This is a genomic window from Bartonella sp. A05 (genome assembly GCF_026930145.1).
In the GTDB taxonomy this organism is placed as follows: Bacteria; Pseudomonadota; Alphaproteobacteria; order Rhizobiales; family Rhizobiaceae; genus Bartonella.
Genome location: NZ_JANHOJ010000002.1, coordinates 1 through 57,671, shown reverse-complemented (window position 1 = coordinate 57,671; position 57,671 = coordinate 1). Strand labels below are relative to the sequence as shown.

Annotated in this window: 42 protein-coding genes, 3 tRNA genes and 1 pseudogene; 38 read left to right on the top strand and 8 right to left on the bottom strand. The window is 38.4% G+C overall.

The window, feature by feature from the left end:
* Window positions 1-515: 515 nt before the first annotated feature.
* The 3 genes from NPX98_RS02620 to ndk all read left to right on the top strand — a co-directional run bounded on the left by NPX98_RS02620 (window position 516) and on the right by ndk (window position 7,150).
* Window positions 516-2,993 (top strand): autotransporter outer membrane beta-barrel domain-containing protein, encoded by a 2,478-nt coding sequence (locus tag NPX98_RS02620; protein WP_329957897.1) that lies wholly within the window; start codon window positions 516-518, stop codon window positions 2,991-2,993.
* Window positions 2,994-3,356: 363 nt separating this feature from the next.
* Window positions 3,357-6,290, top strand: coding sequence for a BafA family autotransporter (bafA, locus tag NPX98_RS02615; protein WP_269022485.1), 2,934 nt, complete (start codon window positions 3,357-3,359; stop codon window positions 6,288-6,290).
* Between the two features lie 437 nt (window positions 6,291-6,727).
* Window positions 6,728-7,150 (top strand): nucleoside-diphosphate kinase, encoded by a 423-nt coding sequence (ndk, locus tag NPX98_RS02610; RefSeq protein WP_269022484.1) that lies wholly within the window; start codon window positions 6,728-6,730, stop codon window positions 7,148-7,150.
* A gap of 394 nt (window positions 7,151-7,544) precedes the next feature.
* Here ndk and pgsA read toward each other — a convergent pair whose 3' ends face one another.
* The 3 genes from pgsA to NPX98_RS02595 form a co-directional block, all read right to left on the bottom strand.
* Window positions 7,545-8,123: a CDP-diacylglycerol--glycerol-3-phosphate 3-phosphatidyltransferase gene (gene pgsA, locus NPX98_RS02605; protein WP_269022483.1), complete on the bottom strand. Its 579-nt coding sequence runs from the start codon at window positions 8,121-8,123 to the stop codon at window positions 7,545-7,547.
* Window positions 8,124-8,183: 60 nt separating this feature from the next.
* Window positions 8,184-10,181 carry an excinuclease ABC subunit UvrC gene (gene uvrC, locus NPX98_RS02600; RefSeq protein WP_269022482.1) on the bottom strand — a complete coding sequence of 666 codons (1,998 nt, stop codon included), beginning with the start codon at window positions 10,179-10,181 and terminating at the stop codon, window positions 8,184-8,186.
* Window positions 10,182-10,590: 409 nt separating this feature from the next.
* Window positions 10,591-11,457, bottom strand: coding sequence for a 23S rRNA (adenine(2030)-N(6))-methyltransferase RlmJ (locus NPX98_RS02595; protein WP_269022481.1), 867 nt, complete (start codon window positions 11,455-11,457; stop codon window positions 10,591-10,593).
* A gap of 470 nt (window positions 11,458-11,927) precedes the next feature.
* Here NPX98_RS02595 and nagZ point away from each other — a divergent pair, with 470 nt between their 5' ends.
* The 7 genes from nagZ to NPX98_RS02560 all read left to right on the top strand — a co-directional run bounded on the left by nagZ (window position 11,928) and on the right by NPX98_RS02560 (window position 19,818).
* On the top strand, window positions 11,928-12,959 hold the full coding sequence (gene nagZ / locus NPX98_RS02590; RefSeq protein ID WP_269022480.1) for a beta-N-acetylhexosaminidase: 1,032 nt from the start codon (window positions 11,928-11,930) through the stop codon (window positions 12,957-12,959).
* 291 nt (window positions 12,960-13,250) lie between these two features.
* Window positions 13,251-14,531, top strand: a complete 1,281-nt coding sequence (serS, locus tag NPX98_RS02585) for a serine--tRNA ligase (RefSeq protein ID WP_269022479.1) — start codon at window positions 13,251-13,253, stop codon at window positions 14,529-14,531.
* Window positions 14,532-14,660: 129 nt separating this feature from the next.
* Window positions 14,661-15,323, top strand: coding sequence for a protein-L-isoaspartate(D-aspartate) O-methyltransferase (locus tag NPX98_RS02580; RefSeq protein WP_269022478.1), 663 nt, complete (start codon window positions 14,661-14,663; stop codon window positions 15,321-15,323).
* A 178-nt stretch (window positions 15,324-15,501) separates the two neighbouring features.
* Window positions 15,502-16,590 (top strand): murein hydrolase activator EnvC family protein, encoded by a 1,089-nt coding sequence (locus tag NPX98_RS02575; protein ID WP_269022477.1) that lies wholly within the window; start codon window positions 15,502-15,504, stop codon window positions 16,588-16,590.
* Between the two features lie 1,095 nt (window positions 16,591-17,685).
* Window positions 17,686-18,144: a preprotein translocase subunit YajC gene (gene yajC / locus NPX98_RS02570; protein ID WP_269022476.1), complete on the top strand. Its 459-nt coding sequence runs from the start codon at window positions 17,686-17,688 to the stop codon at window positions 18,142-18,144.
* Between the two features lie 430 nt (window positions 18,145-18,574).
* On the top strand, window positions 18,575-18,961 hold the full coding sequence (locus NPX98_RS02565) for an Mth938-like domain-containing protein (RefSeq protein WP_269022475.1): 387 nt from the start codon (window positions 18,575-18,577) through the stop codon (window positions 18,959-18,961).
* Window positions 18,958-19,818 (top strand): phytoene/squalene synthase family protein, encoded by an 861-nt coding sequence (locus tag NPX98_RS02560; RefSeq protein ID WP_269022473.1) that lies wholly within the window; start codon window positions 18,958-18,960, stop codon window positions 19,816-19,818. Before NPX98_RS02565 ends, NPX98_RS02560 begins: the two co-directional genes overlap by 4 nt.
* A gap of 760 nt (window positions 19,819-20,578) precedes the next feature.
* Here the strand turns inward: NPX98_RS02560 and NPX98_RS02555 are convergent.
* Complete coding sequence (locus NPX98_RS02555; RefSeq protein WP_269022472.1) at window positions 20,579-22,468, bottom strand: peptidyl-prolyl cis-trans isomerase; 1,890 nt, start codon at window positions 22,466-22,468, stop codon at window positions 20,579-20,581.
* 156 nt (window positions 22,469-22,624) lie between these two features.
* Between NPX98_RS02555 and tpiA the strand changes: the two genes are divergently transcribed.
* From tpiA to NPX98_RS02490, 13 genes and pseudogenes are all read left to right on the top strand, one after another.
* A complete protein-coding gene (gene tpiA, locus NPX98_RS02550; RefSeq protein ID WP_269022471.1) occupies window positions 22,625-23,389 on the top strand; it encodes a triose-phosphate isomerase in 765 nt (254 codons plus the stop codon).
* A 79-nt stretch (window positions 23,390-23,468) separates the two neighbouring features.
* Complete coding sequence (gene secG, locus NPX98_RS02545) at window positions 23,469-23,924, top strand: preprotein translocase subunit SecG (RefSeq protein ID WP_269022470.1); 456 nt, start codon at window positions 23,469-23,471, stop codon at window positions 23,922-23,924.
* An 84-nt stretch (window positions 23,925-24,008) separates the two neighbouring features.
* A complete protein-coding gene (locus NPX98_RS02540) occupies window positions 24,009-25,637 on the top strand; it encodes a CTP synthase (protein ID WP_269022469.1) in 1,629 nt (542 codons plus the stop codon).
* Window positions 25,638-25,732: 95 nt separating this feature from the next.
* A pseudogene (locus NPX98_RS02535) lies at window positions 25,733-25,876 on the top strand (3-deoxy-8-phosphooctulonate synthase); the annotation flags it as partial.
* A gap of 71 nt (window positions 25,877-25,947) precedes the next feature.
* Window positions 25,948-27,216 carry a phosphopyruvate hydratase gene (eno, locus tag NPX98_RS02530; protein WP_269022468.1) on the top strand — a complete coding sequence of 423 codons (1,269 nt, stop codon included), beginning with the start codon at window positions 25,948-25,950 and terminating at the stop codon, window positions 27,214-27,216.
* A gap of 87 nt (window positions 27,217-27,303) precedes the next feature.
* On the top strand, window positions 27,304-27,708 hold the full coding sequence (locus NPX98_RS02525) for a TM2 domain-containing protein (protein ID WP_269022467.1): 405 nt from the start codon (window positions 27,304-27,306) through the stop codon (window positions 27,706-27,708).
* 161 nt (window positions 27,709-27,869) lie between these two features.
* A complete protein-coding gene (locus tag NPX98_RS02520; protein ID WP_269022704.1) occupies window positions 27,870-28,214 on the top strand; it encodes an FtsB family cell division protein in 345 nt (114 codons plus the stop codon).
* 102 nt (window positions 28,215-28,316) lie between these two features.
* Complete coding sequence (gene pdhA, locus NPX98_RS02515; protein ID WP_269022466.1) at window positions 28,317-29,357, top strand: pyruvate dehydrogenase (acetyl-transferring) E1 component subunit alpha; 1,041 nt, start codon at window positions 28,317-28,319, stop codon at window positions 29,355-29,357.
* A 16-nt stretch (window positions 29,358-29,373) separates the two neighbouring features.
* Window positions 29,374-30,747, top strand: a complete 1,374-nt coding sequence (locus NPX98_RS02510; protein ID WP_269022465.1) for a pyruvate dehydrogenase complex E1 component subunit beta — start codon at window positions 29,374-29,376, stop codon at window positions 30,745-30,747.
* Window positions 30,748-30,760: 13 nt separating this feature from the next.
* The gene (locus tag NPX98_RS02505; RefSeq protein WP_269022464.1) at window positions 30,761-32,086 is read left to right on the top strand and encodes a pyruvate dehydrogenase complex dihydrolipoamide acetyltransferase; all 1,326 of its coding nucleotides are present in this window, start codon (window positions 30,761-30,763) and stop codon (window positions 32,084-32,086) included.
* A 227-nt stretch (window positions 32,087-32,313) separates the two neighbouring features.
* Window positions 32,314-33,774 carry a dihydrolipoyl dehydrogenase gene (gene lpdA / locus NPX98_RS02500; protein WP_269022463.1) on the top strand — a complete coding sequence of 487 codons (1,461 nt, stop codon included), beginning with the start codon at window positions 32,314-32,316 and terminating at the stop codon, window positions 33,772-33,774.
* 74 nt (window positions 33,775-33,848) lie between these two features.
* Window positions 33,849-34,805 (top strand): lipoyl synthase, encoded by a 957-nt coding sequence (lipA, locus tag NPX98_RS02495; RefSeq protein ID WP_269022462.1) that lies wholly within the window; start codon window positions 33,849-33,851, stop codon window positions 34,803-34,805.
* Between the two features lie 8 nt (window positions 34,806-34,813).
* The gene (locus tag NPX98_RS02490; protein WP_269022461.1) at window positions 34,814-35,275 is read left to right on the top strand and encodes a type II toxin-antitoxin system RatA family toxin; all 462 of its coding nucleotides are present in this window, start codon (window positions 34,814-34,816) and stop codon (window positions 35,273-35,275) included.
* Between the two features lie 569 nt (window positions 35,276-35,844).
* Here the strand turns inward: NPX98_RS02490 and NPX98_RS02485 are convergent.
* Window positions 35,845-37,035: a bifunctional 2-C-methyl-D-erythritol 4-phosphate cytidylyltransferase/2-C-methyl-D-erythritol 2,4-cyclodiphosphate synthase gene (locus NPX98_RS02485; RefSeq protein WP_269022702.1), complete on the bottom strand. Its 1,191-nt coding sequence runs from the start codon at window positions 37,033-37,035 to the stop codon at window positions 35,845-35,847.
* 26 nt (window positions 37,036-37,061) lie between these two features.
* Window positions 37,062-37,520: an iron-responsive transcriptional regulator RirA gene (gene rirA / locus NPX98_RS02480; RefSeq protein WP_269022460.1), complete on the bottom strand. Its 459-nt coding sequence runs from the start codon at window positions 37,518-37,520 to the stop codon at window positions 37,062-37,064.
* Between the two features lie 206 nt (window positions 37,521-37,726).
* On the opposite strand from rirA, the gene NPX98_RS02475 reads away from it, so the two are divergent.
* The 7 genes from NPX98_RS02475 (at window position 37,727) to NPX98_RS02445 (ending at window position 48,426) form a co-directional block, all read left to right on the top strand.
* A complete protein-coding gene (locus NPX98_RS02475) occupies window positions 37,727-39,979 on the top strand; it encodes a sensor histidine kinase NtrY-like (protein WP_269022459.1) in 2,253 nt (750 codons plus the stop codon).
* Between the two features lie 14 nt (window positions 39,980-39,993).
* A complete protein-coding gene (ntrX, locus tag NPX98_RS02470; RefSeq protein WP_269022458.1) occupies window positions 39,994-41,352 on the top strand; it encodes a nitrogen assimilation response regulator NtrX in 1,359 nt (452 codons plus the stop codon).
* A 4-nt stretch (window positions 41,353-41,356) separates the two neighbouring features.
* A complete protein-coding gene (trkA, locus tag NPX98_RS02465; protein WP_269022457.1) occupies window positions 41,357-42,733 on the top strand; it encodes a Trk system potassium transporter TrkA in 1,377 nt (458 codons plus the stop codon).
* A gap of 465 nt (window positions 42,734-43,198) precedes the next feature.
* Window positions 43,199-43,831 (top strand): ATP-dependent Clp endopeptidase proteolytic subunit ClpP, encoded by a 633-nt coding sequence (gene clpP / locus NPX98_RS02460; protein WP_269022455.1) that lies wholly within the window; start codon window positions 43,199-43,201, stop codon window positions 43,829-43,831.
* A 220-nt stretch (window positions 43,832-44,051) separates the two neighbouring features.
* Window positions 44,052-45,326 carry an ATP-dependent Clp protease ATP-binding subunit ClpX gene (clpX, locus tag NPX98_RS02455; protein WP_269022454.1) on the top strand — a complete coding sequence of 425 codons (1,275 nt, stop codon included), beginning with the start codon at window positions 44,052-44,054 and terminating at the stop codon, window positions 45,324-45,326.
* Window positions 45,327-45,494: 168 nt separating this feature from the next.
* Window positions 45,495-47,918 (top strand): endopeptidase La, encoded by a 2,424-nt coding sequence (lon, locus tag NPX98_RS02450; RefSeq protein WP_269022453.1) that lies wholly within the window; start codon window positions 45,495-45,497, stop codon window positions 47,916-47,918.
* Between the two features lie 229 nt (window positions 47,919-48,147).
* Window positions 48,148-48,426: an HU family DNA-binding protein gene (locus tag NPX98_RS02445; protein ID WP_269022452.1), complete on the top strand. Its 279-nt coding sequence runs from the start codon at window positions 48,148-48,150 to the stop codon at window positions 48,424-48,426.
* Between the two features lie 642 nt (window positions 48,427-49,068).
* On the opposite strand, the gene trmFO is transcribed toward NPX98_RS02445, so the two are convergent.
* A complete protein-coding gene (gene trmFO, locus NPX98_RS02440) occupies window positions 49,069-50,463 on the bottom strand; it encodes a methylenetetrahydrofolate--tRNA-(uracil(54)-C(5))-methyltransferase (FADH(2)-oxidizing) TrmFO (RefSeq protein ID WP_269022451.1) in 1,395 nt (464 codons plus the stop codon).
* A 176-nt stretch (window positions 50,464-50,639) separates the two neighbouring features.
* On the opposite strand from trmFO, the gene NPX98_RS02435 reads away from it, so the two are divergent.
* The 6 genes from NPX98_RS02435 (at window position 50,640) to NPX98_RS02410 (ending at window position 56,296) form a co-directional block, all read left to right on the top strand.
* A tRNA-Leu gene (locus NPX98_RS02435) sits at window positions 50,640-50,722 on the top strand.
* 136 nt (window positions 50,723-50,858) lie between these two features.
* Window positions 50,859-52,286: a trigger factor gene (gene tig / locus NPX98_RS02430; protein WP_269022450.1), complete on the top strand. Its 1,428-nt coding sequence runs from the start codon at window positions 50,859-50,861 to the stop codon at window positions 52,284-52,286.
* A gap of 127 nt (window positions 52,287-52,413) precedes the next feature.
* Window positions 52,414-53,913, top strand: a complete 1,500-nt coding sequence (gene gatB, locus NPX98_RS02425; protein WP_269022449.1) for an Asp-tRNA(Asn)/Glu-tRNA(Gln) amidotransferase subunit GatB — start codon at window positions 52,414-52,416, stop codon at window positions 53,911-53,913.
* Between the two features lie 196 nt (window positions 53,914-54,109).
* Window positions 54,110-54,508, top strand: coding sequence for an NADH:ubiquinone oxidoreductase subunit NDUFA12 (locus NPX98_RS02420; protein WP_269022448.1), 399 nt, complete (start codon window positions 54,110-54,112; stop codon window positions 54,506-54,508).
* A gap of 92 nt (window positions 54,509-54,600) precedes the next feature.
* Window positions 54,601-55,026 carry a DUF2155 domain-containing protein gene (locus tag NPX98_RS02415; RefSeq protein WP_269022447.1) on the top strand — a complete coding sequence of 142 codons (426 nt, stop codon included), beginning with the start codon at window positions 54,601-54,603 and terminating at the stop codon, window positions 55,024-55,026.
* A gap of 529 nt (window positions 55,027-55,555) precedes the next feature.
* A complete protein-coding gene (locus NPX98_RS02410; RefSeq protein WP_269022446.1) occupies window positions 55,556-56,296 on the top strand; it encodes a rhomboid family intramembrane serine protease in 741 nt (246 codons plus the stop codon).
* Here the strand turns inward: NPX98_RS02410 and NPX98_RS02405 are convergent.
* A complete protein-coding gene (locus NPX98_RS02405; RefSeq protein WP_269022445.1) occupies window positions 56,286-57,116 on the bottom strand; it encodes a TrmH family RNA methyltransferase in 831 nt (276 codons plus the stop codon). The two genes, NPX98_RS02410 and NPX98_RS02405, sit on opposite strands and share 11 nt — an antisense overlap.
* A gap of 203 nt (window positions 57,117-57,319) precedes the next feature.
* On the opposite strand from NPX98_RS02405, the gene NPX98_RS02400 reads away from it, so the two are divergent.
* Both NPX98_RS02400 and NPX98_RS02395 read left to right on the top strand, forming a co-directional pair.
* Window positions 57,320-57,403: transfer RNA gene (locus NPX98_RS02400), tRNA-Tyr, on the top strand.
* A 27-nt stretch (window positions 57,404-57,430) separates the two neighbouring features.
* Window positions 57,431-57,504: transfer RNA gene (locus NPX98_RS02395), tRNA-Gly, on the top strand.
* Window positions 57,505-57,671 lie beyond the last annotated feature (167 nt).

Below are 57,671 nucleotides of genomic sequence, written 5' to 3'. Positions count from 1 at the left end.
ATTCGCTTCAAGGTAATTTGGATATAAACTTATAGTTTCTAAGTTTGCATATGTGTTTTGTTTTCTGATTAGCTTAAGATGAAACGTTATTTACGTACGGTAAATACTCACTGGTTAGAGCAAAATCTTTGATCTTGAATAATGTAGATGCGTTATTTCATAATAAATTGTATGTGGTGTTGTGTATTGTTTTCTGCATTTCTCTTTGATGAATAGCATTTAAGAGATACGTTTTGAAATAATATAGGGTGTACTCTCCTCTGCTTTTTACTCAAAAAAGCTATGATAAGGTGGGAAGAATAGATTTTGTTTTCGACAGATTGCAGATTAATGATGCGTTAAAAAAATATTACAAGTGTCGGTTGAAATATGATGTTGCAAATCTACTTACGTCTAATGTCTTCTCAGACATAGATAGTAAGGATACGGTTATGCAATATAAGTGGAAATTAGGTTGTTTGGCACTCATAATGGGTAATTATTTTGCATCAAATGCAGGTGCAGACGAAAACAAAATGAGGCATTTATATCAGTTTCTAAGCGATGGTATAAATACAAAAATACCTCATACAACAACATCTCATTATCAATGTAATAGAGGGGAGGAAGCAGAGCAATGTGTACAGGTTATGTTATCTGGAAATAAGATCACTATAACAACTCGTCAGCCGCCAAGTTTTTTAGAGACTATTGATAGCATGACTCTGGGTGAAAATATGAAAATTCTTAGAGTCCATAAGCCTGATGGCAATATTGATTCCGAGGATGGCTACAGTGTGGGAGAAGACAATATTACAATTTTTAGAGATCGTGCGATCATCATTGTTAAAGGAGAAAGTCTGAAAAATTATACGATTAGTGGTAAGGATAGAGTTTATGTTTCCGGTAATAACTATGTTTCCAGTAATAATCTTGTAGTAGGGCATTCCATTGCAAATACGGTGAAGGACGGTGGAGAGCTTCATATCCATGGAGGTGGTGAGGGTCGAGAGACCGTCATTAAGGGTGGTGGTTATGAAATTGTTGAAGCTTCCAATGAAGAACAAGGCTTTTCAAGAGAGACAGTTATTCATGTCGGTGGAGAGCAAAGAGTTGAAAATGGAGGGTTGGTAGACAAAGTTCAAATTCACGGTGGTGTGCAACGCGTTTTTGGAGCAGGTGTTGTTTGGGGTGAAGGGATAAGCAGCAAGGCTTATAATACTGTGATTGATGGTGAAAATGGGAGAGTGGGACAGCAGATCGTATATAATGACGGAGAGGCTTGGTATACGCAAGTTAGAGAGAGAGGAATACAAATTGTTGGTAAAGAAGAAGCGGCAGACAGAGGCGGTTATGTAATAGATACTACAATTTCTGGTGGTGGAAAACAGTATGTTTTAAACGGAGGAACTGCTTTTAATGTTACTTTAAATGAAAATGCTATTCAAGGAATAAGTGCTGGTGGATATGTGCTCAATCTCATGATTAATGATCAAGCGAGTTCATTGATACAGGCTGGTGCAATATTAGAAGGAAAAACAATCGTTAATGGCTTTGGCAAGGTGTATCTTAATGCTGGAGATAACCAACATAAGACGACACTAGAGGAGGTCATATTAAATGGGAAAGATGCAAAATTATACTTTGTTGCTACTGAAAGAGGAGAAGGTAAAAGTTCTCTGATTAAGAATTTGAGTGGTGATGGTAGCGTTATTTTTACCTCTATTGGTTCTATTCCATATGACTCTCAGCTTCATATCGAAGATCTTTCAGGAAACTTAAATTTCATATTTAATACCGCTATGGTCGATAATCATGATCATTATCTTTCTATTGATAATGGTGCAGGTCATCACACAATAAGTGTTGCGGATTCGGGTGTTGAAATTAAAAATCCTTTTTCACAACGGCGTAATTTAATTATCGATAAAAGGAAAGCAGCTTATTTTACTCTCATAGATTTATCCGGACGAATGATTGATGCTGTTGATGGTGGAGCTTATGTATATGGTTTGAAGGAGAGAACGGATGAAAATGGGAGAATTTGGTATTTGGCTGCGGAACTTGTGCAACAGCCAAATCATAAGGGTTCTGCTTTTGTCACGAGTCCTTCGACGGATGCTGTTTTGTCTATGGCGGTAGTCCCTGGGCTTGTTTTTAATAATGAGCTGCACAATTTGCGTTCTGGAAGAGGAATTCTCGACAGAAATAGGAAAAATACTGCTTTATGGACTTATGCTATCAAGGGTCAAGAACGTATTGCTACAGGTCATACGCATTTCAAGCTTGACCAGACTGGTATCATGTTGGGTGTTGATCGGTTAAGTGAACTAACCAATGGAGAGTTTTATCTTGGTGGTTTTGGTGGTTATGATAAAGCACGCATTGCTCATAAACGGGGTGGTGTTAGCAATATGGATGTTTATAGCATGGGAGCTTATGCGACTTATTTTGATAATCGTGGGTGGTATTTAGACGGTGTTTTGAAATATAATCATTACCAAAATAATCTTAAAGCTGTTTCAACGAATGGCTTAGGTTTCCAAGGCGATTATAAGCAATGGGCAATTGGTACATTATTTGAAGCAGGTTATCGTTTTCAGATGAATCGCGACACTTGGGCACAGCCTTATGGTCAATTAACTTGGTCACAGGTTGAAGGCCAAAAGGTAAAACTCTCAAATGATATGATAGGTAATGGTGATGCGTTTATCTCCTTACGCAATGAATTCGGATTATCTGTTGGGCATGAATTTGATTTAGGGCGTGATGCTTCATTAATGACTTATGTTACGGCTGCTTGGTTGCATGAGTATATAGATACAAATCGTACGACGATTAATAAACAGCATCAATTTACCACTGATTTGTCAGGTAATGCTGGTAAAATAGGGATTGGTTTGAATAGTTCTATCAGTAATAATTTAACATTTTATGGGGAAGCTCATTATCTTAAAGGTCAGAAAAGAGAGCATTCGCTTCAAGGTAATTTGGGTATACGCTATCGTTTCTAAATTTGTATATGTGTTTGTTCTTTGATCAATTCGGGATGAGAGTTATTCTATGCATGTTAACGCTCAATAATTAAAAGATAAACTTTTGGAATATATGGGGGGAGGGGCTGGTTCTGTATTTCATTAAATAATTTCTCTCTTTGATCATTTTTGCACATTGTATCTTTGTTTAAAGATACAATGTGCATTTTGTTTTTCAATCTTATTTTTTGAAAGCCTACACCGCTTTTATAGCCATTTATTAGAGACTATTATTCTATAAACAAGTATATCTCGACATAAATAGAACACATTATGATATAAATAGAAGATATTTAGTCATTGCGGGGTGTTCGTTCAATTCTTTATGACGGGGTATTGATCATGCAGTATACATGTAAATTAAGTTTTTCCGCATTAATAATTAGTAGCTGTTTGGTACAAGTTACAAGTGCAGATGAAAACGCGAATAAGTCTCTAAAAATTATGAAAATGAGTAGTGGATTTAGTAGTGGAGTGGTGGGGGAAGTTTCCGCACTTATTACACGTCCTGATAGAAATGCAGGTATCAGTAGTGATGTTGCGCTTGAAGGTGGTAATATAGAGATTGTTGAGAATGGAGGAATTTCTACGAAGACGCATGTTAAAATAGGAGGGATCCAAATCGTTACACGTGGAGGAACATCAATGAACACTACAGTTTTGGGTGGTCGGCAATTTGTTTTTGAGGAGGGGGCTGTAAAGATTGAAGGAAGAAATAAGTCAAGCAGTGCCTATGACGCTGTAATTTATGGGCATAATGGAACAACAGGGCAGCAGAATATATACGACAATGCAACGGCTTGGAATACTCAAGTTAAGAGTGGAGGAGAACAAAATCTTTATCAAGGACAGAGATACATAAAAGGAGGAGGTATTGCACAGAAGACTACGGTTTTTGAGAATGGTCGGCAGCATGTTTTAGAGGGGGGTAAAGCTTATGATGTTACTTTAAATAAGGGTGCTACTCAAATAGTATATCCTGGAGGATATGTAAAAAATCTAGAGGTTAAAGATGGCGCCCACTCATGGGTGTATGGTGGTGGGGAATTAGAAGGAATAGTGCAAGTCGCTCAAGGAGGACATCTTCATTTGTATGCGGGTGATACAATAAGACATATCACAAAAGAAAGAATTTTTATAGAACATCGGCCGCCAGAAGAATTATTTGCTGTTGGTGAGCAGAGTAGCGAAGATAATTCTCGGGTTATTATTGACAATTTAACAGGAAAAGGAGGAACTGTTAGTTTTTCCTCGGTTCAGTATGAAACACGTCCCTTGCAGCTTTATGTTGATAATCTTTTAGGTCAGTTACATTTTAATTTCAATATCAGTTCTACAGGGCAGCACGACTACCTAATCGTTGAAAATGGTTCCGGTAACCACACAGTAGGCATAGCCGATTCTGGTGTTGAAATTGCAGATTTTTTTGTACGAAAGCATGATGTTATTACTGAAATTAATTTAATTCATGAAAAAAGTGGAAACGCAAATTTTACTCTAGCAAATCGTTCTGGTAACATAATTGGTTCGGTAGATATCGGAACATATATGTATAGCTTGAATAAAAGAGAAAAAGGTGAAGAGGAAAGAATCTGGTATTTGGGTTTGAGCGCTGGTGAGCATCGGCGTTCGGGTTCTTCTTCTCAGCGAAGGAGTAAGAATTCACGAGGTTTTTCTTCTTTAACAACCTCAGCTGCTGGTGTGAACACCCGTGAGGTGTTACGTAGTCCTAGTCAAAGCCGTCCTCCACGACATTTAACTCAGGAGAATCCCGTTTCCGTTGCTTCAGCTGCACCATCTTTGGAAGATAAAACTTTGGAGCTTAATCAGGAACAGCAAATTGCTGCTCTTTCGGCTGCGTCATCTTTAGAAAATCATGAGACTGAGGCACCGAGTCGGAGCCGTCGCTCCCGTCGACATTTAAGTCAGGGTGAGCCAAGTTATGTTCCTTCAGCTGATCAATCAGAGGAAGATCAGCATCCTAGATTAAACCATGACCAGTTGGCTTCCACTCCTTTGGCGGTTTCATATTCGGAATATCAAGTAGATGAGCCATCGCGTCAACAACATTCCAGTTTGCCTGTAAATCAGAATGAGCCGAGCGCTGTTCCTTCAGCTGATCAATCAACGGAAGGTCAGGATTCTAGATTAAACCATGGCCAGTTGGCTTCCGCTTCTTTGGCAGTTTCATATCCGGAATATCAAGTAGATGGGCCACCGCGTCAACAACATTCCAGTTTGCCTGTAAATCAGAATAAGCCGAGCGCTGTTCCTTCAAAGGTCTCATTATCAAAAGATCAATTTTTTGAGTTGCAGAATCAAAACCAGCATTTAAACCAGAAACCGTTGATTTCTGCTTTTGTCACGAGTCCTTCGACGGATGCTGTTTTGTCTATGGCGGTAGTCCCTGGGCTTGTTTTTAATAATGAGTTGCATAGTTTGCGTTCTGGGAGAGGAATTCTCGACAGAAATAGGAAAAATACTGCTTTATGGACTTATGCTATCAAGGGTCAAGAACGTATTGCTACAGGTCATACGCATTTCAAGCTTGACCAGACTGGTGTCATGTTGGGTGTTGATCGGTTAAGTGAACTCACCAATGGAGCGTTTTATCTTGGTGGTTTTGGTGGTTATGATAAAGCACGCATTGCTCATAAACGGGGTGGTGTTAGCAATATGGATGTTTATAGCATGGGAGTTTATGCGACTTATTTTGATAATCGTGGGTGGTATTTAGACGGTGTTTTGAAATATAATCATTACCAAAATAATCTTAAAGCTGTTTCAACGAATGGCTTAGGTTTCCAAGGCGATTATAAGCAATGGGCAATTGGTACATTATTTGAAGCAGGTTATCGTTTTCAGATGAATCGCGACACTTGGGCACAGCCTTATGGTCAATTAACTTGGTCACAGGTTGAAGGTAAGAAGATAAAGCTTTCAAATGGTATGACAGGTGATATCGTTAAATCCAACTCCTTACGCAGTGAAATTGGATTATCTGTCGGGCATGAATTTAATTTAGATAGTAATGCTTCATTAATGACTTATGTTACAGCTGCTTGGTTGCATCAGTATATAGATAGTAACCATACAACGATTAATAAATGGCATCAATTTACCACTGACTTGTCAGACAATGCTGGTAAAATAGGTATTGGTTTGAAGGGTTCTATCAGTGACAATTTAACATTTTATGGGGAAGCTTATTATCTTAAAGGTCAGAAAAGAGAGCATTCGCTTCAAGGTAATTTGGGTATACGCTATCGTTTCTAAATTTGCATATGTGTTTGTTCTTTGATCAATTCGGGATGAGAGTTGTTTTATGCATGTTAAGGCTCAGTGATCAGAGCATAATTCTTGAGGTAATGTGTAAGTACGTTTTTCATCATAGATAATCGTATGCATTGTTGTCTATTATTTTTTTTGCCTTCCCACACGATGAGCAATTGTTGGGGGGGGTGTATTTTTGCATGTTATATGAGTGACTCATATGCGCTTAACATATTTGGTTTTATCATCTCAATCTTCTCCTAAAAATGGAGCAAGATTGAAAGTGTTTTTGAGTAAGCGGGAATGGCGATTGAATACTGCTGAATCACAAAAAAGTATACGATTTTAAAAATTAATGCAGATTTTTTTATGGTTACTTGGCAAAAGACTTTTTGCTCGCTATAGAGCAGCGAGATAATTTTGAAAATAAGGGTGATTAAATGGCCGTAGAACGTACTTTTTCAATGATTAAACCGGATGCAACACGTCGTAATTTGACAGGCGCAATTACAAAAATGCTTGAAGATGCGGGTTTGCGTGTTGTTGCGTCGAAGCGCGTGTGGATGAGTCAGCAGGAGGCTGAAGGATTTTATGCTGTTCATAAAGAGCGTCCATTCTTTGGAGAATTGGTACAATTTATGTCTTCTGGCCCAACAGTTGTACAAGTTTTAGAAGGAGAAAATGCGATTGCTAAAAATCGTGAAGTTATGGGTGCTACGAATCCTTCTGATGCGCAGGAAGGAACAATTCGTAAAGTGCATGCTTTATCGATTAGCGAAAATTCTGTCCATGGTTCAGATAGCGTTGAGTCTGCAAAAACAGAAATAGCTTATTGGTTTTCCGATATTGAAATTGTTGGTTGATTAGAAAATATACAAACAACATAAAATTCCGAAACATTGGTTCGGAATTTTTGTTATAAGTTTAGAGATACATAGATAGGTAAGAACTATCTTGTTAAAAGATATCTCTCTGTATTTTATGATTAAATTGTGTGTTTGTTTGCTTGGCTAGTCATTTTTTGTATCAATTTAACTATTTAGGGTAAGATTTGATTGAGGCTGCATCAGTGTAGAGCTTTCATTCTAGTATCAATTAGAAAACGCAATAAACCGTTAATTTCTTTATTCTGTGTACGTTATGTTCAATTTTATTATTGGCTATTAAAAGTGTAGGATATTTGTAGGGATAATTTTGTATTTTTTGTTTCTTTTCAGTTATGGGGAAAAAAAGCAAAATTTTATCACTTATTTCCTATCAGATAACATGTTTTAAGCCTGCACGAAAATAGTCCCACCCTGTCCACAATGTGAGCAGAGCAGAAATCCAGAGCATAATGATACCAAATTCCATTGTATAAGGAATAATTTTATTACCAGATGGGCCAGCTAAAAGAAATATAATGGCTACCATTTGTACAGAAGTTTTCCATTTTGCGAGGCGAGAAACAGGAACACTGACTTTCAATTCTGCTAAATATTCACGTAATCCTGATACAAGGATTTCGCGGCAAAGAATAATGATAGCTGCCCAAAGTGTCCACCCAGCGATTGTACTATCTGCAGCGAGTAAGAGCAAACAGGCAGATACGAGAAGCTTATCCGCAATGGGATCCAACATGCGGCCGATGTTAGAAGTTTGTTTCCAAATACGGGCGAGATAGCCGTCAAAAAAGTCGGTAATGGATGCAATTACAAAGATGGCAACAGCAGTCCAACGTGCAACATCACTCGATTGTAGTCGTCCTTCAAAAAAAAAGCATGCTACGACCAATGGAACTGCTAAAATTCGCGCATAAGTTAGAATATTGGGGAAAGAAAAAGTATGATTTTTCATAGAGTCATTTTCAGTTTGTTGTGAAGTAAAGCATATTTTGTGGATGTGACAAGATAAAGATTATGAGAAAAGCTTTATTTTTTCATTAAAATGGTTATAAATTTTTCGTGCAATTGCGGTGGAAATGCCTGTAACCTTTGTTAAATCTTCAATAGAAGCGCTAGCAACCGCTTTAGCGCTTCCGAAATGGTTAAGCAAAGCACGCTTTCGAGTTGTGCCTATATTTTTGATTTCATCAAGCGGATTTTTAAATGCGTCTTTTTTTCGTTTTATTCTGTGGCTATCAATTGCAAAACGATGCGCTTCATCGCGTAGACGTTGTAAAAAATAAAGAACAGGATTGCGTGGAGGGAGTGTAAAAGGTCTTTTTCCTTTTATAAAAAAACGTTCACGGCCTGCGTCCCGATCAGCGCCTTTAGCAATGCCGATTGTTGTAACGAGATCATCTAGTCCTAATTCAGATAATATTGTACACACACTATTCATTTGTCCTTCACCACCATCAATTAATATAAGATCAGGCCAAATAGGAAAAGAATCTTTGTCTTCGTCTTTTGTATTGCCTCTATTGGGCAAACCATGCGTTTGGATAAGGCGTGAAAATCTTCTTTTAATAACTTCTTTCATCATACCAAAGTCGTCGCCAGGTGTAATATCGGTCGAGCGAATATTGAATTTGCGATATTGATTTTTAATAAATCCCGTTTGACCAGCAACAATCATGGCACCTACTGCATTTGTGCCCATAATATGCGAATTATCATAGACTTCTATACGGTGTGGAGGATGCGACAGTTGAAATGTTTCCGCAATACCCTGAAGGAGTTTTGTATGTGTTGATGTTTCAGAGAGTTTGCGTCCAAGCGCTTCATGAGCATTGGTATAGGCATGATTCACAAGGGTTTTGCATTCACCCTGTTTGGGTGCGAATAGAGATATTTTGCGATTTGCTTTCAGACTTAACGCTTCTGTAAGAAGCGCTTCTTCTTCAATTGTTTCAGATAAAAGGATGCGCTTTGGAATTGGTTTATCGTCATAGAATTGAGCTAGAAAACTTGCTAAAATTTCAGCACTAGAAAAAGAAGAATCTACTTTTGGAAAATAAGAGCGATTTCCCCAATTTTGTCCCATACGGAAAAAGAAAATTTGAATACAAGTTATTCCTCCCTGTTGAGCAATTGCAAATACATCTGCCTCTTCTACCGTTTGAGGGTTAATACCTTGATGGCTTTGTATATGAGAAAGGGCTGATAACCGGTCACGATAGGCTATGGCTTGTTCAAAATCAAGATTCTCTGCGGCTTTATGCATAGCGTTAGCCATCTCTTTTTTTATGGATTGGCTTTTTCCAGAAAGGAAATCTTTCGCTTTTTTAACTAACGCTATATAGTCGCTATCGCTAACTTCATGTGTGCAAGGGGCTGCGCACCGTTTGATTTGATAAAGTAAACAAGGTCGTGTACGGTTTTCAAGAACTGAATCAGTACAAGTTCGTAATAAAAATACGCGTTGTAGAACATTGATTGTTTGTGTAACCGCTTCAGCAGAGGCAAAAGGACCAAAATAGTGTGCTTTTCGTGTTCGGGCTCCGCGATGTTTGTAAAGTGCAGGTGCTCGATGATCGTCAGTGATAATAATATAAGGAAAGCTTTTATCATCACGCAGTAATATATTAAAACGCGGCTGCAATCTTTTTATTAGATTAGCTTCTAAAAGCAGAGCTTCTGTTTCTGTGTGCGTTACAACAAATTCCATATGATATGTCGCGCGAATCATTCGGACAAGACGGTTATTATGCCCTTGCTCACGGGTATAGCTCGAAACACGCTTTTTTAGATTACGCGCTTTCCCTACATAAAGAATATCACCGTTTTCACTAAACATTCGATAAACCCCCGGCTTAAGGGGAAGATGTTTTGCAAATTCCTGGATAAGTGCGGTACCTTTCATTTTGTTATTATTGTTTTCTTGATGGGTATTGTTCCATACAATATCAGACAGGAAAGCTAGACCCTTTCCTTCATTTTGAGAGCAGAATGTATCATTTTTCAGGCTCATTTGGTCTGTCCAACAATAATATTTTGTGTTTGCCATACGCAAAGTGACTTTTTGTCAAAGTGTTATCATGTTTCAATACACATATTATTTTGTATAAGTAACGCATTATAGCATTAGATTTTGTGATTTTTAGATTATTTTAAAAACTGAGAATTATAAAAATTCTGGGAAACTCTTGGGGTAGCTTTATGAAGGCACTGATTTGGTTGTAGATTGGCTGTAATGGTCAATATAATATCAGATATTTTAAAGTGGTCTGATGAAGCAAAAAATCAAGTCCACGCTGTTGGCTATTATATACATTTCTGATCTGATTAACAATTATCTAAATTGTCGAAGTAATCTTATCTCTTTTTGATTTTTTTTAATTTTTATAAGGGCTTGTGCGCTTAGGCAGCAGATAAAGAAATTAATATGATGGGTATTTTTCCTTATGGAGCCATTGATGCGTAATTCGTGCATTTTTATCTTGCCCAAGTCGGGTGATAAGAAAAGGACTGAGCTTTTTTATCTCTTCTTCAAGAAGATAAGGAGGATTGATAAGAATTATGCCGCTTCCGTTCATTGTAGGCAATATTGAGCTTTTTCGAATACGCATTTCGAGGTGTAGAATTTTGGGAATTCCTGTTTGGTGAAGTGCATGAAGAAACTTTTCAATTTCTTTGTCATATTTAACGGGATACCATAAAGCATAGATACCTCCCGGAAAACGTCGATATGCTTTTACTATTCCTTCGACAAGACGGGAGAATTCACCAGGTTGTTCAAAAGAAGGATCAACGAGAATGAGTCCACGTTTTTCTTTTGGTGGCAGATGAGCATTTAAGGATAGCCAACCATTTAGATGTAAAACTTTTGTTTGATAATCACCGATAAAGTTACTTGCTAAAGTTTGGTAATCTTCACTATGCAATTCAATTGCGGTTAGCCTATCTTGTTTTCGCAATAATTGGCGAACAAGGACAGGTGATCCGGGATAGAATACGATGTCTTTATTTCCTTCATTTATTGCATAAATGATATCGCACCATGGACAAAGAAGTGTTTGTACGTCTTCTGGGATAGGGAATGATAAAAGCCGCCCTACGCCTTCACGCCATTCTCCCGTTTTCTGTGCTTCCAAGGAGGAGAGATCATAAAGTCCAATGCCTGCATGTGTATCTATAACGCGAAAGGCTTTCTCTTTGCGTTTGAGATATTCTACGATACGGGTGACAATAATGTGTTTAAAAACGTCAGCAAAATTGCCAGCATGATAAATATGCCGATAATTCATAAATGAACTTTATTCTTACGTGTATGATCACTTCCTAAATTCTTTCGATTAATGTAGAAAAACGACCTTTGTGTCAATAAAACTCTGTGATAAAAACCGGCAATGTTTGGATTAAAAAGGCGAATGCATCTAAACGAATGCTAACATTATATATATGCACCTATTTGTTATGCTATGTTCTAATATTTATAATTTTGTACTAATTGGATGAAACGCTAATGTATCAAACCTTCTATATGAGGAAGGGAAGAGTGTAATGTTTTTTCAAAATGCTAGAATTCTAGTGCTAGAATTTTTTCTAAATAACGGGGAAAACGATGTTTTTAAAGAAAATGCTCCTTCATTGACGCATGAGGATGTGGTTGTGCATGTATAAAATATAGTTTTAAAGATGTGCGAATCTTTCAATAAATCCAATAGATTTATTTATAGAAATTATTGATGAATATAAGCGTTAAGGTATCGTGATAATGTCGGCAATAAAAGCTATGATTACTGGTATTTCCGGTCTTGTTCTAAGGGATGATGAAAAAGCATTCATTGCTGAACATAAGCCTTGGGCTTTTATTTTATTTGCACGTAATATTGGTACGGCAGATGACGTTAAGGCACTTACCGTATCTTTACGCGAGATAAGTGAGCACGATGATATTTTTATTTTTATTGATCAGGAGGGAGGAAAGGTACAGCGCTTGTGTCCGCCTTTAGCACCTTCTTATCCGACTGCGGCAACTTTGGGAGAGATTTATAAAAAAGATCAGGATAAGGGGCTTCGTGCTGCATGGATTATGTCGCGGCTTCAGGCTTTTGACTTGATGAAGTTTGGTATTAATGCAAATTGTCTTCCTGTTTTGGATGTACCGGTGGTTGGAGCTCATAATGTTATTGGGACACGCGCTTATGATAAGGAACCAGAAGTGGTCACTGCTTTGGGAGGCGCTGCTGCCAGAGGTCTTTTGGATGGTGGTGTTTTACCAGTGATGAAACATATTCCCGGACATGGTCGGGCGTTTTCTGATACACATTGTGAGTTGGCGCGTGTAGATGCATCACTTGATATTTTGGAACAATATGATTTTATGCCTTTTAGAGATTTGGCAGACTTGCCAGCTGCAATGACAGCTCATATTGTTTATGAAGCAATTGATCATGAAGTACCAGCAACGCTATCTAAAAGAGTCATTGAAAATGTTATTCGCAAGAAAATTGGCTTTGATGGTCTTTTAATGTCAGATGATATATCCATGAAGGCGCTTACAGGGCGTTCTTTTTCAGAAAATCTTTCGGATTTAACGCTTAAAATTTTTGCAGCAGGCTGTGATCTTGTTCTTCATTGTAACGGCAATTTGGAAGAGATGCTTGCAATAGCGCATGTGACACCATTTTTGTCAGGGAAGGCATTAAAGCGTGTCTGTGATGCTTCAATTCAGGTTGGACAACCCGATCAATCAGATGAGATTGTTTTAAGAGAAGAATTTTCAAGCCTTTTGGCTTTTGTTTGAAAATGTCTGCCTTTTTTAATTTTCTCTCTCAGTATTTCTTAACGAAAGTTGAACTGTTAATATCGTATATGTTGGCATCTCAACGAAAATGAGCCATTCTTATTTGTTATTGTCGGCTATAGGGATGCTATCAGATTTTTTACTAAGTTACTGTGACTTTATCAACAGCAGTTCTTTAAGAGGTAACTTTTATCGATTTCTGAATAGAAAAGAAAGAGGAATCCTTTTAATAGAAGCTGGTATTTCATATGAGTAAGAGACGAGTAAAAGCGATGCAAATGAGGAACGTTAATGTTTGATATTAAATGGATCCGTGAATACCCTGAGAAATTAGATGAAGCACTGGCAAACAGAGGTATTGAGCCGCAAGCCCAAAAATTGATAGATCTTGATTGCGAGCGTCGGGCATACATTTCTAAAGTGCAATATGCACAAGAGCGCCGAAATGCTGCTTCAAAAGAAATAAGGCAAGCTTTGGCTAAATGCGATCAGGAAACTGTAGAGCGTGTTAAAGCTGAGGTTGAAGAGATTAAAGTTTTCCTTTCTTCTGCTGTGGTAGAAGAAAAACGATTAGTTGAGAACTTGAAAAATGCTCTTTCAGCAATACCAAATATTCCATTAGATGATGTTCCAAAGGGCAAAGATGAAAGTGATAATGTTGTTATTCGACACTTTGGGATACCTCCGACGTTTGATTTTCCACCAAAAGAACATTTTGATCTTGGCCTGAATCTCAAACAGATGGATTTTGAGCGAGCAAGTCGTTTGTCAGGAACACGCTTTACAATCCTTTCAGGGGCATTGGCACGTCTTGAACGTGCATTAGGCCAATTCATGCTTGACATGCATGTTGATGAACATGGTTATCAAGAGGTGTCAGTACCTCTTCTCGTGCGGGATGAAATTGTTTATGGAGCAGCTCAATTACCGAAATTTGCTGAAGATCTCTTTCGGACTACGGATGGTCGGTGGCTTATTTCTACAGCAGAAGTGCCGTTAACTAATTTGGTCAACAATGAAGTTCTTGAGATAACAAATTTGCCGCTGCGGTTTTCTTCTCTTACACCTTGTTTCCGTTCAGAGGCAGGATCTGCGGGGCGTGATACACGTGGTATGTTGCGTCAACACCAGTTTTGGAAGGTAGAAATGGTATCGATTACCACTGAAGAGCAGTCCTTAGCTGAACTGGAACGTATGACAGAGTGTGCCGAAAATGTGTTGAAGCGACTTGGCTTACCTTTTCGTACTGTGGTTCTTTCTACTGGTGATATGGGATTTGCTGCACGTAAAACCTATGATATTGAGGTTTGGCTTCCCGGTCAGGAGCGTTATCGTGAAATTTCAAGTTGTTCAGTTTGTGGCGATTTTCAAGGACGGCGTATGAATGCTCGGTATCGTAAAGATGGTGATAAAGCATTGCACTTTGTTCATAGTCTGAATGGTTCGGGTACGGCTATTGGTCGTTGTCTTATAGCTATTCTTGAGAATTACCAGCAGGCTGATGGTTCTATTATTATTCCAGATGTTTTGCGTCCTTATATGAAGGGAGTAAGTTGTATTCCTGCTTGTTGATTTTGTAAAATGGGAGACGATATGCGTCTATTGCTGGTAAAGAATGGTAGCATTTATATGCAAGGTTTTATTTTTTCGAAAAAAATAGCTTATACAGAAATTGTTACTGTGTTGGAGATTAAATAAATCATGAAGCAGAAAAAAGGTATTTTACAATTTCGTGAGGAGTTGGCAAATCTTGCGCTAAAAATGCGCAGCAAAGGGATTGATGACATACATTTTTTTGCAGCATTTGAAAAAATTCCGCGCCAGCAATTTGTAGCTGCTCCTTGGCTGAATAGCGCCTATGATAATAAAATGATTCCAATTGAATGCGGTGAATATATTGAGCGTTTAGAGGAGCAACTTCTGATTCTTTCTGCACTGTCTTTGAAAAAAAAACACCGCGTTTTAGAAATTGGTACAGGATCTGGTTTTTGTACTGCTCTTATGGCATGCCTTAGTCATCGTGTGACAACGATTGATCGTTATAAAACATTGATTGATTTAGCACGACAAAAATTTCAGACTTTAGGAATTGAAAACATTATTTTACGACAGATGGATGGAAGCCGAGGTACGACAGATTTGGGGTCATTTGATCGTATTCTCATTTGGCCATCACGTTCTGATGAGCCGATAGAATTTTTAGAGCTGTTAGCTGAAAATGGGATTCTCATTCAAGCTATAGGCTCAGATGAAGGAATCCAAACGGTTATGCGTTATAGAAAAGTTGGCAGCCAGTTTGAGCGCTCAGAAATGTTTAAAGTGCGTTATCAGCCTTTTATTAAAGGTGTTGCAGAAGTACTTTAATTTTTTAAGATTAATATTATCGCACGACATTTATTTTTTATTTAACAAGCGGTTTACGCTGATTTTTTTGTTAAGGTATTTATGAAATAAAATACTCGATTTTAACTTTTAGGTAATATTAGAGAGATTTAATAAAGCTTTAATAAAGTGAATTGAGTATTGGCTAGTGAGCAAAACTATGTATTTAAGAGTTTGTAGCGATATTTTGTGGTGTAGTATTCAATGGATAGTTTTTGGGGGTGTGTTGATAGCAGTAGTAGGTTGCGGTTCCAGTGCGCAGCGCTTTGAGGATGGTTTCTATAGGGGGGATACTTACTCAAATACAACTACTTCCGCTGCATCGCAAGGTGGTGTAATACAAAGTAGTGAATTGCCACCTGTAGAACAAAGTGATAATGCAAACGCGAATTATAGTGCTCCATATGCTTCTTTGATACAAGAGGAAGTATATTCTTCTGATGGGCGAATTATGGGAGCTCCACCACGAAATCTTGGAACGCTTACTCTTTCACAAGAGGATGGTTTTCCTGTTGTTCGGCGGAACTCTTACATTGTACAGAGCGGGGATACACCGTTGAGTATTGCGCAGCAATTGGGGGTTAGCGTTGAAGCACTGAAATTAGTCAATGGCATAAACGGTGATTTTGTCTCTATCGGTCAGGTGCTCAATATTCCAAATGAACGTAAAAGGATAACTTCGCGTGCTTCAGATAATGCTAGAATTGCGTTAAAAACGGTAACTCTAGCACCGTCTAAGTCCGCTGAAAAATCTGATAAATCAAAAACTGAGCAGAATTTTTCTAGACAGGTGCGTGCATCAAAATCTGCAACCGATTTACCGCATACAGTAACGTCTTCGAATGATATTGTTGCTCCACAATCAACAGGAATTTCTAATATGCGCTGGCCAGTGCGAGGACGTTTGTTGAGTCACTTTGGCCAAAAGGAAGGAACGACAATAAAACAGGGGATAGATATCGCAGTGCCTGAAGGTTCATCAGTCAAAGCTGCGGAAAATGGTGTCGTTATTTATGCGGCGGATGGGCTAAAAAAGCTAGGCAATGTCGTTATGATTCGGCATGAAGACAATATTATTACTATTTATGGACATAATAATAGGCTTGTTGTTGGTAAGGGGCAAAGGGTGCGGCGTGGCGATGAAATTGCTAAGTCTGGTATTTCAGGATATGCTAAAACGCCGCGCGTTTATTTCGAAGTACGTAAAAATTCTGAGCCTGTTGATCCTAACAAATATTTGGAAAAATGATGCATAGTTTCTTTACAATATAGGCTTATCAATTTGATCTCAAACTGCTTGTGTAAACTGTTATTAGAATGTTTATCACTCTACTAAAATGATTGTCTACGTATTATCGTATATTCCAAGGAGTAAAGGAGTAATAGTGAGCATTCAGGAGTATTTTGTGAGTTGTAATTGTGGATATAAAAATTAATCATTTCAAGATATGTCTCTTGACATAAAACTAATCTAAAGGATGAAGTTATTGGAGGGAAGCTTTTTTGAGTGTCTTGGAGAGATATTAATAGTTGTTCATTGTATCGCATTATCATACGTCGTCTATCAGATATTGCGTCATTATAAGAGAATACTTTAATGCTATCATTAGGAAAAGTTTTTAAAAATTTGTATGATGTATTATCGTGAAGACTATTACAGAAAATGATAAAGAATATTTGGTTGTTTTTAATTGGTTTACGAAAGGGGAGAGAGCAGTGAAACTTTCACGGTAAATATTAAATATTTTGAGTGATTTTTCTATGCTCACTATGGATCGAGTGCAGTCTGTATAATTTATTTACCAGTGATGACTCTGCTCTATCGTATGTATACGCTTCACAGATGCATAGTATTGGTGGGGAGTTTTTTGGAAAAATCTACCACTTTTAAGTATATTACTCCTTATGTTATTGGTATACTATGAACGAGAATTTATACCAATACAATTGGCGTTTTGAATAAGTTGAGATATGACGTTTTTTCGCTCCATATAAAAAATTAGTGTAATTAAGCCAAGTATTCTTAATACGAAGAGGATATCGTGCTGTTAAGAATGGCGATTATGTGACATAATTGTGAATAAGAAAATTCTTTCTGCATTTATTTCTTCTGGTTGATTAGAAAGTTAGTATTTATGACATATTAAGAACGAAATAAATCTGTTTTTTTTTAACTTTTGCACGTTGCCATCTCGTTTTTAAGGCTTTATTGCCTTTGCAAAGGCTACAACTACATGATGCAATTACTGCTATTTATAGCATTTAAGAAAGCTTTCTTCCTCTGAACCAAAAGTCATTTGAGTAGAGTGGGAAATATCTAAAGTTTAATCGATAGGAGATAAAAATGTTTACAACCAGTGCTTATGCTCAGGCTGCAGGTGAGGTTTCCAATGGAGCACAATTTATGAGCTTTGTTCCTTTTATTCTGATTTTTGTGATTATGTATTTTTTAATTATTCGCCCACAGCGTGTGCAAATGAAAAAGCGGCAAGAAATGCTTAATGCTGTGCGTCGCGGTGATTCAGTTGTTACGGGTGGTGGCATTATTGGCAAGGTTACGAAGGTTTATGATGAGAGTGATGAATTAGAGGTTGAAATTGGGGACGATATGCGTATTCGTATTATCCGTTCAACATTAACTTGTGTTCGCGTTAAAGGCGAACCACTTTTAGAAGAAAAATCAAATCCTCATGCTAAAAAAGCACAAAAAAATCCTAAAGCGAATAAAGCGGTAGCGAAGGAAAGAGCGGTATCTCTTAAAGAGGAAAAAGCTGCATCAAAAGAAGATAAACCAAGTGCATAATGGCGATTTGTAGGCTTTTATAAAAGCTTACGTTTATAGAGATGAAATGGTTTTTGTATAAAAACCATTTCGTTTTGTTGGTGATTTTATAATCAGTAATTGAATATGTCCACAAAGAAAAAATGAATTATTTATTGCATATAACAATGGCATTATTGAAAGAATGGCTAAAATTATTGCAATACCTCACAAATTAAATAACAATGAGAATAAGAAACATTCTTGTAAGAAATAAATAGAGAGGCTGTGTTCATTAACCACGTTTTCCCGCAAATTCTTGTGATATGAATTTTCATACCGTATTCTGATGGTACTGTAAAGGAAAGCTTTTGCATCAACAGTGCGCTGCGGGTATGATCAGAATCTATTTATTGATGTTTATGTTCTTGCTGATTTTTTGGAAAAAGATTAAAAGTAAAGGGTGCTTATTATGTCTCATGCAATTCAAATTCGTGAAGCGCATTTTCCTGGGCGCGCACCCATTGAGGCTTATGGAAATGGTGGCTTCCGTTTTGCTGATATGTCGCACCGAGGTTCTCTTATTTGTGTCCCATCAGGTATTTATGGTATTAATATGGCGGGGCCTTTACCTACTCAAGATGATATTTTTCGTATTTTAGAAGAGGCAGAAGAGATCGAGATTCTATTGGTCGGTACTGGGACTGAATTATTACGTTTACCCGAAAAATTACGGGTGCTTTTATGGGAAAAGCATATTTCAACAGATACGATGAACACAGGAGCAGCAGTGCGTACATTTAATGTTCTTTTAGCTGAGAATCGTGCAGTTGCTGCGGTGTTGTTTGCGGTAGAATGACAAATTTTTTTCCTTATTGTCTTGACATTTTACGTGCTACAGATCGTGATCGCTATATATCTGTTTTATTTGCACCTAAAAAAAAACGTAGGGCGTTAGCGGCGCTTTATGCTTTTAATGTAGAAATTGCTCGTATTCGTGAAAGCGTGAGCGATCCGCTAATTGGGGAGATACGATTACGCTGGTGGCGTGATTCTATTGCTAATGACGAAGTACAAAATAGCGTGAACAATCCAATTTTGAGTGATTTGCTGGCAATAATTCCTCTTTTTAATTTACCTAAAACAGCTTTTTTACGTTATTGTGAAGCGCGAATTTTTGATCTTTATAATGATCCGATAACAAATATTCACGATCTTGAATCCTATTGTACTGAGACAGCAGGTATTATTTTGCAGTTGTCTTGTCAGATATTGGACTTTGATGCAGCACAAGATTTCACAAAAGCATGTAGGCATGGGGGTATCGCTCAGGCATTAAGCGGTATATTACGTCTTTTGTCGTTTATGCAATTACAATATCAGTGTTATTTTCCGGCTGATGTACTAAAATCTGTGGGTGTTGACAGAGAAGATTTGATGGTCAATCGTATCAATGATGAACAAAAGAATCATATTGTTGAAGCTATGGTAGCGTTATCGCGAGATCATTATCGTAAGTTTTATGAGTATTCTATCGCTTTGCCTAAAACATTAAAACCAGCATTTCTTCCATTGGCAGTTACGCCAGCCTCTCTTCAAAAATCGGTACAGCTTGGAGCGGCAGTTTTTCAAGAAAGTGCAACTTCGTCATTGCTTCATCGTTATTGGTTGATAACAAAGGCGGCAATTAGCGGTAATCTTCCAAAGCTATTATAATGATAAGCTAAGTATCATTAGATAAAAAACATTCCCTATTTCATTATTGGTCATTGCTTCGATATTGGTGTCATAAATGGCTTAGTTTACTTTAAGCTATGAATGAATGTAGAATTTTAATAGATAATTTAGGAACAGGAAGAGATGGTGTAAATGGGAGTACGTTAATCGCGTTTATTTGACATTTTGTCGTTGTTGGTTTGTTTTGATGCGCAGTTCTAGATAACTTTAGAGTTATTTATTAAATGAGAATGACGTTATATGATAATGACTTAGAGTATCGATATGCGATTTTTTTCTTGATATCCATGTGTGTAAGCAAAAAGTTGAAATGGAAAAGAGAGTTTATGAAGGGTATGGTTATTTCAAATGAAGTCAGAGATTTAAGAGAAAAAAGTTGCTCTTGATGGCTTTTTAGAAGTTTGAATAATGTACCATTTTCCATATAGTTATTCAGAATAAGAATGAATACGATAGTTAGTTTTTAAGTCGACAGTCAGAAAAAAATCTCTTTATATGATATAGAAGATTGCTTTGATCTGAAGAATGTAGATTTCTAACGGTGCTCGTTTAAAATCAGATTAGCTAGTTTATTGCTAAATCAATTACGCAGTCTATTTCATGGTAATTCTCTTCTGATTTGTTTATGATTTGCGAACAATAATCTAATGCGCGCTATATTTAAGAGTTTTTTCCAATTATTGAGTGAAATGGCTTGTCGCAATTTCACTCATGAAACCTTAAAATCATTTATAAAACTTCACTGAAGAGCATTGAAGATTTGATTATAGTTAGAGATATTAATTTCTATAGGGTGCTCTTTATTTGCAGCTTGTATCATCTCTAGCTTTAAATCTTCTCTTAGCATCATATCCATATTGGCACGGATATCAGATGAAATGGTGTGCGCAGTGATGTTTTCAGGTATAGTTGTTTCTGTTATTTTATAAACAATACGGTTTGTGGAAACCGCGCCTTTTGTTATACCGTAATAGCCTTTAGATTCAGAAAATAGTGCTTTAACACCTTCAGCTCCTAAAATATCTGATAAATCTTGGCGATGTAGAGCCGGCGTTGTTTGTTTTGTGATGCCAAGTTCATTGGCAAGAGAATCAAAACTTTTTCCTTCAGTGAGCTGTTTGAGAGCATTTTTAGCTTTTTCATCAAGAAGACGTTGTGTTTCTTCACTTTGCCATTGAATGATAGCGTCTTGTTTGACTTCTTCAAGTGTTTTATCGCGGGAAGAAGTGATTGCATCCACGTGATACCAAAGATATCCACCTTCTTGAAGAGAAAGTGGCTCAAGTTCAGCTCCTTCATTAGATTGATAAATAGCTTTTAATAAAATATCTTGTTGGGGTAAATCTGTAAGTGTTACACCCTCAATAGTTTTTCCTGTTTTATCAATAGTAATTTTCCGAAGAGGCAATTTATATTGGTTGGCTATTTCTTGGAGAGAGGCACCTTCAAAACGGGCATTTTCAATTGTTGTGTAATTATTGCGCATGTCTGTTACGGCATGGTTTTGGGCAAGTGTTTGGCGAATATCCTGTTCTACAGTTTCAAAGGGAAGAGTACCTGAAGGGGTAACATCTGTAAGACGGATGATTACAGGGCCTTGTAGATCATTAATGACAGCGCTAACTTGTCCTTGCTTAAGTTCAAAAATTTCAGCTGCCAGATAACTAGGAAGCTCATTTTCTACTAAAGGACCTTTTTTTATGTCATTAAGAGTTTTGTTTTCAGCTTGAACGAGGTCATCAAAACTCAGGCCATTGGCTATTTTTTTTGCTGCATTATCGGCAGCTTCGCGTGTAGGGAATCGTAATTCTTCAATTGTGCGTTTTTCAGGGGTAACGAAACGCGAGATATTTTGCGTATAATAAGCCTTAGCTTCATCTACAGAGATATTCTGGTGGTTTATAAATTGGGTTGGTGTCACAGATAGTAAAGAGACTGTACGATATTCTGGAGTACGAAACTCATTTTTGTGAGCAGCAAACCATTTCTGTAATGTTTCTTGATCGGGATTGGTAATGCTTTCATTTTCTTTGAGGTTAATAACGAGAAAATCGGCGGTGCGTGTTTCTTCTTGATGAAGAGCAAGCGCTTTATAGAAGATATCGGGTACTTTTATGCCGGATAGTGCAGCTAAAATGAGTTGATTACGTTTTTCTTTTTTGCCGTAATATTCAATGAGACTATTTTCGCTGATACGTAATTGCTGAATATATTTAAGAAGAAAATCTCGGTTAAAAACTCCATTTTGCTGAAAAATATTATCAGCACCAATGACGCGGGCTATAGCATCTTTTGAAAGACTAAGTTTCATTTGACGCGCCTGTTCATCAAAAAGTACATCCTGTTGTAACAAATTAAGAACAAAATCAGGGATTCTGTATTGCTGTATTTCATCTGGTGTGAACATTCGTTCAAGATTAGATGCAAGTGCTAGACGTAAGCTCTGATCTGTAAGTGCGAGGCGATAGGCGTCAACAGTTATTGTTGATTTTCCAGCAGTTAAAAGATCTCTTTCATTCTTTGTGTATAACTGTGGCACACCCCATAAAATGATGAGGCACAGAAGCAAAATCGCAAGAAAAATTCTAACAATCCAAGAATTTGTAGTGTTTCTTATGGCATTAAGCATTATTCAATCCCGTGTATTGACATAATCATTGTCCAGGTATTTATGGAATTTGCAATAAAGATGCGTAAGATGCAAGCTTTAAAGACTTGCTTTCATTGTGTAGTTTGATATTTAAGGCTGTAAAAGTTTTATTGTGATGGTGATTGAGGTAAAAATATGGCTCCAAATGTTCGGTCTTTAGTTGCCGGAAATTGGAAAATGAATGGAACAGGAGAATCTCTTGGAGAGTTGCGCGCTATTGCATCTGGTGTTAGCTCTGATCGTGGCCATTTGTTTGAAGCTCTTATTTGTGTTCCAGCGACGCTTTTATCGCGCGCTTCTGATGTATTGGATGGCGAGAAGCTTTTCTTAGGAGGGCAGGATTGTCATATTCATGATAGTGGCCCTTATACGGGAGATATTTCAGCTTTTATGCTTAAAGAAGCAGGGGCAAGCCATGTCATTATTGGGCATTCAGAACGTCGTACTGTTTATCATGAAAGTGATGCGATCGTTTGTGCTAAAGTACAAACGGCATGGCGAGCAGGTCTTGTTGCCCTTGTTTGTATTGGTGAAACATTGGAAGAGCATAAGAATAGTCAAGTGTTCGATGTGCTTGCACAGCAGCTTGAAGATTCTTTACCAGATGGTGCAACAGAACAGAACCTCATTATTGCTTATGAGCCTATATGGGCTGTAGGTACGGGAAAAACACCTACTTTAGCAGATGTTGAACGCGTGCACGGTTTTATTCGAGATAAGGTTTATTCTCGTTTTGGTGATGATGGGTGTAAAATGCGCTTGATTTACGGCGGATCAGTAAAAACATCCAATGCATCTGAGCTTTTGAGTCTTCCTCATGTGAATGGTGTTCTGGTTGGTGGAGCAAGTTTAAAAGCAAATGATTTTTTAACTATTTGCGATGTTTATCGTAAATTATGAAGGTAAATTGTGGTTTCTCTTGGATTTTACGCAATTTATGTGTAAATGGCTATAAAGAGTTATTTAAAGAGCAGGGTTTATGCAAACAGTACTCATTGTTATTCAATTTTTAGTTGTTATTGCTTTAGTTGGCGTTGTGTTAATTCAGCCTTCAGAAGGTGGTGGGCTTGGTGTTAGTGGTGGATCAAGTTTTATGAAAGCGCGTGGTACCAAAAATGCATTAACACGTTTAACGGCTATCCTTGCAGTTTGTTTTTTTGCTACATCTATTAGTCTTGTCGTGGTTGGGACACTATCGAATTCTCATTCTGATATTCTTAATCGTATCCCAGTTAATGTAGAAAAGAATTCAGAGAATGAAAGCGAGACAGAGGTTACACCTTCATCTGATCATAAATCTCAGCCTTCTATTCTTGAGCAATTAGGTGGGGTTTCAGTGCCTTCTCACGAACAGAGTGGAATTCCCGCACCAGCAGTTGAAAATCCAGTTCCTGTACCGATTGAAGATTCAGCTTCTGGTAGTGTTGCTGAATAGTTGTTTTATTGTTTATAAGAAAATTTGCTTTTATGCGTTTTTTTGCTGGAAAAGCCATTGTAAACTGCTTATCAATGTGAACCCATGGTACGTTATGTTTTTATTACTGGCGGTGTGGTTTCTTCTCTTGGAAAAGGCATTGCAGCGGCAGCTTTAGCCGCATTATTACAGGCTCGTGGATATCGGGTGCGGATTCGCAAGCTTGACCCTTACTTAAATGTTGATCCCGGTACAATGTCACCTTATCAACATGGTGAAGTGTTTGTGACTGATGATGGTGCAGAAACAGATTTGGATCTTGGCCATTATGAGCGTTTTACTGGGCGTTCTGCTAATAGCCAAGACAATATTACGACAGGACGTATTTATCGCAATATTATTGAGCGAGAACGACGCGGTGATTATTTAGGGGCAACGGTTCAGGTTATCCCTCACGTTACAGATGAAATTAAAACATTCATTACCACAGGTAATGAGGAGTTTGACTTTATCTTATGTGAAATAGGTGGGACAGTTGGTGATATTGAGGCAATGCCTTTTCTTGAGGCAATTCGTCAGCTTCATAATGAGTTGCCAAGGAAAAGCGTTGTTTATATGCATCTTACATTGATGCCCTATATTTCCTCTGCAGGAGAATTAAAAACCAAGCCGACACAACATTCTGTTCGAGATTTGCAGTCAATCGGTATTGTCCCTGATATTTTATTGGTGCGTTCAGATCGGTTTATTCCAGAAGCGGAACGACGCAAATTATCGCTTTTTTGTAATGTTCGTCCGAGTGCGGTTATCCAGGCATTAGATGTTCCAACGATTTATGATGTTCCTATGGCTTATCATAAAGAGGGATTAGATTCAGAAGTTCTCTTTGCTTTTGGAATTGATTCAGCACCTGAGCCCAAAATGGATCGTTGGAAAGATATTACAGATCGAATCCATAATCCCGAAGGGGAAGTTACGATTGCAATTGTTGGAAAATATACGGGTTTGAAAGATGCTTATAAATCTCTAATTGAGGCGATTTCGCATGGCGGGTTAGCCAATAAAGTAAAAGTTAATATTGAATGGATTGAATCAGAGCTTTTTGAGAGAGAGGATCCTGCACATTATTTACAAAAAGTCCATGGGGTTTTGGTCCCTGGTGCTTTCGGTGCGCGTGGTTCAGAAGGTAAAATTCGAGCAATTCAATTTGCGCGAGAGCGTAGAATTCCTTTCCTGGGTATTTGTTTTGGCATGCAATTGGCTTGTATCGAGATTGCGCGCAATGTAGCAAATATTGAAGATGCTTCATCGAGTGAATTTTGTGAAACAAAAAACGCAATTGTGGGTTTAATGACGGAATGGCTCAAGGGGGATGTTCTTGAGAAACGTACGAAATCTGGAAACCTTGGAGGAACAATGCGTCTTGGTGCTTTTGATGCAGAACTAAAAGAAGGGAGTCGTATCTCCAAAATTTATGGCGTAACAAAAATTTGCGAACGACATCGTCATCGTTATGAGGTGAATGTCCATTACAAAGATAGACTAGAACAATGTGGATTAATTTTTTCTGGTATGTCTCCAGACAATATTTTACCAGAAACAATAGAATATGTAAATCATCCATGGTTCATTGCTGTTCAATATCATCCAGAGTTGAAGTCGCGTCCGTTTGATCCGCATCCACTTTTTTCTTCTTTTATTGAGGCAACTGTAGAACAGAGTAGGTTAGTTTAGTCTGTAAGTTTGTTTGTGTCCTTTTTGAGGAGTAAAATGCCTAAACCAAATGGGATGGTGGAAATTGAATGCTGTTTTTGTTGGTCTACAGGTATATTTTGAGGGAAATACATCAAAATTCGGATAATGCACCGTCTGATGGTCTTAATATGATCAAAATTAATAATCTAGAAAGATTGCTTAAAACTTTGATGGACTTTAATTATTTGGCAAAAAATGAATTGAATATATGTCTATAAAAAATGCTCTATATCATCGTGGCCTTTGTAAGTAAAATTAATTCAAGCTTTTGTTGTATAAGGAAAAGTACATGACTATAATTGTTGATATTATTGGGCGTGAGGTACTTGATAGTCGTGGCAATCCGACTGTAGAGGTTGATGTTCATCTGGAAAATGGTGCTTTTGGTCGCGCTATGGTTCCTTCGGGAGCATCGACTGGTGCACATGAAGCTGTAGAACTTCGTGATGGTGATAGGCGCTATCAAGGCAAAGGGGTTGAAAAAGCGGTTTCTGCGATTAATGGGGAGATTCTTGAAGAACTTGGTGGGCGAGATGCAAGAGATCAGATAACAATTGATCAGGCAATGATTGCTTTGGATGGAACATCTAACAAATCGCGTCTTGGAGCTAATGCTATTCTGGGTGTTTCATTGGCGGTTGCAAAAGCAGTAGCAGAATCATTAAGTTTACCATTGTATCGTTATATCGGTGGTGTGCAAGCGCATGTTCTCCCCACACCAATGATGAATATTATTAATGGTGGGGTGCATGCTGATAATCCGATTGATTTTCAAGAATTTATGATTATTCCGGTGGGAGCTCCTAGCTTGAAGGAAGCAGTTCGCTATGGTGCTGAAATTTTTCATATGCTAAAAAAACGTTTGCAAGATGCAGGTCATAATACCAATGTTGGTGATGAAGGTGGTTTTGCACCTCATCTTAAAAGCGCTGAACAAGTAATTGATTTTATTATGGAGTCTATAGTAGCGTGTGGGTATAAGCCGGGTGAGCAAATTGCTATTGGTTTAGATTGTGCTACAACTGAGTTTTATAAAAATAGTTCATATTACTATGAAGGCGAGGGCACATGTCGTAATATACAGCAACAGGTAGAATATTTGGCACGGCTTGTTGATGCTTATCCTATTATTACGATTGAGGATGGAATGGCTGAGGATGATTGGGAAGGTTGGAAGTTACTTACTGATTCGATCGGAAAAAAGTGTCAGCTTGTTGGTGATGATTTGTTTGTAACAAATTCAGCGCGTTTGCGTGAGGGTATCAAAATGGGTGCTGCCAATTCTATTCTTGTTAAAGTCAATCAAATTGGCACGTTGAGTGAGACACTTGATGCTATAGAAACAGCTCATAAAGCAGGTTATCGTGCTATTATATCTCACCGTTCGGGCGAAACCGAAGACTCTTTTATTGCAGATCTTGCGGTTGCAACAAATTGTGGGCAAATTAAGACGGGTTCACTTGCACGTTCGGATAGATTAGCTAAATATAATCAGCTAATTCGTATTGAAGAAATGCTTGGGGAACATGCTTGTTATGCGGGTGATTGGCGTCGTTAATAGTTATGAGCAAATAGATACTCTATACATTGAATTTGATTGTTTTATTAGAATGATATGTGAATAACAATTTTACAGGTGGTAAAGATGAGAGGTATAATTATTAGTCAGGATCAAGGATCGTACCTTGTTTCGGGTGAGGATGGTAAGCGCTATCAATTTGCAACGTGGGATTGGTTAGGAAAGCGTTCACCAAGAATTGGTGATACCGTTGATTTTGTATGTGAAGGTGGTGCTGCCAATTCTGTTTTTCCACTCTTGAAACCACACTCAGAACAAGTAAAAATGATGCTCGCATTGATTTGTTGGTTTGCTGGTGTGTTTGGTGTTCACCGTTTTATGGTTGGTAAAATTTGGACTGGTATTTTAATGCTTGTTCTGTCTTTGACCCTTGTAGGATTAGTTGTGACTGGGATTTGGGCGATTGTTGATTTTATTATCATTTTGGCAGGTAGATTTACTGATAAAAGTGGGAATAAAATCACTGCTTAGCCTATTTTGAATATGAATTGCAGCAAGTGGGTTATGAGAGGCCCACCTTTTGTTCTATCAGGGTTAAAAAGGCTGCTTAGGTACGGTTGTTTTGGTAATGAGGTATTAATCAAAATCGTGCATAGTTGAAAAAATCTCTTAAACAAAACTGTGCTATTATTATGTGGACAAAACAAAAACGTAGATCAATTAAAGCGCGCTTTATATTGCCACTTATTACGGCTGGGGTTTTGGGCTATTTTGGTTATCATATGTATCATGGTGAATATGGGCTTTACTCACGCAGCAAAATTAATCAACATATTGTCGAATTGAAAGAAGAGCTTCATAAATTAGAAGCTGAACGCATATCTATTGAAAAACGTATTTCTCTTTTACGTGATGGGCATATTGAGAAAGATATGTTGGATGAATATGTTCGGAAAAATTTAAACTTTTCTAAGCCGAATGAATTGACAATTTTAATTCCCTCCAATGATACTAAAAATCCATTAGGAGTCGATTAATAAAAAATATTTCAAAGCAATGTATGGCTTGAGCGGATTTATAATGCTTGTAACTTTTGTTCGTAAAGGTTATCTCTAAGCAATCATAAAAGGGAGTTTTATATGGCAGAACGGGCTAAAAAGAAATCTTCGTCTGTGATGCATGATGCATTATCAAGTATTACAGAAACAGCGCAAATAGCTCATTTTACGAAAGAAGAGGAAATTGATGCTTATCGTGTAATGCTTTTGATTCGTCGTTTTGAAGAAAAAGCAGGTCAACTTTATGGTATGGGTCTTATCGGTGGGTTTTGCCATCTTTATATTGGTCAGGAAGCCGTTGTTGCTGGTACATTAAAGGCAGCAAAAGAAGGTGATCAGATTATCACGTCTTATCGTGATCATGGTCATATGTTGGCGGCTGGTATGAGCCCGCGCGGTGTTATGGCTGAGTTAACAGGGCGTCAAGGCGGTTTTTCCAAGGGGAAAGGTGGCTCGATGCATATGTTTTCTAAGGAAAAGAATTTTTATGGTGGGCACGGTATTGTTGGGGCGCAGGTTCCAATTGGTTCGGGTTTAGCATTTTCGAATCAATATCTTGGTAAAGATAATGTGACATTAGTCTATTTTGGTGATGGTGCTGCAAATCAAGGTCAGGTTTATGAAAGCTTTAATATGGCCTCACTGTGGAAGCTTCCTGTCGTCTATGTTATTGAAAATAATCAGTATGCTATGGGAACGTCGGTTTCTCGTGCATCTGCGGAAACTGATTTTTCTCGTCGTGGTATTTCTTTTGATATTCCGGGTATTGTTGTTGATGGTATGGATGTTCGTGCAGTAAAAGGAGCTTCTGATGAAGCTATTGCTTGGGCGCGTTCGGGGAAAGGGCCTATTATTCTTGATATGCAAACTTATCGTTATCGTGGTCATTCTATGTCTGATCCAGCGAAATATCGATCAAAAGAAGAAGTGCAAAACATCAAGGATGAGAGTGATCCCATTGATCAAGTCAAAAGTCGGATTATTGAGCAAGATTGGGCGAGCGAAGATGATTTGAAATCTATTGATAAAGAGATACGTGCGCTTGTTGCTGATGCGGCAGATTTTGCACAAAATGATCCAGAGCCAGATGCTTCTGAGCTCTATACTGATATTTTAGTTTGATGTAGGGGAAGTGAGTATGCCCATTAATATTTTAATGCCAGCGCTTTCGCCGACGATGGAAGAAGGTAAATTGTCTAAATGGCTTAAGAAAGAAGGTGATAAAGTCAATTCTGGTGATGCCATTGCTGAAATTGAAACGGATAAAGCTACTATGGAAGTAGAGGTCGTTGATGAAGGCACTATTGGTAAAATTTTGGTGCCTGAAGGAACTGAGGCTGTGAAGGTTAACACAGCTATTGCTGTATTGTTGGAGGAAGCTGAAGTTTCTAAAGATATTTCTCAGACTGTAGCTTCTTCAGATTCGAGTAAAAAACCACAAGTAGAGATTTCTTCTCCGTCTTTGTTAGTGCCCACCCCCCCCGTTTTTGATATTGCTTCTGATCCCGAGATCCCTGAAGGTGCTGAAATGGTTACGATGACAGTGCGCGAAGCGCTTAATCAGGCAATGGCTGAAGAAATGCGGCGTGATGAGACGGTTTTCTTGATGGGGGAAGAAGTAGCAGAATATCAAGGTGCTTATAAAGTTAGCCAAGGTTTATTGGATGAATTTGGTGCGCGCCGCGTTATTGACACACCAATTACAGAACATGGTTTTGCAGGATTAGCTGTTGGTGCTGCATTTGGAGGATTGCGTCCCATTGTTGAGTTTATGACATTTAATTTTGCTATGCAGGCGATTGATCAAATTATCAACTCAGCAGCAAAAACGCGTTATATGTCTGGTGGGCAAATGTCTGCTCCTATGGTTTTCCGTGGTCCTAATGGTGCTGCTGCGCGTGTTGGTGCTCAGCATTCTCAGTGTTTTGCTGCATGGTATAGTCATATTCCGGGTCTTAAGGTTGTTATGCCTTATAGCGCTGCAGACGCAAAGGGTTTGCTAAAGGCTGCTATTCGTGATGATAATCCTATTGTGTTTCTTGAAAATGAGATTCTTTATGGTCATCAGTTTGAAGTTCCTAAAATAGATGATTTTGTTTTGCCTATTGGTAAGGCACGTATTCATAAGCTAGGTCAGGATATAACAATTGTTGCGTATGGAATTGGTATGCATTACGCAGTTCAGGCACTTCCAGAAATTGAAAAGCTTGGCATTGATGTTGAATTAATTGATTTGCGTACTATTCGTCCGATGGATTTGTCAACGATACTTACTTCAGTTAGGAAAACGGGTCGTTTGATAACGATTGAAGAAGGTTATCCTCAGTCATCTGTTGGTACTGAAATAGCAACGCGCGTTATGCAACAGGCCTTTGATTATCTTGACGCACCAATTGCGACAATCGCTGGCAAGGATGTTCCCATGCCTTATGCTGCTAATCTTGAAAAATTAGCTTTACCAAGTATTACGGAAATTGTCGAAGCTGTTAAGTCTGTGACTTATAAAGCATAACGGAGGGAGCACTATGCCTATTAATATTACGATGCCAGCGCTTTCGCCGACGATGGAAGAAGGAAATTTGTCAAAATGGAATGTCAAGGAAGGTGATAAGGTTTCCTCTGGTGATGTGATTGCTGAAATTGAAACAGATAAAGCGACAATGGAAGTGGAGGCCGTTGATGAGGGAACAATCGCTAAGATTGTAGTTGCTGCTGGAACACAGGGAGTTAAAGTTAATTCTTTAATCGCAATTTTAGCAGAAGAAGGTGAAGATTTGGCCGAAGCAGCAAAGGTTGCAAAAGAAGATGTTTCTTTTTCGTCAATGAAAAAATCTGCAACTAAACAAGAGGAATCAGGAACTGTTCTGGTTTCTGAAGCATCCTCATCTCAGCATTTAATGCAGCAAGATAAACATAATGGGCGGATTTTTGCATCTCCTTTGGCAAGACGTTTGGCTGCCCAGGCGCAGCTTGATTTGTCACTTCTTTCTGGAACTGGTCCACATGGGCGTATTATCAAGCGCGATGTGGAAAAAGCTCTGAGCGATGGTGTTTTTGGTGCTTCTAGTCTATCACAAATTGGTCAATCAATGGCTATGGGGGCTTCTGATAAGCAGGTCATGAAACTGTTCAAAGAGAGTGAGTATACATTTGCACCTCATAATAGTATGCGTAAAACAATTGCTAAGCGTTTGGTTGAATCAAAGCAAATCGTGCCGCATTTTTATGTAACAGTAGATTGTGAACTAGATGCATTATTGGCGTTACGCGCACAGCTTAACGCTTCTGTTTCAGTAATGAAAATGCGAGACGGTACCGATTCTGCTTATAAGCTGTCAATCAATGATATGGTTATTAAAGCTGTTGCGCTTTCTTTAAAAGCTGTTCCTGATGCTAATGTATCATGGCTTGAAGGTGGAATGCTCTATCATAAACACTGCGATATTGGTGTTGCTGTTTCTGTTCCAAATGGACTGATTACTCCGATTATTCGTCATGCAGAAGAAAAGCCTTTGTCGGTTATTTCCAATGAAATGAAGGATTTTGCAATGCGTGCACGTGAACGTAAGCTGAAACCGGAAGAATATCAGGGAGGCACAACAGCGGTATCGAATATGGGGATGTATGGCGTGAAAGAATTTTCTGCTATTATTAATCCACCGCATGCGACGATTTTTGCGATTGGTGCAGGTGAACAGCGTGCTGTTGTTAAAAATGGTTCCTTAGCAGTTGCAACAGTCATGTCTGTTACACTTTCAACGGATCATCGTGCTGTTGATGGTGCATTGGCAGCAGAGCTTGCTCAGACCTTTAAGAAGTTTATTGAAAATCCGTTGGCAATGTTGATGTAGTAGGGGTTTTTAGGCTCTTTGATATGATTGTATCTGGCGGTATAGTGTTATGATGTGGGAAAAGCTGATCTTAACAGCTGTAATAGTGGTTTCGCAGCTTCTTTTGATTGAACGAAGATATTTATATAGTGTTTGGAACGGAATGCATGAAAAAAGTCTATAGTGTTGATTTTTTGTCTTAGCCAAAATAATGCGTATCTGTTTTTGTTATTCATGGAAGGATTGCTGTGATAAATCTTTATGATGTAATTGTAATTGGTTCGGGGCCAGGTGGATATGTAACTGCAATTCGTGCGGCGCAATGTGGTTTTAAGACTGCGATTGTTGAACGTGAACATTTAGGTGGAATTTGCTTAAATTGGGGATGTATTCCAACAAAGGCGCTCTTGCGCTCAGCGGAAATGAAGCATTTTGCTGAACGTGCGCAAGATTATGGGCTAAAACTTAATGGTTCCATTGAAGCAAATATTAAAGATGTTGTTGCGCGTTCTCGCAAGGTTTCAGCGCGTTTAAATGCTGGTGTTGGTTTTTTAATGAAAAAAAATAAAATCGACATTATTTGGGGTGAAGCAAAGCTCATTAAAGGAGCTGAAGGTAGCCAGCCTGCGGAGATTATGGTTTCTTCATCGTCAAAAGCGGTTATGCAGCCGCAAAATCCAGTGCCTAAAGAGGTATTAGGTGGAGGTACTTATAAAGCCAAGCATGTGATTATTGCAACGGGTGCACGTCCACGTGCTCTTCCTGGCATTGAGCCAGATGGAAAGCTTATTTGGACTTATTTTGAGGCTATGATTCCACCTGCAATGCCAAAGTCGCTTTTGGTGATGGGATCTGGGGCAATCGGTATTGAATTTGCTTCTTTTTATCATGATATGGGTGCAGAGGTGACTGTTGTTGAAATGATGCCTCAGATTATGCCTGTTGAGGATGTGGAAATTTCAACATTTGCGCGTAAGCAGTTGGAAAAGAAAGGTATCAGTATTCTGACTGAAGCCAAAGTAAATAAGGTTGAAAAAGCTGCTGATTTTGTTACGGCGTATATCGATGTTAAAGGTAAAATAGAAACAATAACAGCTGATCGATTGATTTCTGCTGTTGGGGTTCAGGGCAATATTGAAAATCTTGGATTAGAAGCATTAGGCATTAAAACTGATCGCGGGTGTATTGTAACTGATGAATGGAGCTGGACAGGTGTGGAAGGCATTTACGCTATTGGCGATGTTGCTGGTCCTCCTATGTTGGCACATAAGGCAGAAGAAGAAGGTGTAATATGTATTGAACATATTGCAGGTATGAAGAATGCTCATTCGCTTGATAAGAGCAAAATTCCAGGTTGTACATATTGTACACCGCAAGTTGCTTCTGTTGGACTTTCAGAGGCGGCAGCGAAAGAGGCTGGCTATGATATACGTGTCGGTCGTTATTCTTTCTCAGCAAATGGCAAGGCTATTGCTTTAGGTGAAGATCAGGGATTGGTTAAAACTATTTTTGATAAAAAGACAGGGCAGCTTCTTGGTGCACATATGGTTGGGGCAGAGGTAACAGAACTCATTCAAGGTTTTGTTGTTGCTATGAATCTTGAAACAACTGAAGAAGAATTAATGCGCACTGTTTTTCCACATCCGACATTGTCGGAAATGATGAAAGAAAGCGTATTAGATGCTTACGATCAAGTTTTGAATGCCTGATGGCTGGGTTATATAGAAAATTTCGCATTATGGTTTTATATCGGCGTTCCATATTTAAAAGGCAGAGATCTTAAATGGTTACGGTGGTTGATAGAGTTACGAATAGGCGTGTGCGCCATCCTGAAAAGGCGCATCGTCCGGATACGGTCATTCAGAAAAAACCGGATTGGATTCGTGTGAAAGCACCAACGTCTCAGATATATAAGGAAACGCACGGAATTGTACGCTCCAATAAGTTAGTAACTGTATGTGAGGAAGCTGGTTGTCCAAATGTTGGTGAATGTTGGAGCCAGCGGCACGCTAGTTTTATGATTTTAGGTGAAATATGTACTCGGGCTTGCGCTTTTTGCAATGTTTCGACAGGTATTCCACTTGCGGTCGATGATAACGAACCAGAACGTATAGCGGATGCTGTTGCACAGATGGCGTTAAAACATGTTGTCATTACGTCTGTCGATCGTGATGATCTTGCTGATGGTGGTGCACAGCATTTTGCAAAAGTTATTCGTGCTATTCGTCGAAAGGCTCCCTCAACAACAATCGAAGTTCTTACACCTGATTTTCGTAATAAGGATGGTGCTTTGGAAATTGTGGTTGCTGCTAAGCCTGATGTTTTTAATCATAATTTGGAAACGGTTCCGTCAAAATATTTAAAAGTACGTCCGGGAGCACGCTATTTTCATTCAATTCGGTTATTACAACGCGTTAAAGAAATTGATCCAACAATTTTCACAAAATCAGGAATTATGGTTGGTCTTGGAGAAGAACGGAATGAGATACTTCAATTGATGGATGATTTACGTTCTGCTGATGTAGATTTTATGACAATTGGGCAATATTTGCAGCCCACACGAAAACATCATCCCGTCATTCGTTTTGTTCCTCCAGATGAATTTGAGTCTTTTGCTAAGATTGGTAAAGTAAAAGGGTTTTTGCATATGGCTTCCAATCCTCTAACGCGTTCATCTCATCATGCGGGGGATGATTTTGAAGCTTTGCAAAAAGCACGTTCTGCAAAATTGGCTTCATAGGGATAATTATGCCGACTTTTACAACACATCGGCAAATTGCCCATGCTGCTCATGAAATGTTTGATCTTGTTGCAGATGTTGAATCTTATCCTGAGTTTTTACCGATGTGTGAGGCTTTGATTATACGTTCTCGGAAGACGTATGAGGAAAAAACATTGCTTATTGCTGATATGACGGTTGGTTATAAAATGATAAGAGAAACTTTCACGACTCAAGTTTTTCTTCAGCCGAAAAAAAATCTTATTGAGGTAAAATATATTGATGGCCCATTCAAATATCTTGAAAATCGTTGGGCATTTCATTCCATTCAAAATATGAATGCATGTGATGTAGAGTTTTTTATTGATTATGAGTTTAAAAGCAAAATATTTGCACTGATGGTGGGATCAATGTTTGATATTGCTTTTCATAAATTTACCAATGCTTTTGAAAAACGTGCTCATCAGATTTATGGTTTTCCAACGAAATGATTTGTTCAGTTCTCTTTATTATAATAAAGAATGTTACACTTTATAAGCTGTGTTGTGACAAGATTAAAATCTAGAAAATCAGGATGGTAAAAAGTGTTATTGGGCAGATGCAAGAATCAGTTTTAAGACGGTTTCAATGATTGTATGACAGATAGTATGACGAGCAACTTTATCAAAGTGCATTTTTGTTTATGGTTTTTGTAAAAAACTGCAAAATGCACAAGACTTGTGAGTTTATCTGAATATGCGTTTTGGGATTCTTCAAATACCTATAACAGCAATTGAACTTATCTCTTGTGAATGTTTTTAGCTAACCTTCAGCCATTGCAATAGAAAATTCTTTTAAAACTGAACCGTGCGTTTAATAAGTTCAGTGCATACACTAACGAGATATGTTTTAGATTCATTTGAACAAACAATAAAACACAATCGGATACATCTGATAATTCTGCAATATTAATAAGGCTTGCAATGATGAAGTCTCTGGTACAAGATTCTGCAGTTATCAGTGATAATCCCTTTTGTGACAAGCTGTAAGGACTGCGTTAGCGGGCTTTTACAAATCTATGTTATCTCGGAATTTCTCCTGGATAAATAACGGAAGCAGTTGCGAGAGCAACAATGCCTTCTCCGCGACCAATGAATCCTAGTTTTTCATTAGTTGTTGCTTTGATAGAGATCCGATCGGTTGAAATAGAGAATATATTTGCAAGGTTTTCTGTCATCATGTGGCGATAGGGACCGATTTTAGGTTCTTCGACGATGAGTGTGATATCAACATTCGCAATACGACCGTTAGCTTGTTTAATAATTTTGAGGGCGTGACGTAGAAAAATTTCCGATGATGCATTTTTCCATTGAGGATCAGAAGGAGGAAAATGAGTACCAATATCTCCTGCACCTCTTGTGGCAAGGAGAGCATCTGTTAATGCGTGAAGGGCAACATCAGCGTCTGAATGTCCATTTAATTTCTTTTTAAAAGGTATTTTAATACCACATAATGTAAGATGATCACCATCTTCGAAAGAATGAACATCATAACCATTTCCAGTACGAATATCAGGGAACATTTGGACTCTTTTCTGAAGATATAAATGTGCGGTTTCAAAATCTTCTGGCCATGTAATTTTTATATTGTCAGGGCTTCCAGGAATGGTACGCATAGGAATACCAAACCATTCTGCAATTTCCGAATCATCTGTAAAATCTTGTTTGCATGATTGTGCTTTTTCATGAGCGGCTAAGATTCGTTCGAATGGGAAGCACTGTGGGGTTTGTGCACTATAAAGATTATTGCGTGAAATTGTTTCTAAAATATGATCTGTGTGGCTCACGCGTTTAAGGGTATCGGAGATAGAGAGGACTGGGAGAATGCCTTCTTGGTCATTGATGGTGGTGTGGATTTGTTCAAGGAGTTTATTGTCGATAAAGGGGCGTGCTCCATCGTGAATATGAATATATTTGGGTTTGATATTTTTGAGCGCATGCAGTCCACATAATGCGGACTTTTGACGTGTAGCACCTCCTTCAACAATGATGAGGCGCTCTTTAAAATCAGCTATAGCATTTTCACATATTTGGTGATCCTCTGGATGGATAGCCAAAATGATCGTTGTAATAGCCGGATTTTGCACAAAACAGCGCACAGTATGGAAAATAACCGGCTTTTGTCCTAAAAGTTGGTATTGTTTAGGAGCATTTCGTGGAGATCCTGCTCTTTCTCCACGTCCAGCCGCTAATATTATAGCTGCAATAGAAATCTTTAATCCCCTTTTAAAATTTTATTTCAACTGGCTATTTTTTTGTATTCTGTATTGGCATCAATTTTCAATTGATTCTGCAAAGATGATCGGTGAAGATCAGCAATGGATGTCATGGATAATACATCAAAAAAAGAATTCAATGCTTTTTTAAGGACGGTATTTAAACCACAGAAATTGACCAATGGACAATCGGTGGCTGTGTTATCAAAACATTCTGCCATAGAAAAATTATCTTCTGTAATTTTTACAACATCAGCTACTGAAATTTCTGTAGCAGGTCTAGCTAATTTGACACCGCCATTGCGTCCCCGTACTGTTTGCATTAAACCTGCTTCAACGAGTTGTTGAAGAATTTTAAATAAAAAAAGTTTGGAGACGGCGTGTGCTTTGGCAATTTCGGGAATACGACTTAGGGTACCCTGATTAGCTGCACAGTACATGAGCATTCGGAGAGCATAATTCGTTTGTTTGGTTAATCGCATTTCACTTCCTATGAAAGTATTATCGAATACATTTTATTTAGAGATATTCCAAAAAAGTAGAAGCTCTTTCTTCAAGTTTTGATTGGTACTATTTAAAAAATCGGCACTATTTAAAAATAATGTTGTCAATATTTTTAAATAGTGTTGTCAATTTTGGGCAACAAGGGGTTATATGAGGATAATGAAATATGTAACGTAAGATAATCATGAATACAATACGCACAACAAATTTCCAAGATATAAATCAGGACAATTCTCACGATGAAAAGCATCGTTTGGGTGATATGTATACGTTTTTGGGTATCATAATTATTGTTTTGGCTTTGCTGACGGCATCTGTTTCGTTCATTATTCTTGTTGGATTGACACCTGTTGTTCCCGATAGGGATATGACAGTGGTTCTTATCGGGGTTAACAGTATTTGGGTTTTGGGGCTTGTCGTCATTGTTTTTTATGAGATAATTCCTATTATCCACGCATGGCGGTTGCGGCGTGCAGGTTCACGTCTTCATGTGCGTCTTATTTCATTGTTTGCACTTGTTGCAACATTGCCAACCGTTGCTGTTGCTCTTGTGTCTGGTCCTGCACTTCATTTAGGGCTTGATCGATGGTTTGATACAACGACTCGGCAGATTGTTGGTTCTTCTATTGATTTAGCAAATGCTTATGCGGATGAAATGCTACAAAATTTGAAAAACTTATCCTATTCTATGGCGTTAGCACTTGATAATAAAAAACTTTTAGGTCAGAACTTAGCTGAATATCGGATGCAATTGACGCGTCATGCTGCAGGTCGTAATCTCCGAGGTGTGTTTTTGTTAAGCTCGAGTGGGGCTATTTTTGCGTCGAGCAATCTTGGCGATGAAAGTACGTTGCCTATTCCACCCCCCAATCTTATCAATCAAGCAACCAACGTAAGACCTTTTTCTTTTCAGCCAGGGGTTCATGATTATTTTGGCGTTATTTTAAAATTTACCAATATCTCAAATACATTTTTGTATTTGGTGCGTGATGTTGATAAAGATGTTTTGTCCGCTTTACGTTTGACGGAAATCAATACAGATCGTTATCGAGGTTTGAATGAAAATCGCCTGCCAACGCAAGTTGCTTTTGGTATGCTTTATTTATGTCTTTTCTTAAGTTTATTTTTGTCGGCTATTTGGTCGGGTATAGGTGTTGCTGATCGTTTGGTACGTCCTATTCGACTTCTCATTGGTGCAGCTGATGATGTGGCTTCTGGAAATATGGAGGTCTTTGTGCCTGTGCGTGCGAGGGATGGGGATATTGGGCAGTTATCAAAAACTTTCAATTACATGGTGACTGAACTTAAGAACCGACGCAATGAGTTAATTGCAGTTCGTGATCAAATTGATGAGAGACGGCGTTTTTCTGAAGCTGTTTTGTCAGGTGTAACGGCAGGTGTTGCTGGGATTGATGATAATGGAGATATTACAATTATTAATCGATCTATTGAGAGCATGTTTGGTATTTGTGCTGAACAAGTTATTGGATCCAGCCTTTTATCATTAAGCACTGAAATAGGGCAAGTTTTCATGCTTGTTCGTTCGTTAGGACGTAAAAATCATCGCGAGCAGGTAACTTTGCGTGTTGCAGGGCAAGAGCGCGTTTGTAATGTGCAAATTACGATGGAAGAAGATGATGGGCAGGGGCAATCTTGGGTGCTGACGATTGACGATATTACAGATCTTGTAGAAGCACAACGTTCATCAGCGTGGGCAGATATTGCACGCCGTATTGCCCACGAAATCAAAAATCCACTTACACCTATCCAGTTGTCAGCTGAACGTATTCATAGACGCTACAATAAAGTGATTACACAGGATCGAGAGGTTTTTGATCGGTGTATCGATACAATTATTCGGCAAGTCGGAGATATTGGGCGTATGGTTGATGAGTTTTCTTCTTTTGCACGTATGCCTAAGCCTCAAATGCGTATTTTAGATATGCGTGAGCTACTGCGTGAAGCATGTTTCTTGATAGAAGTTGCGCGACATGATATTCATTTTGAACAAGAATTGGGAAGTGTACCACTGATGGGTGCTTTTGATAATCGCCTTATTGTTCAAGCTTTCAGTAATGTCATTAAAAATGCAAGTGAGGCAATTGATGCAATAGCACGAGGGGAGGGTATTTTTGGTCATATTCTAGTGCGTTCTTATTGTCGAAAAAAATGCTTAGTTGTGGATGTGATTGATAACGGTAAAGGGCTTCCTAAAGAGCAAAGGCACAAATTATTAGAACCTTATATAACAACGCGGGAAAAGGGTACAGGACTTGGATTAGCTATTGTTCGCAAAGTTATTGAAGATCATAGTGGCTATATGGAATTGCATGATGCCCCAGAGGATTTTTATCAAGGTCGTGGTGCAATGATTCGTATGGTCTTTCCAGTAGACAGAGCAGAACAGGATACTATCGTACAAGTCACAAAATCATGAGATAGAAGGATCAGATGGTGTTAGATATCTTAATTGTTGATGATGAAGCAGATATTCGTGAGCTTATTTCTGGTATTTTGGATGATGAAGGTTATGCAACGCGTGTTGCATGCAATTCTGACGAGGCGTTAGCGCAAATTAGTGATCGTATTCCAAAGCTTATTTTTTTGGATATTTGGTTGCAAGGGAGCCGTCTTGATGGTTTGGCACTTCTTGATGAAATCAAATTGCGATATCCGTCTCTCCCGGTGGTTATGATTTCTGGTCATGGAAATATTGAGACAGCGGTTTCTGCTATAAAGCGAGGCGCGTATGATTTTATTGAAAAACCCTTTAAAGCTGATCGGCTTGTATTGGTTGCTGAACGAACACTTGAAAACTCAAAATTAAAACGTGAACTTTCAGAATTACGGAAGCGATCAAGTGATACACCAGAATTGCTTGGAAAATCGACTGTTATGAGACAATTGCGTCAAGTCATAGAAAAAGTAGCGCCAACCAATAGTCGTGTCATGATTACAGGTCCGTCAGGTGCGGGAAAAGAAATAGTTGCACGAGCTATTCATGCGCTTTCGGTACGTTCTAAAGGGCCATTCGTTACGATAAATGCTGCAACGATCACTCCAGAAAGAATGGAAATAGAATTATTTGGTAGTGAAATGGAGGATGGTGAACGTAAGATCGGAGCATTGGAGGAAGCTCATGGTGGAATATTATATCTTGATGAAGTTGCGGATATGCCTCGCGAGACTCAAAATAAGATTCTTCAAGTGTTGACTAGTCAAACTTTTGAGAGGGTAGGGGGAGCTAAACGTGTAAAAGTGGATGTTCGTGTGATTTCTTCAACGGCGCAAAATCTTGAAAGCTTAATTTCAGACGGTCGATTTAGAGAAGATTTATTCCATCGTCTTGCGGTTGTCCCTATTGCTGTTCCGCCACTTTCTGCGCGTCGTGAAGATATTCCGGAACTTATACGCCATTTTGTCAAAACGATATCACAGCAGGTTGGTATTAAAGCGCGTGAAATGAGTGATGATGCTATAGCTGTTTTGCAAACGCATGCTTGGCCGGGAAATGTGCGGCAGTTACGCAATAATATTGAGCGCATTCTTATTCTTTTACGTGATAGTGATGGACCAATAACAGCCGAATTACTTCCTGTTGACGTGAACGATTCTTTACCACGTATTCAAATGGATGCGGATGAAAATATCATGGATTTACCATTGCGTGAAGCGCGTGAATTGTTTGAAAGGAGATATTTGGTAGCGCAGATTGAGCGTTTAGGCGGCAATATATCGCGTACTGCTGAATTTATAGGTATGGAACGTTCAGCTTTACATCGTAAGCTTAAAGCGCTTGGGGTTTCATAGAATTATGCGTGTTATTATTTGCGGAGCAGGACAAGTTGGTTATGGGATAGCAGAACGTCTTGCTGCTGAGAACCATGATGTCACTGTTATTGATATTGAAGAAAGGTTGATTGAAAAAATTCGCGATACGTTAGATGTTAGAGGTGTGGTTGGTCATGGTTCACGGCCTGAGGTACTTTTAGCAGCAGGTGCTGATGAGGCTGATATGTTGATTGCGGTGACCTTATTTGATGAAATCAATATGGTTGCTTGCCAAGTGGCGCATTCATTGTTCAATATTCCGACTAAAATAGCACGTATTCGCTCACAATCATATTTGGAGCCATGTTATAAAACTCTTTTTGCGAGAGAGAATATTCCTATCGATGTGGTCATTTCGCCGGAAGTGGAAGTTGGAGAAATGGTTTTGCGTCGTATTGCTTTGCCTGGGGCGATAGATGTTCTTTATTTTTGTAATGATGACATCGTTGCATTGGCTTTGGAATGTATGGAAGATTGTCCGGTTATTAATACGCCGCTGCGTCAATTAACGGAGCTTTTTCCCGATCTACGGACAACGGTTACGGCTGTTAAACGTGGTTCAGAATTATTGGTAGCACATTCAGATACGCAATTGTGTGCAGGAGATATTATTTATCTTGTTGCAGCTCGTGATCAAGTGCGTCGCGCACGTGGGCTTTTTTGTGACAAGGATCAGGATGCGCACCGTATAATTATTGCAGGGGGCGGTCATATCGGTCTTTATGTTGCTCAATCTATTGAAAAGCGTCTGCATAAATTAAGGTTGAAAATTATAGAGGCGCATAGAGATAGAGCGTCGACAATTGCTGATCAACTCAAAAAAACGGCAGTCTTATATGGTAATGTATTAGATCCAGTGATTCTACAAGAAGCAGGAATTGATCAAGCTGATTTAATGATTACATTGACAAATCAGGATCAAGTGAATCTCTTAAGTGCTATTATTGCCAAAAGACTAGGATGCAAAGCCAATATGGTATTGATTAATAATGTTGCTTATCAAGAGTTTAGTCGTGCAGTTGGTGTTGATGCATATCTTAATCCCCATAGCGTCACTATATCAAAAATTTTACAACAAATGCGTCGTGGGCGTATCCGTGCTGTTCATTCGATTTTTAATGGTGAAGCAGAGATTATTGAAGCGGAAGTGATGCAAACGTCTGCACTCGTTGGAGAATCATTGTCTGAGCTTAATTTACCGGATGGCTTAAGAATTGGTGCGATTTACCGCAATAAAACAATTATACAGCTTTTGGCGGATACGCGTATTTTGCCTGGTGATCGAATCGTCATTTTTGCTTTAGCTGACAATGTGCGTGATGTTGAGCAGTTATTCCGCGTAAGTTTGGAATATTTTTAAACCATGGTTAAGATTAGTCTGCTTGTTAGATTTTTTGGCTATGAAAAAGCTAGAAAATGGATTTGTTGATGTTCAATCAATGGAGCCAATTACTTTCTGTTTGATATCTTGCCTTCACTATAGAAGTAGAGCTATTTGAGTCTTATTCAGCGAATTAAAGATTTTTCTTGATTGCTTGCATTTGAAGCGGTGCGTTTTTAGATGTTATTTTGATTAAGGTAACAAAACACTCATTTTATCAGAAAAAGTTTTGAGTTTTGAAGGCAGGAATGATATTCCGCAATTATCCCAAAAGTGTGTTTTTTTGAACAGGTTTATTATTGTTATTTTAACCACTGAGATTCTAATCTTTCTTGAATGTAATTTATTGTGTCTTGCGTAAGAGACTGTTGTTAGCATATGGATAATAAATAATACTGTTGAATGCATGAATAGCGATTCTTAAATTATTATGGAAGTAGAAATATGAGCGATCCAATAAAAACAGTTTTGGGTTTGGTGCCTATGGTCGTCGAGCAGACGAATCGTGGTGAACGCGCCTACGATATTTTTTCCCGTCTTTTGAAAGAGCGGATTATTTTTATTAATGGTCCTGTTGAAGATGGTATGGCGATGCTCGTTTGTGCGCAGTTGCTTTTCTTGGAATCAGAGAATCCTAAAAAAGAAATTAGCCTTTATATTAATTCGCCGGGTGGTGTCGTGACATCCGGTATGGCGATTTATGATACTATGCAGTTTATTCGTCCTCCTGTTTCTACACTGTGTATGGGGCAAGCGGCATCTATGGGATCATTACTGTTAACAGCGGGAGCGAAAGGTCGTCGTTTCACATTGCCGAATTCACGTATTATGGTGCACCAACCATCTGGTGGCTTCCAAGGGCAGGCCTCAGATATTGAACGGCACGCGCAAGATATTATAAAAATAAAGCAGCGTCTGAATGAAATTTATGTTCAACATACAGGCCAGAACTATGAAATTATTGAAAGAACACTTGATCGTGATCATTTTATGACAGCAGATGAAGCCAAGCAATTTGGTTTGGTTGACGAAGTGATACAATATCGCGTAGAAGTTGAAAAAGAAGAAAGAGATTAAGAGTTTTTATAGAAAGAATCTTTATTTATTAAGCGTGTAGGTTTGTCCTTAAAATAGCTATTTTAAAATATAGAGTTTTGTAAAATGATCGCGAAATAATAGAAGGAACACCTTAAAGATATTGCGATACTTGTAGTTTTGTATATGCTTTTCATGGTTGTTATGGAAAATTTTTTGATAAAGGTGAAGTATTCGCGTGTCGTGGTGAAAGGAAAGTAAAATGAGCAAAATCAGCAGTAGCGGGAGCGAAACAAAAAATACTCTCTATTGCTCGTTCTGCGGCAAAAGTCAGCATGAGGTGCGTAAGCTCATCGCGGGACCCACTGTATTCATCTGTGATGAATGCGTAGAGCTTTGCATGGATATTATTCGTGAAGAGAATAAATCTTCTGGGATTAAGGCGCGTGATGGTGTTCCTACTCCACAGGAAATTATAACAGTTCTTGATGATTATGTTATTGGGCAGTGGTATGCAAAGCGTGTCCTTTCTGTGGCTGTCCATAATCATTATAAACGGCTTGCACATCAGTCTAAGAGCAATGATATTGAGTTAGCAAAATCAAATATTCTTCTTGTGGGGCCGACAGGGTGTGGTAAAACCTATCTAGCACAGACACTGGCGCGTATTATTGATGTGCCTTTTACTATGGCGGATGCAACCACTTTGACTGAAGCTGGTTATGTCGGTGAAGATGTTGAGAATATCATTTTGAAACTTCTTCAATCTGCTGACTATAATGTTGAACGTGCACAGCGTGGCATTGTGTATATTGATGAGGTTGATAAAATTTCTCGTAAAGCTGATAACCCTTCTATTACGAGAGATGTTTCTGGTGAAGGTGTTCAGCAAGCGTTGTTAAAAATTATGGAGGGAACGATTGCTTCTGTTCCTCCGCAGGGAGGTCGTAAGCATCCGCAGCAAGAGTTTCTTCAGGTTGATACAACAAATATTTTGTTTATTTGTGGGGGGGCTTTTGCTGGTTTGGAACGGATTATTTCAGGACGTGGTGAAAAGACTTCAATCGGTTTTTCTGCTACTGTTAAGGCGCCCGATGAGCGTTGTGTTGGTGAGATTTTTCGTGATTTAGAGCCTGAAGATCTTATAAAGTTTGGGTTGATACCAGAATTTATTGGTCGTCTTCCCGTTATAGCGACCTTAGAAGATTTGGATATTGATGCACTTGTTCAAATTTTATCGCAGCCAAAAAATGCATTGGTTAAGCAGTATAAACGTCTTTTTGAAATGGAAAATGTTGAGTTATCGTTTCATGAAGATGCTTTACGGGCTATTGCCAAGAAAGCGATTGATCGTAAGACTGGTGCACGTGGTTTACGCTCTATTATGGAGAAAATTCTTCTGGAAACAATGTTCGAATTACCAGCTCTTGAAGGTGTCCAAAAGGTAGTAATCTCAAGCGATGTCGTCGAAGGAAAGTCTCGTCCTCTTTATATTTATTTGGAGCGAACAGAAGGTAAAGAAAACGTATCTGCCTGATATCATGGCTGTGGATAGTAGCAATTAGTACTATTTTAAGATAGATGTATAGACATAAACATTGATTCATATGTACTAACTTGCCATCTTTATTTATTATAGGTCGCTCAAAAGCTTTAAAGGGTCGTTTGTGTGGTGGATGGATTATAAGATCCGGAAAGGAAAGATATGCAATATATAAATGAAAAGGCAGATGAAATAATGGAGAGTGTTTACGCTGTTTTGCCTCTTCGTGATATCGTTGTCTTCCCTCATATGATTGTTTCACTTTTCGTGGGTCGAGAAAAATCGATTCGTGCTCTTGAAGAAACGATGGCTGTAGATAAACAGATATTATTGGTTACACAAAAAAACGCTGCTGATGATGATCCAAAATCGGAAGATATTTATGATATTGGTACTCTTGCTAATGTTCTTCAACTCTTAAAACTTCCAGATGGAACTGTAAAGGTTTTAGTTGAGGGTACTGCACGTGCAAAAATTCGGCACTTTACTTCTAATGAGGATTATCACCAGGCTTGCGTAACTGTTACAGAGGAACCTAAAGAAGATAGTGTCGAGATTGAAGCGCTTTCTCGATCGGTGATTTCTTATTTTGAAAATTATGTAAAACTTAATAAGAAAATTTCTCCTGAGGTTGTGAATGCTATTAGCCAGATTGATGATCCTTCTAAACTTTCCGATACGATTGCTTCACACTTGGTCATTAAGTTGTCAGAAAAGCAAGAAATGTTGGCATTATTGCTTGTCCGTGATCGTCTTGAACGCATTCTGTCCTTTATGGAAGGGGAGATTTCTGTCTTGCAGGTTGAAAAGCGTATTCGTTCGCATGTTAAGCGGCAAATGGAAAAGACCCAGCGTGAATACTATCTCAATGAACAGTTAAAGGCTATTCAGAAGGAATTAGGTGCGGGTGATGATAGCCGCGATGAACTGTCTGAATTAGAGGATTGTATAAAAAAAACTAAACTTTCAAAGGATGCGCGCGAAAAGGCTGGGGCAGAACTCAGAAAATTACGTAACATGTCTCCTATGTCTGCAGAGGCAACAGTTGTACGTAACTATCTTGATTGGCTTTTAGCTATGCCTTGGGGCAAAAAGTCAAAAATTAAAAACGATTTAAACTTTGCTGAAAAAGTCATGAATAATGAGCATTTTGGTCTTGAAAAAGTTAAGGAACGAATCGTTGAATATTTAGCAGTACAAAGTCGAGCATCAAAAATAAGGGGGCCTATTATTTGTTTGTTAGGCCCTCCTGGAGTTGGGAAGACTTCACTTGCACGTTCTATTGCAAAAGCTACAGGTCGCGAATATGTTCGCATCTCATTGGGGGGTGTCCGGGACGAAGCTGAGATTCGCGGACATCGGAGGACTTATATTGGTTCTATGCCGGGAAAAATTATTCAGTCCATGAAAAAGTCTAAAAAGTCTAATCCGCTTTTTTTGCTTGATGAAATTGATAAAATGGGACAGGATTTCCGTGGAGATCCTTCCTCAGCTTTATTAGAAGTGCTTGATCCTGAACAAAATGGTACGTTTGTTGATCACTACTTGGAAGTAGAATATGATCTTTCGGATGTTATGTTTGTTACAACTGCGAATACATTGAATATTCCTGGGCCATTAATGGATCGTATGGAAATTATTCGTATTGCTGGTTATACCGAGTGCGAAAAGATGGAGATCGTTAAGCAGCATCTTTTCCCAAAAGCATTGAAAGAGCATTCTCTGTCTAAAAAAGAGTTCAGTATTTCTGATAGTGCGATAAAATCTATTATTCAATTTTATACGCGTGAAGCGGGGGTTCGTAACCTTGAGCGTGAATTAATGAAGGTAGCACGGAAATCAGTGACAAAAATTCTTAAAACAAATCAAAAGTCTGTGGAAGTTACAGAAAAGAATATTAACGATTTTTTGGGTGTGCGGCGTTATCGCTTTGGTCAGGTTGATGGTGAAAATCAGATTGGTGTTGTTACTGGGCTTGCATGGACTGAAGTTGGTGGAGATCTATTGACCATTGAAGGTGTGATGATGCCTGGTAAAGGTAAAATGACTGTAACCGGAAATTTACGTGATATCATGAAGGAGTCAATCTCTGCTGCAGCATCTTATGTACGTTCCCGTGCTGTTGATTTTGGTATTGAGCCACCGCTTTTTGATAAACGTGATATTCATGTTCATGTTCCAGAAGGTGCTACACCAAAGGATGGGCCATCAGCTGGGATTGCGATGGTGACAGTTATTGTTTCAGTTTTAACGGAAATAGCTATTCATAAAGATATTGCGATGACTGGCGAGATTACTTTGCGTGGGCGTGTTTTACCGATTGGTGGTTTGAAAGAAAAACTGCTTGCAGCTCTTCGAGGGGGGATTAAAAAAGTACTCATTCCTGAAGAGAATGCAAAGGATTTGATTGATATTCCTGATGATGTCAAAAATAATATGGAAATTATTCCAGTAAGTCATGTGAGTGAAGTTCTTAAGCATGCTTTGGTTCGGTTTCCTGAGTCCGTTGAATGGGCAGAGTCTTCCTCTGTATCTACGACTGTCAGGACAGAAGGCGATAATGAAGGAATGCCTGTAGCACACTGATTCACTTTTTGATTTATAATTTCATGTTTAGGAGTGGTAAAAGTTGCTTTTTTATTCGCCGTTCTATTTATTTTGAACAAAAAATAAAAAAAATCCGTGCATAACTTTGATTATTATTAGAAAAATAAGCTTTTGAAGGAAAATAAGGCTTCTGTTTGCTGTGCTTTTCAATAAACTTATTGAGGATTGCCTGAGTTATGTCATCTGGAAATTAGGGAAAGGAAATTTTATGAATAAAAGTGAATTAGTTAGTTCCGTTGCTGAAAAGGCTGGTGTTTCAAAAGCGCAAGCAGGTTCTATTGTAGATGCTTTTCTCGCTTCTGTAACAGAAGCATTGGCTTCGGGAGGTGATGTTCGTATTCCGGGGTTTGGCTCTTTTGAAGTTTCTCATCGTGCTGCAACAAAAGGCCGCAATCCTTCAACAGGTGCCGAAATTGATATTCCTGCACGTTCTGTTCCTAAGTTTACTGCGGGTAAGAGCCTTAAAGAGGCCGTTAATAATAAATAGTTTGGATTGCATTTAAAAAACCTGATTATTTGTAAGCGGGTTTTTTCAAAAAAAGATCTGCGAGGGTTTGTATACAAACCTTTGCGGAATGTATGGTTTTCAATATTGTTGGCGTTATTTAAAAAGCACTCTTTTATATTATATTTATATCGGTAAATGATAATACGACTTAGGTTTTAATTGGGTTGAGTGTATAAACTGATTGGTTTGTATATGTGATTAGCTTTTAGCTATGGGACAGTAAGGGTGTTCATTTGATTTTCTTTATCATTGCAGCATGTGTAATATCATGGGTGGTTTTTATGATTCAAAAGGCGTGTTTTGGATTGGGTTTTTTATCATGAAAACTGTTTCCACTTAACTAGCCTTGACATATTTGGATTTTTTAAGCTGTTGGACAAAATAATCGATTAAATGGTGGTATTTATTGGTATCGACAGTTTGCCAATAATTAAGCCTTTATTTAAAGTGTTCAGTTTCATATTATTTGTGAGAAGTAGATTTCATTCAGCATATCATTTTTTATAATATTATAAAAAATAAAGCAAAGAATAGGACGTTTGATTATTTTAAGGAAATAATTGAGGCTATCCAATAGATCTCAAAGGGTTTTTCAAAATAACAGTTTATCGAAGAATCACTTTATTCTTGACTCGTCAACCATTGAATACAATCATTTAAAGCGCGCTCAATTATAGCTTGTTTTTTTGCTATCTTTTTTTCCTTGCTTGGTAAGCGTTTTTTAGACTGATTCGTGGAATCGATAGGTGGAAAAAGCCCAAAATTGATATTCATAGGTTGAAAGGATTGTTTTCCTATTTCTTCAGTTACAATGTGTCCATTCGTAATATGGTTTAGAAGAGCGCCAAATGCTGTGGTTGCTGGCGGTAAAGAAGGGCAGGTATTGTTATATTCAGCAGCGGCAAAACGCCCAGCAAGAAGCCCGATTGCAGATGATTCTACATAGCCTTCACAACCTGTGATTTGTCCGGCAAACCGCAGTTGGGATCTTTGTTTTAAGCGAAGAGTTTTATCAAGAATGATGGGTGAATTGAGATAAGTATTGCGGTGAATACCACCGAGCCGTGCAAATTCTGCTTTTTCAAGACCTGGGATTGTTCTAAAGATGCGAATTTGTTCACCGTATTTTAATTTTGTTTGAAAGCCAACCATATTATAAAGGGTTCCAAGCTTGTTGTCTTGACGTAATTGTACAACGGCATAAGCTTTAACTGTGGGGTTATGGGCATTTGTGAGACCCATAGGTTTCATGGGGCCATGTCTTAGGGTTTCAAGTCCACGTTCGGCCATAATTTCGATTGGTAGGCATCCATCGAAATAGGGTGTATTTTCAAATTCACGAAATTCTATTTTTTCTCCATTTTTTAAAGCTTGAACAAATGATTCATATTGTTCTTTATCAAGGGGGCAGTTGATGTAATCTTTACCTGTTCCTTCAGGGCCGATTTTATCGTAGCGAGATTGATACCAGCAAACATCCATATTTATACTATCGGTATAAATAATGGGCGCAATGGCATCAAAAAAGGCAAGCGCCTCTGCTCCTGTAATTTTTTGTATAGTTTGGGCAAGTGCTGGTGAAGTAAGAGGACCAGTTGCAATGATAATATTTTGCCAATTCGTGGGCAGATCATGAATTTCTTCACGTTCTATGGTTATGAGGGGGTGCTTTTCGAGTGCTGTTGTAACGGCTTGTGAAAATCCTTCACGATCAACGGCAAGTGCGCTCCCAGCTGGCACTTTATTGGCATCTGCAGCATTCATAATTAGGGATTTAGCTAATCGCATTTCAGCATGTAAAAGCCCTACTGCATTTGTTGAAGAATCATCTGAGCGGAACGAATTTGAACAAACGAGTTCTGCAAGTTTATCTGTTTTATGGGCATCAGAGTTTCTTTTTGGCCGCATTTCATGCAAAATAACAGGGATTCCGGATTGAGCGATCTGCCAGCTTGCTTCACAGCCTGCAAGACCACCGCCAATGATATGGATTGGAGTATTTGATTTATCTAACATGATCTCTTTTTAGCGGAAGTAAAGTTATCTGAAAAGTATAGATTTTTCTTTTCCAATTCGTTTGAAAAGTATGTATTATAGTTAAAAAATCGTTTTATTTGCTTTTTTGCTTTAATTGGTTGAAATTGAGTGGTATAGAGACGCCGCTTGTATAGGTTATTGGCTTACGTGTGTGAGCGGATGTGGCGAAATTGGTAGACGCACCAGATTTAGGTTCTGGCGAGTGATCGTGGGGGTTCGAGTCCCTCCATCCGCACCAAAGTAATTGCCTTGAATGCCGTGGATTTCTGTATATAGCAGTCCGCTTTATGGTGATTTTACGCGCAAGTGTTAGAATGAAATAAGATTATTGGAGTGGATTTATCCATCTCCTCAGGAGAAATAAAGGTTATTCGATGCAGGTTACCGAGACGCTTAATGAAGGACTGAAGCGCGAAATTAAGATCGTGGTTCCGGCGAAAGATTTAGAAGAAAAGTTGAATAAACGGTTGGATGATGCCAAAGATAAGATCAATCTTAAAGGTTTCCGTCCCGGTAAAGTTCCTTCTGGTCATTTACGGAAGATGTACGGTAAATCTTTTATGGCTGAAATTCTTAATGAGATCATGAATGATACTCCACGTTCTATTTTGGCTGATCGCAATGAACGTTCAGCAATGCAGCCGCAAATTGATATAGAGGAAGACGAAAAAATTCTAGATGGCAAAGCTGATCTTGTTTTCAGTTTGAAATATGAAGTTTTGCCAAAATTTGAAGTTAAAGATTTCAAAGATATTGAAATTATCCGTGAAATTGCTGATGTTCCTGAGCAGGAAGTTGAAGAGCAAATAAAGCACATTCTTTCATCTACTCGTAGTTATTCGGAAAAGGATGGTTCTTCTGAAGAGGGTGATCGCGTTACGATTGATTATGTTGGTAAGATTGATGGTGTTCCATTTGATGGTGGAGCAGATAATGGTGCTCAATTGATTCTTGGCTCAAAACAATTTATTCCTGGTTTTGAGGAGCAGTTGATTGGTATAAAAGCGGGTGCTGAAATAACAATTTCTGTTAAGTTTCCTGATGATTATGGGGCTCAGCATTTAGCTGGTAAGGATGCGGAATTTGATATCACTGTTAAGACTGTATCTAAGCCAGATGAATTAAAAGTTGATGACGAAGCTGCTAAAAAACTTGGTTTGGAATCGCTTGAGCGTTTGTATGAAGTTGTTCGTGGGCAGGTTGAGAGTCGATATGGTTCTATGACACGTCAAAAAATCAAGCGTCAGATTCTTGATGCTTTGGATGCTGATTATAATTTTGAAATTCCTGAACGCCTTTTGGAAATTGAGTTTAATAACATATGGGCTCAGGTTAATGATGATTTAGAAAAGGCTGGAAAAAAATTTGAAGATGAGAATATGACAGAAGAGCAGGCGCGGGAAGAATATCGTGTACTTGCGCAACGTCGTGTTCGTCTTGGTTTGGTGCTTTCTGAAATTGGGATACAAGCTGGTGTTCAAGTCAGTGAAGATGAATTGAATGCTGCAGTTTTCGAACAAGTCCGCCAGTATCCTGGTCAGGAGAAAGAGATTATGGATTTTTTCCGTCGCTCGTCAGAGGCTGTTGCGCATTTACGTGCGCCGATTTTTGAGGAAAAAGTCATTGATCATCTGTTGGCACAAATAAAGGTCATAGATAAGAAAGTGACAGTCGAAGAGTTGATGAAAGAATATGACGAATTGGATTTATCTGAGGAAGATCCAGCCAAGAAAAAGACTATGCTTAAGGAAAAAAGTGCCAAAAAAGTTTTAGCCAAAAAAAAGTCAACTAAAAAAGATTAATTTTTGTGCTAAAAGAACAAGCCCGGTAAAACCGGGCTTTTTTTATTTTGGTTTGTATTCTCGGCTTGCACTTATGATGGTTTTGGATTAGCCATTAAACGTATTTTTTATTGATAATGGGTTGGCCATGGAAATCACTGATACTCGTACCCCTGATCCTAAGCGTTTAATCTCTGGAGCTACAGGCGATTGGGAAATTGTCATAGGCATGGAAGTTCATGCACAAATCATATCCGATTCAAAACTTTTTTCAGGGGCGTCTACTAAGTTTGGTGCTGAACCAAACAATCATGTATCACTTGTTGATGTGGCTATGCCTGGTATGTTGCCTGTTATCAATCGGGAATGTGTGCGACAGGCAGTTCGAACCGGTTTAGGATTAAATGCTAAAATTAATTTGAAATCCATTTTTGATCGCAAAAATTATTTTTATCCGGATTTACCACAGGGGTATCAAATTTCACAATTTCAATATCCGATCGTTGGTGAGGGAAAAATTATTGTATCCATTGGGCCAGATTCAAATGGTTTGTTTGAGGATATTGAAATTGGAATTGAGAGGCTTCATCTTGAACAGGATGCAGGAAAATCATTGCACGATCAGCATCCAACAATGTCTTTTGTAGATTTTAATCGTTCTGGTGTAGCTCTTATGGAAATTGTGTCCAAACCCGATATGCGCTCGCCGGATGAGGCTAAAGCATATATGTCAAAATTACGTACGATTGTACGTTATTTAGGCACCTGTGATGGTAATATGGATGAAGGTTCTATGCGCGCTGATGTGAATATATCCGTTCGTCGTCCTGGTGAGGCTTTTGGAACACGCTGTGAAATTAAGAATGTTAATTCTATTCGTTTTATTGGTCAAGCGATTGAATATGAGGCACGTCGTCAAATTGCTATTTTAGAGGATGGTGGTGTGATAGATCAGGAAACGCGCCTTTTTGATGCTTCTAAAGGTGAAACACGGTCTATGCGTTCAAAGGAAGAAGCATATGACTATCGTTATTTCCCTGATCCTGATCTTTTGCCATTGGAACTTGATCAAGAGTTTATAGACGCTTTAGCAGCAGAATTACCGGAATTGCCCGACGATATAAAATCGCGTTTTATCAATGAGATGGGGTTAACTGCGTATGACGCTTCTATTCTTGTAACAGAGAGAGCGATTGCTGATTATTTTGAAGAGGTAGCTCGTGGGCGCGATGGAAAAATGGTGGCCAATTGGGTGATTAATGATCTTTTGGGTGCTTTGAATAAAACTAATCGTGGGATTGAAAATACACCGGTTACACCAGATCAACTGGGGGCAATTATTGATCTTATTAAAGAAGGAACCATTTCTGGGAAAATTGCCAAAGATTTGTTTGAGATTATTTGGAATGAGGGTGGAGATCCGCGTCAGATCGTAGAAGAACGTGATATGAAGCAGGTGACGGATATAGGAGCTATTGAGAGAGCAGTTGATGAAATTGTTGCTAATAATCCTGATAAAGTTGCACAGGTAAAAGCGAAACCTGCTTTAGCTGGTTGGTTTGTCGGACAAGTTATGAAGGCAACAGGGGGAAAGGCAAATCCTCAAACTGTGAATGAATTGGTTAAGATAAAGCTTGGTGTGGATTGATATCATAAGATGGGAAAAACTCTGTAAATGTGATATTTTCTGATCGTATGCAAATGTAAATTGAGGGTTTGTTATTTCAGTAAATTACGATTGGATTTGCTGATAAATTTCTTGCCTTTAGGAGTTTCAAATATCATAATAAATTTATTCTAGTAATTAATCTTTTTGGGTGCCCGCTGAAGAGGTAAAATACGAAATGGCTAATTTTTTAAAGCAGACTTTTACGTGGTGGAGTGGTAATACCATCAATACACGCTTTTTTACATGGCGCAAAGGTAAGCGTATAGGGGAGGATCAGTTTGGTAATGTTTATTATGAGGGTGATTTCCATAAGGATGGCTATCCACGTCGCTGGGTAATCTATAAAGATTATTCTGAGGCTTCTACTATTCCACCAGGTTGGCATGGCTGGATTCACCATCGTTGCGATATACCGCCTACAGAAGAAAATTATCAATTTCGTGAATGGGAGAGACCTCACGTTGCAAACATGACAGGAACAAGCGAAGCTTATCGACCGAAGGGATCTATTTCTTATAAGGGTGAGCGTCCTTGTGTGCATGAAGATTATGATGCGTGGTCACCTAAAACATAAAGCGTTTTGATTGATGTGAGTGAGCGTGTTGCCCCTGTTTTATCGTATGGATATAATTAGAGTTATTTTTTAGATGTGATTGATTTGGTGTTATGAATTTTTTTTTACTGTCAAAATTGAGGCATTTTTTTTATGTTTTTTTCGTAGGGGGTATGGCAGTTTTTTTGTTCGTTGTAGGTGTGCAAGCTGAACGTGTTAGCAATGGAATAGCTGTTTTTGCAGGTCTTGATAAAATTACTGGTCGGACTACTCGTTTTGAAGTCTATATTGGTGAAGTTTATCACTATGGTGCTTTGCAAGTGATACCACGAGTGTGCTACACAAATGCTGAGAATGAACCAGCTCGTACTACAGGTTTTGTTGAAGTTTATGAGGAAACACTAGACGAAAAAACACGCCGCATTTTTACGGGATGGATGTTTGCAGATAGTCCCGGTTTGAATGCTGTAGAGCATCCTATTTATGATGTATGGTTAAAAGGATGCAAGAAAAGTTTTGATAACTTGCGTTCTCAATGAATTTTGGATTGTTTTTCATACAGAAAATTTGAATGTAGAAGACCATTGTATTTTTATGGATATTATTCGTTTATAAGCTTGATGTGGGGGGGTAGCTATAACAGTCAAATTCTAAATGTGATGGCTTATTGATACTTTTAATTTGTATTTGGTGGAGAGACAGAAACATGGGCAACAAATTTGATTGATTTCAATTTAAGTATGATATCGTTCCAAAATTGCGATTGTCACTCTAGGTGAGAAATTTACGGTTATGTGTGTGGTCATTGGATTCATAATGTTGGGTAAAAGTATGTTTATTGATTCTTGAAGATGATTCCCTTGTCATCACGAGGATGTTTTTTGATTTCCATACCCTTCAATGTATTTTATTATTATAAGATGCAAATATTGCAGTGCGAATGATATGCAGCGCTTAGGAATAAAACTGATAGATTATTTGAGATGAATGCTTTTTTATTGTTATACTTGATATGTCTGTGTGGTGCAAAAATAATTGATTTGATAAATAGTGTAAGATTTTATTTAAATGAAAGATGTTGATTTAAAATATAATGATGCTTTGTTGTTATCAAAAAAACCTAGAGAACCACTGTTAAATGTTCCGTTTATTATAATTGTTTTGATAAGTTTTTGTTTCCTTATTTATTTGATTCCACAGTATTTTTTTTCTAATCAGCTATATAGTAAAAGCTTCATGCTTTTTTCATTTATACCAGCGCTTTTTAAGGTCGAGCCTCTGGTGTTTTGTTATACTGTTATTAGTTATTCGTTCATGCATGGTGATTTTGAACACATTGCTATTAACATGATTTGGCTTTTGGCTTTTGGCTCTCCTTTGGTAAAGCGTTTTGGTAATTTATGTTTTTTACTTTTTTGGATGCTTACAGCAGTTATTTCTGCATTAACTTATTTTGCATTTCATCAAGATAGCACGGTGCCACTTGTTGGAGCATCGGGTGCAATTTCTGGAATGATGGGTGCTGCTGCGCGTTATGGTTTTTCTTCTGCTCCTTTTGATTCTAATATGCAAAGTGGGAGATTTTTAGGTTCTTTATGGTCTATCAGGGAAGCACTTTCTTCAAGAACTGTGCTTGTATATATTGGTGTATGGCTGATGGTTAATTTTATCACAGGTATATTTCCGTCTTTGTCTGGAAGAGACGATATATCAATAGCATGGGAGGCTCATATCGGTGGGCTTATTTCAGGTTTTTTGTTGATTGGTATTTTTGATTTTTTATGGCGAAACTCAAAAATTACGATCTAAGATATTTATGTGTCGCATAAAGTGCGATTGTTGCTGCGTTTGAAACGTTTAATGATTTAATGTTTCCAGGCATATCAAGGCGCGCTAATATGCAAGCGGTTGCGCGCGTTTTTGGGCGGAGACCTTTGCCTTCTGCTCCTAGAATGAGGGCAATTTTCTTACCTGTTAGCGCAGTTTCTAAAGGTAGGGCACCTTCTGAATCAAGTCCAAAGCTGATAAAACCTGCTTTATGAAGCTCTTTGAGAGCTTCAGCGAGGTTTCGTACAATGATGTAATCAATAAGTTCTAAAGCTCCAGAGGCTGCTTTAGCCAATACACCACTTTCTTGTGGTGAGTAACGATTGGTTGTGATGAGTGCTCCAGCCTTAAATGCAACTGCAGAACGCATGATAGCTCCGACATTATGGGGATCAGTAATTTGATCCATTACAATGACAAGATCGGTATTCGTAAGTTCAGACAAATGGCGTGGTTTGAGAGGTTCAGTTTCCAAGACAATGCCTTGGTGTACGGCATCGTTTCCCACGAGTGCATCAAGTTGTTTAGGTGAGCATAATTTTACAGGACAAGGCAAATCTGATTCTACTATATCTAATCGTTTTAGAGCATTTTGTGTGATATAGAGGTGCCTAGAAATTCTTTTGGGGTTTTTTAAAGCTGCATTAACTGAATGAACACCGTAAAGACGGATTGCCTCTTGTCTTAATGGAGCGTAACCTTGTCTCTGATAGACTGTATGTGAAGCGGCGAAGGCTTTTTTATCGCGATATTGGCGACGAAGGCGAGCGTAGTGGGAATCTTGATTTGTTTTTTGATTCATATTTTTTTATAGCGTGTTTAGACAAATATGAATAGAAAAAACATGACTTTTACAATTATAAGAGAAAATTTGTAAAGAACCGTATTTATTCTGTTGACAGAAACGATAGTAACCGTCATAACCGCCCAGCAGCCAGATTTGAAATCTAGTGAAAATAGAAATTGGTTGTTGATGCCTTATCGCATGATTCTGCGTGATATAATGGAGGGGTGCCCGAGTGGTTAAAGGGGGCGGACTGTAAATCCGTTGCGTATGCTACGTTGGTTCGAATCCAACCCCCTCCACCATTTATCGCGGATAAAGAATTAAAATGTGCGGGTATAGCTCAATGGTAGAGCAGCAGCCTTCCAAGCTGAATACGCGGGTTCGATTCCCGCTACCCGCTCCAGATGATTCATTTGGCAATGAGATGAGGGGTTATGTGGATAGAGATGGGGTTTTCCATCTTGCGGTTGTGTTATTTAAATTGCAGTTGTATAAAAGGTTAGGCTAATATATTTAATTGGATGGTTTTAGTTATGTCTTTTAGATGCTGCTACATAGAGATTAACGGCG

What these genes read in the sequence shown, in the direction of transcription:
- lon (WP_269022453.1), top strand. Translation starts at nt 45,495, where the DNA reads ATGCAATATATAAATGAAAAGGCAGATGAAATAATGGAGAGTGTTTAC.
- uvrC (WP_269022482.1), bottom strand. Translation starts at nt 10,181, where the DNA reads ATGAGCCTGAAAAATGATACATTCTGCTCTCAAAATGAAGGAAAGGGT.
- gatB (WP_269022449.1), top strand. Translation starts at nt 52,414, where the DNA reads ATGGAAATCACTGATACTCGTACCCCTGATCCTAAGCGTTTAATCTCT.
- NPX98_RS02525 (WP_269022467.1), top strand. Translation starts at nt 27,304, where the DNA reads ATGAGAGGTATAATTATTAGTCAGGATCAAGGATCGTACCTTGTTTCG.
- clpX (WP_269022454.1), top strand. Translation starts at nt 44,052, where the DNA reads ATGAGCAAAATCAGCAGTAGCGGGAGCGAAACAAAAAATACTCTCTAT.
- NPX98_RS02595 (WP_269022481.1), bottom strand. Translation starts at nt 11,457, where the DNA reads ATGAATTATCGGCATATTTATCATGCTGGCAATTTTGCTGACGTTTTT.
- NPX98_RS02420 (WP_269022448.1), top strand. Translation starts at nt 54,110, where the DNA reads ATGGCTAATTTTTTAAAGCAGACTTTTACGTGGTGGAGTGGTAATACC.
- trmFO (WP_269022451.1), bottom strand. Translation starts at nt 50,463, where the DNA reads ATGTTAGATAAATCAAATACTCCAATCCATATCATTGGCGGTGGTCTT.
- NPX98_RS02580 (WP_269022478.1), top strand. Translation starts at nt 14,661, where the DNA reads ATGAAGCAGAAAAAAGGTATTTTACAATTTCGTGAGGAGTTGGCAAAT.
- NPX98_RS02505 (WP_269022464.1), top strand. Translation starts at nt 30,761, where the DNA reads ATGCCTATTAATATTACGATGCCAGCGCTTTCGCCGACGATGGAAGAA.
- nagZ (WP_269022480.1), top strand. Translation starts at nt 11,928, where the DNA reads ATGTCGGCAATAAAAGCTATGATTACTGGTATTTCCGGTCTTGTTCTA.
- ntrX (WP_269022458.1), top strand. Translation starts at nt 39,994, where the DNA reads ATGGTGTTAGATATCTTAATTGTTGATGATGAAGCAGATATTCGTGAG.
- NPX98_RS02620 (WP_329957897.1), top strand. Translation starts at nt 516, where the DNA reads ATGAGGCATTTATATCAGTTTCTAAGCGATGGTATAAATACAAAAATA.
- NPX98_RS02475 (WP_269022459.1), top strand. Translation starts at nt 37,727, where the DNA reads ATGAATACAATACGCACAACAAATTTCCAAGATATAAATCAGGACAAT.
- rirA (WP_269022460.1), bottom strand. Translation starts at nt 37,520, where the DNA reads ATGCGATTAACCAAACAAACGAATTATGCTCTCCGAATGCTCATGTAC.
- NPX98_RS02510 (WP_269022465.1), top strand. Translation starts at nt 29,374, where the DNA reads ATGCCCATTAATATTTTAATGCCAGCGCTTTCGCCGACGATGGAAGAA.
- NPX98_RS02540 (WP_269022469.1), top strand. Translation starts at nt 24,009, where the DNA reads ATGGTACGTTATGTTTTTATTACTGGCGGTGTGGTTTCTTCTCTTGGA.
- NPX98_RS02520 (WP_269022704.1), top strand. Translation starts at nt 27,870, where the DNA reads ATGTGGACAAAACAAAAACGTAGATCAATTAAAGCGCGCTTTATATTG.
- NPX98_RS02415 (WP_269022447.1), top strand. Translation starts at nt 54,601, where the DNA reads ATGAATTTTTTTTTACTGTCAAAATTGAGGCATTTTTTTTATGTTTTT.
- NPX98_RS02445 (WP_269022452.1), top strand. Translation starts at nt 48,148, where the DNA reads ATGAATAAAAGTGAATTAGTTAGTTCCGTTGCTGAAAAGGCTGGTGTT.
- pgsA (WP_269022483.1), bottom strand. Translation starts at nt 8,123, where the DNA reads ATGAAAAATCATACTTTTTCTTTCCCCAATATTCTAACTTATGCGCGA.
- clpP (WP_269022455.1), top strand. Translation starts at nt 43,199, where the DNA reads ATGAGCGATCCAATAAAAACAGTTTTGGGTTTGGTGCCTATGGTCGTC.
- NPX98_RS02565 (WP_269022475.1), top strand. Translation starts at nt 18,575, where the DNA reads ATGTCTCATGCAATTCAAATTCGTGAAGCGCATTTTCCTGGGCGCGCA.
- yajC (WP_269022476.1), top strand. Translation starts at nt 17,686, where the DNA reads ATGTTTACAACCAGTGCTTATGCTCAGGCTGCAGGTGAGGTTTCCAAT.
- tig (WP_269022450.1), top strand. Translation starts at nt 50,859, where the DNA reads ATGCAGGTTACCGAGACGCTTAATGAAGGACTGAAGCGCGAAATTAAG.
- serS (WP_269022479.1), top strand. Translation starts at nt 13,251, where the DNA reads ATGTTTGATATTAAATGGATCCGTGAATACCCTGAGAAATTAGATGAA.
- secG (WP_269022470.1), top strand. Translation starts at nt 23,469, where the DNA reads ATGCAAACAGTACTCATTGTTATTCAATTTTTAGTTGTTATTGCTTTA.
- pdhA (WP_269022466.1), top strand. Translation starts at nt 28,317, where the DNA reads ATGGCAGAACGGGCTAAAAAGAAATCTTCGTCTGTGATGCATGATGCA.
- NPX98_RS02410 (WP_269022446.1), top strand. Translation starts at nt 55,556, where the DNA reads ATGAAAGATGTTGATTTAAAATATAATGATGCTTTGTTGTTATCAAAA.
- eno (WP_269022468.1), top strand. Translation starts at nt 25,948, where the DNA reads ATGACTATAATTGTTGATATTATTGGGCGTGAGGTACTTGATAGTCGT.
- NPX98_RS02490 (WP_269022461.1), top strand. Translation starts at nt 34,814, where the DNA reads ATGCCGACTTTTACAACACATCGGCAAATTGCCCATGCTGCTCATGAA.
- NPX98_RS02575 (WP_269022477.1), top strand. Translation starts at nt 15,502, where the DNA reads ATGTATTTAAGAGTTTGTAGCGATATTTTGTGGTGTAGTATTCAATGG.
- NPX98_RS02405 (WP_269022445.1), bottom strand. Translation starts at nt 57,116, where the DNA reads ATGAATCAAAAAACAAATCAAGATTCCCACTACGCTCGCCTTCGTCGC.
- NPX98_RS02555 (WP_269022472.1), bottom strand. Translation starts at nt 22,468, where the DNA reads ATGCTTAATGCCATAAGAAACACTACAAATTCTTGGATTGTTAGAATT.
- lipA (WP_269022462.1), top strand. Translation starts at nt 33,849, where the DNA reads ATGGTTACGGTGGTTGATAGAGTTACGAATAGGCGTGTGCGCCATCCT.
- tpiA (WP_269022471.1), top strand. Translation starts at nt 22,625, where the DNA reads ATGGCTCCAAATGTTCGGTCTTTAGTTGCCGGAAATTGGAAAATGAAT.
- NPX98_RS02560 (WP_269022473.1), top strand. Translation starts at nt 18,958, where the DNA reads ATGACAAATTTTTTTCCTTATTGTCTTGACATTTTACGTGCTACAGAT.
- bafA (WP_269022485.1), top strand. Translation starts at nt 3,357, where the DNA reads ATGCAGTATACATGTAAATTAAGTTTTTCCGCATTAATAATTAGTAGC.
- trkA (WP_269022457.1), top strand. Translation starts at nt 41,357, where the DNA reads ATGCGTGTTATTATTTGCGGAGCAGGACAAGTTGGTTATGGGATAGCA.
- ndk (WP_269022484.1), top strand. Translation starts at nt 6,728, where the DNA reads ATGGCCGTAGAACGTACTTTTTCAATGATTAAACCGGATGCAACACGT.